The 54,378-nt window shown below is 72.8% G+C and carries 55 protein-coding genes and 1 riboswitch (1 of these 56 only partly in view); of the genes, 29 read left to right on the top strand and 26 right to left on the bottom strand.

All coding sequences use genetic code 11. From position 1 onward, the window contains the following. Both ACIRVF_RS00275 and ACIRVF_RS00270 read right to left on the bottom strand, forming a co-directional pair. Nucleotides 1–2,309 carry the 5' portion of a sacsin N-terminal ATP-binding-like domain-containing protein gene (locus tag ACIRVF_RS00275; protein WP_402811564.1) on the bottom strand. It extends 988 nt beyond the left edge of the window, so 2,309 of the gene's 3,297 nt are visible here — the first part of the coding sequence; it begins with the start codon at nucleotides 2,307–2,309; the stop codon falls past the left edge of the window. A 330-nt stretch (nucleotides 2,310–2,639) separates the two neighbouring features. Further along, nucleotides 2,640–3,521 (bottom strand): DUF3027 domain-containing protein, encoded by an 882-nt coding sequence (locus ACIRVF_RS00270; RefSeq protein ID WP_402812905.1) that lies wholly within the window; start codon nucleotides 3,519–3,521, stop codon nucleotides 2,640–2,642. 578 nt (nucleotides 3,522–4,099) lie between these two features. On the opposite strand from ACIRVF_RS00270, the gene ACIRVF_RS00265 reads away from it, so the two are divergent. From ACIRVF_RS00265 to ACIRVF_RS00250, 4 genes are all read left to right on the top strand, one after another. Next, the gene (locus tag ACIRVF_RS00265; protein WP_402812903.1) at nucleotides 4,100–5,458 is read left to right on the top strand and encodes an MFS transporter; all 1,359 of its coding nucleotides are present in this window, start codon (nucleotides 4,100–4,102) and stop codon (nucleotides 5,456–5,458) included. A 103-nt stretch (nucleotides 5,459–5,561) separates the two neighbouring features. Continuing rightward, a complete protein-coding gene (locus ACIRVF_RS00260) occupies nucleotides 5,562–6,110 on the top strand; it encodes a hypothetical protein (protein WP_402811562.1) in 549 nt (182 codons plus the stop codon). Nucleotides 6,111–6,120: 10 nt separating this feature from the next. Continuing rightward, nucleotides 6,121–6,882 (top strand): futalosine hydrolase, encoded by a 762-nt coding sequence (locus ACIRVF_RS00255; RefSeq protein ID WP_402811560.1) that lies wholly within the window; start codon nucleotides 6,121–6,123, stop codon nucleotides 6,880–6,882. Next, the gene (locus tag ACIRVF_RS00250; RefSeq protein WP_402811558.1) at nucleotides 6,875–7,732 is read left to right on the top strand and encodes a 1,4-dihydroxy-6-naphthoate synthase; all 858 of its coding nucleotides are present in this window, start codon (nucleotides 6,875–6,877) and stop codon (nucleotides 7,730–7,732) included. The genes ACIRVF_RS00255 and ACIRVF_RS00250 overlap by 8 nt, the downstream gene beginning before the upstream one ends. Before the next feature lie 30 nt (nucleotides 7,733–7,762). On the opposite strand, the gene ACIRVF_RS00245 is transcribed toward ACIRVF_RS00250, so the two are convergent. Further along, complete coding sequence (locus ACIRVF_RS00245) at nucleotides 7,763–8,146, bottom strand: cold-shock protein (protein WP_402811555.1); 384 nt, start codon at nucleotides 8,144–8,146, stop codon at nucleotides 7,763–7,765. A 500-nt stretch (nucleotides 8,147–8,646) separates the two neighbouring features. Between ACIRVF_RS00245 and ACIRVF_RS00240 the strand changes: the two genes are divergently transcribed. Further along, nucleotides 8,647–8,886, top strand: a complete 240-nt coding sequence (locus ACIRVF_RS00240) for a hypothetical protein (protein ID WP_402811552.1) — start codon at nucleotides 8,647–8,649, stop codon at nucleotides 8,884–8,886. Here ACIRVF_RS00240 and ACIRVF_RS00235 read toward each other — a convergent pair. Continuing rightward, the gene (locus tag ACIRVF_RS00235; RefSeq protein WP_402811549.1) at nucleotides 8,883–9,515 is read right to left on the bottom strand and encodes an HAD family hydrolase; all 633 of its coding nucleotides are present in this window, start codon (nucleotides 9,513–9,515) and stop codon (nucleotides 8,883–8,885) included. The two genes, ACIRVF_RS00240 and ACIRVF_RS00235, sit on opposite strands and share 4 nt — an antisense overlap. A gap of 90 nt (nucleotides 9,516–9,605) precedes the next feature. On the opposite strand from ACIRVF_RS00235, the gene ACIRVF_RS00230 reads away from it, so the two are divergent. From ACIRVF_RS00230 to ACIRVF_RS00210, 5 genes are all read left to right on the top strand, one after another. After that, complete coding sequence (locus ACIRVF_RS00230; protein WP_402811547.1) at nucleotides 9,606–10,637, top strand: FecCD family ABC transporter permease; 1,032 nt, start codon at nucleotides 9,606–9,608, stop codon at nucleotides 10,635–10,637. Then, nucleotides 10,634–11,680: a FecCD family ABC transporter permease gene (locus ACIRVF_RS00225; RefSeq protein WP_402811545.1), complete on the top strand. Its 1,047-nt coding sequence runs from the start codon at nucleotides 10,634–10,636 to the stop codon at nucleotides 11,678–11,680. Before ACIRVF_RS00230 ends, ACIRVF_RS00225 begins: the two co-directional genes overlap by 4 nt. Beyond that, entirely contained in the window at nucleotides 11,680–12,531 is an 852-nt protein-coding gene (locus ACIRVF_RS00220; protein WP_402811543.1) for an ABC transporter ATP-binding protein, read from the top strand. The genes ACIRVF_RS00225 and ACIRVF_RS00220 overlap by 1 nt, the downstream gene beginning before the upstream one ends. Nucleotides 12,532–12,599: 68 nt before the next feature. Beyond that, complete coding sequence (locus tag ACIRVF_RS00215) at nucleotides 12,600–13,583, top strand: ABC transporter substrate-binding protein (RefSeq protein ID WP_402811540.1); 984 nt, start codon at nucleotides 12,600–12,602, stop codon at nucleotides 13,581–13,583. Between the two features lie 108 nt (nucleotides 13,584–13,691). Continuing rightward, nucleotides 13,692–14,384 carry a VC0807 family protein gene (locus ACIRVF_RS00210; protein ID WP_402811537.1) on the top strand — a complete coding sequence of 231 codons (693 nt, stop codon included), beginning with the start codon at nucleotides 13,692–13,694 and terminating at the stop codon, nucleotides 14,382–14,384. 1 nt (nucleotide 14,385) lies between these two features. On the opposite strand, the gene ACIRVF_RS00205 is transcribed toward ACIRVF_RS00210, so the two are convergent. Continuing rightward, nucleotides 14,386–15,246 carry a DUF6597 domain-containing transcriptional factor gene (locus ACIRVF_RS00205; protein ID WP_402811533.1) on the bottom strand — a complete coding sequence of 287 codons (861 nt, stop codon included), beginning with the start codon at nucleotides 15,244–15,246 and terminating at the stop codon, nucleotides 14,386–14,388. Between the two features lie 137 nt (nucleotides 15,247–15,383). Here ACIRVF_RS00205 and ACIRVF_RS00200 point away from each other — a divergent pair, with 137 nt between their 5' ends. Together ACIRVF_RS00200 and ACIRVF_RS00195 are read left to right on the top strand one after the other, a co-directional pair. Next, complete coding sequence (locus tag ACIRVF_RS00200) at nucleotides 15,384–15,971, top strand: TIGR03086 family metal-binding protein (RefSeq protein ID WP_402811530.1); 588 nt, start codon at nucleotides 15,384–15,386, stop codon at nucleotides 15,969–15,971. A gap of 83 nt (nucleotides 15,972–16,054) precedes the next feature. After that, nucleotides 16,055–17,065: an aldo/keto reductase gene (locus ACIRVF_RS00195; protein ID WP_402811528.1), complete on the top strand. Its 1,011-nt coding sequence runs from the start codon at nucleotides 16,055–16,057 to the stop codon at nucleotides 17,063–17,065. Between the two features lie 74 nt (nucleotides 17,066–17,139). On the opposite strand, the gene ACIRVF_RS00190 is transcribed toward ACIRVF_RS00195, so the two are convergent. Both ACIRVF_RS00190 and ACIRVF_RS00185 read right to left on the bottom strand, forming a co-directional pair. Beyond that, nucleotides 17,140–18,021 (bottom strand): LysR family transcriptional regulator, encoded by an 882-nt coding sequence (locus tag ACIRVF_RS00190; RefSeq protein ID WP_402811525.1) that lies wholly within the window; start codon nucleotides 18,019–18,021, stop codon nucleotides 17,140–17,142. Between the two features lie 125 nt (nucleotides 18,022–18,146). Continuing rightward, a complete protein-coding gene (locus ACIRVF_RS00185) occupies nucleotides 18,147–19,019 on the bottom strand; it encodes a PRC and DUF2382 domain-containing protein (RefSeq protein WP_402811522.1) in 873 nt (290 codons plus the stop codon). 231 nt (nucleotides 19,020–19,250) lie between these two features. On the opposite strand from ACIRVF_RS00185, the gene ACIRVF_RS00180 reads away from it, so the two are divergent. Further along, complete coding sequence (locus tag ACIRVF_RS00180) at nucleotides 19,251–19,619, top strand: nuclear transport factor 2 family protein (RefSeq protein ID WP_402811519.1); 369 nt, start codon at nucleotides 19,251–19,253, stop codon at nucleotides 19,617–19,619. A gap of 179 nt (nucleotides 19,620–19,798) precedes the next feature. Here the strand turns inward: ACIRVF_RS00180 and ACIRVF_RS00175 are convergent, their stop codons facing one another. Beyond that, nucleotides 19,799–20,056, bottom strand: coding sequence for a hypothetical protein (locus ACIRVF_RS00175; protein WP_402811516.1), 258 nt, complete (start codon nucleotides 20,054–20,056; stop codon nucleotides 19,799–19,801). 41 nt (nucleotides 20,057–20,097) lie between these two features. Further along, nucleotides 20,098–20,418 (bottom strand): ATP-binding protein, encoded by a 321-nt coding sequence (locus ACIRVF_RS00170; RefSeq protein ID WP_402811513.1) that lies wholly within the window; start codon nucleotides 20,416–20,418, stop codon nucleotides 20,098–20,100. A gap of 234 nt (nucleotides 20,419–20,652) precedes the next feature. On the opposite strand from ACIRVF_RS00170, the gene ACIRVF_RS00165 reads away from it, so the two are divergent. The 3 genes from ACIRVF_RS00165 (at nucleotide 20,653) to ACIRVF_RS00155 (ending at nucleotide 22,474) form a co-directional block, all read left to right on the top strand. Further along, nucleotides 20,653–21,516, top strand: coding sequence for a helix-turn-helix domain-containing protein (locus ACIRVF_RS00165; protein WP_402811510.1), 864 nt, complete (start codon nucleotides 20,653–20,655; stop codon nucleotides 21,514–21,516). Next, entirely contained in the window at nucleotides 21,509–21,700 is a 192-nt protein-coding gene (locus tag ACIRVF_RS00160; protein ID WP_402811508.1) for a DUF397 domain-containing protein, read from the top strand. The genes ACIRVF_RS00165 and ACIRVF_RS00160 overlap by 8 nt, the downstream gene beginning before the upstream one ends. 66 nt (nucleotides 21,701–21,766) lie before the next feature. Further along, on the top strand, nucleotides 21,767–22,474 hold the full coding sequence (locus ACIRVF_RS00155) for a carbon-nitrogen hydrolase family protein (protein WP_402811505.1): 708 nt from the start codon (nucleotides 21,767–21,769) through the stop codon (nucleotides 22,472–22,474). A 38-nt stretch (nucleotides 22,475–22,512) separates the two neighbouring features. Here the strand turns inward: ACIRVF_RS00155 and ACIRVF_RS00150 are convergent, their stop codons facing one another. Then, nucleotides 22,513–23,046 (bottom strand): DUF6879 family protein, encoded by a 534-nt coding sequence (locus ACIRVF_RS00150; protein ID WP_402811502.1) that lies wholly within the window; start codon nucleotides 23,044–23,046, stop codon nucleotides 22,513–22,515. Between the two features lie 244 nt (nucleotides 23,047–23,290). On the opposite strand from ACIRVF_RS00150, the gene ACIRVF_RS00145 reads away from it, so the two are divergent. The 5 genes from ACIRVF_RS00145 (at nucleotide 23,291) to ACIRVF_RS00125 (ending at nucleotide 26,287) form a co-directional block, all read left to right on the top strand. Then, a complete protein-coding gene (locus ACIRVF_RS00145) occupies nucleotides 23,291–23,545 on the top strand; it encodes a hypothetical protein (protein ID WP_402811499.1) in 255 nt (84 codons plus the stop codon). Then, complete coding sequence (locus ACIRVF_RS00140) at nucleotides 23,472–23,972, top strand: DUF6879 family protein (RefSeq protein ID WP_402812900.1); 501 nt, start codon at nucleotides 23,472–23,474, stop codon at nucleotides 23,970–23,972. Before ACIRVF_RS00145 ends, ACIRVF_RS00140 begins: the two co-directional genes overlap by 74 nt. Beyond that, nucleotides 23,969–24,811: a helix-turn-helix domain-containing protein gene (locus ACIRVF_RS00135; RefSeq protein ID WP_402811496.1), complete on the top strand. Its 843-nt coding sequence runs from the start codon at nucleotides 23,969–23,971 to the stop codon at nucleotides 24,809–24,811. The genes ACIRVF_RS00140 and ACIRVF_RS00135 overlap by 4 nt, the downstream gene beginning before the upstream one ends. A 117-nt stretch (nucleotides 24,812–24,928) precedes the next feature. Continuing rightward, nucleotides 24,929–25,087 (top strand): hypothetical protein, encoded by a 159-nt coding sequence (locus tag ACIRVF_RS00130; RefSeq protein WP_167395769.1) that lies wholly within the window; start codon nucleotides 24,929–24,931, stop codon nucleotides 25,085–25,087. Nucleotides 25,088–25,090: 3 nt separating this feature from the next. Beyond that, on the top strand, nucleotides 25,091–26,287 hold the full coding sequence (locus ACIRVF_RS00125) for a methyltransferase domain-containing protein (protein ID WP_402811493.1): 1,197 nt from the start codon (nucleotides 25,091–25,093) through the stop codon (nucleotides 26,285–26,287). A 195-nt stretch (nucleotides 26,288–26,482) separates the two neighbouring features. Here ACIRVF_RS00125 and ACIRVF_RS00120 read toward each other — a convergent pair whose 3' ends face one another. Together ACIRVF_RS00120 and ACIRVF_RS00115 are read right to left on the bottom strand one after the other, a co-directional pair. Further along, nucleotides 26,483–27,532 (bottom strand): fatty acid desaturase family protein, encoded by a 1,050-nt coding sequence (locus ACIRVF_RS00120; RefSeq protein WP_402811490.1) that lies wholly within the window; start codon nucleotides 27,530–27,532, stop codon nucleotides 26,483–26,485. 287 nt (nucleotides 27,533–27,819) lie between these two features. After that, entirely contained in the window at nucleotides 27,820–28,413 is a 594-nt protein-coding gene (locus ACIRVF_RS00115; RefSeq protein WP_402811488.1) for a TetR/AcrR family transcriptional regulator, read from the bottom strand. A gap of 66 nt (nucleotides 28,414–28,479) precedes the next feature. Between ACIRVF_RS00115 and ACIRVF_RS00110 the strand changes: the two genes are divergently transcribed. Next, nucleotides 28,480–29,352 (top strand): alpha/beta fold hydrolase, encoded by an 873-nt coding sequence (locus ACIRVF_RS00110; RefSeq protein ID WP_402811486.1) that lies wholly within the window; start codon nucleotides 28,480–28,482, stop codon nucleotides 29,350–29,352. Between the two features lie 145 nt (nucleotides 29,353–29,497). Here ACIRVF_RS00110 and ACIRVF_RS00105 read toward each other — a convergent pair whose 3' ends face one another. Further along, nucleotides 29,498–30,028: a hypothetical protein gene (locus ACIRVF_RS00105; protein ID WP_402811483.1), complete on the bottom strand. Its 531-nt coding sequence runs from the start codon at nucleotides 30,026–30,028 to the stop codon at nucleotides 29,498–29,500. A 210-nt stretch (nucleotides 30,029–30,238) separates the two neighbouring features. Between ACIRVF_RS00105 and ACIRVF_RS00100 the strand changes: the two genes are divergently transcribed. Continuing rightward, nucleotides 30,239–32,674, top strand: coding sequence for an LPXTG cell wall anchor domain-containing protein (locus tag ACIRVF_RS00100; protein WP_402811481.1), 2,436 nt, complete (start codon nucleotides 30,239–30,241; stop codon nucleotides 32,672–32,674). A gap of 88 nt (nucleotides 32,675–32,762) precedes the next feature. Here ACIRVF_RS00100 and ACIRVF_RS00095 read toward each other — a convergent pair whose 3' ends face one another. After that, a complete protein-coding gene (locus ACIRVF_RS00095; RefSeq protein WP_402811479.1) occupies nucleotides 32,763–33,620 on the bottom strand; it encodes a hypothetical protein in 858 nt (285 codons plus the stop codon). Nucleotides 33,621–33,804: 184 nt separating this feature from the next. Here ACIRVF_RS00095 and ACIRVF_RS00090 point away from each other — a divergent pair, with 184 nt between their 5' ends. Beyond that, the gene (locus tag ACIRVF_RS00090; protein ID WP_402811477.1) at nucleotides 33,805–36,315 is read left to right on the top strand and encodes a helicase-associated domain-containing protein; all 2,511 of its coding nucleotides are present in this window, start codon (nucleotides 33,805–33,807) and stop codon (nucleotides 36,313–36,315) included. Between the two features lie 17 nt (nucleotides 36,316–36,332). Here ACIRVF_RS00090 and ACIRVF_RS00085 read toward each other — a convergent pair whose 3' ends face one another. After that, entirely contained in the window at nucleotides 36,333–36,584 is a 252-nt protein-coding gene (locus ACIRVF_RS00085) for a hypothetical protein (RefSeq protein ID WP_402811474.1), read from the bottom strand. 293 nt (nucleotides 36,585–36,877) lie between these two features. Continuing rightward, a complete protein-coding gene (locus tag ACIRVF_RS00080) occupies nucleotides 36,878–38,452 on the bottom strand; it encodes a recombinase family protein (protein ID WP_402812897.1) in 1,575 nt (524 codons plus the stop codon). A gap of 108 nt (nucleotides 38,453–38,560) precedes the next feature. Between ACIRVF_RS00080 and ACIRVF_RS00075 the strand changes: the two genes are divergently transcribed. Next, a complete protein-coding gene (locus ACIRVF_RS00075) occupies nucleotides 38,561–40,192 on the top strand; it encodes a DNA repair helicase XPB (protein WP_402811471.1) in 1,632 nt (543 codons plus the stop codon). Nucleotides 40,193–40,198: 6 nt separating this feature from the next. Here the strand turns inward: ACIRVF_RS00075 and ACIRVF_RS00070 are convergent, their stop codons facing one another. After that, nucleotides 40,199–40,357 (bottom strand): hypothetical protein, encoded by a 159-nt coding sequence (locus tag ACIRVF_RS00070; protein WP_402811469.1) that lies wholly within the window; start codon nucleotides 40,355–40,357, stop codon nucleotides 40,199–40,201. Between the two features lie 291 nt (nucleotides 40,358–40,648). On the opposite strand from ACIRVF_RS00070, the gene ACIRVF_RS00065 reads away from it, so the two are divergent. Further along, a complete protein-coding gene (locus ACIRVF_RS00065) occupies nucleotides 40,649–42,694 on the top strand; it encodes a HelD family protein (protein ID WP_402811467.1) in 2,046 nt (681 codons plus the stop codon). 77 nt (nucleotides 42,695–42,771) lie between these two features. On the opposite strand, the gene ACIRVF_RS00060 is transcribed toward ACIRVF_RS00065, so the two are convergent. From ACIRVF_RS00060 to ACIRVF_RS00050, 3 genes are read right to left on the bottom strand one after another with little or no spacing between them, the layout of a single operon-like run. After that, complete coding sequence (locus ACIRVF_RS00060) at nucleotides 42,772–43,458, bottom strand: copper homeostasis protein CutC (RefSeq protein WP_402811465.1); 687 nt, start codon at nucleotides 43,456–43,458, stop codon at nucleotides 42,772–42,774. Nucleotides 43,459–43,515: 57 nt separating this feature from the next. Next, on the bottom strand, nucleotides 43,516–44,445 hold the full coding sequence (locus ACIRVF_RS00055; protein ID WP_402811463.1) for a hypothetical protein: 930 nt from the start codon (nucleotides 44,443–44,445) through the stop codon (nucleotides 43,516–43,518). Then, entirely contained in the window at nucleotides 44,442–44,795 is a 354-nt protein-coding gene (locus tag ACIRVF_RS00050; protein ID WP_402811460.1) for a PadR family transcriptional regulator, read from the bottom strand. The genes ACIRVF_RS00055 and ACIRVF_RS00050 overlap by 4 nt, the downstream gene beginning before the upstream one ends. A 63-nt stretch (nucleotides 44,796–44,858) precedes the next feature. Between ACIRVF_RS00050 and ACIRVF_RS00045 the strand changes: the two genes are divergently transcribed. Beyond that, nucleotides 44,859–45,485, top strand: coding sequence for a hypothetical protein (locus ACIRVF_RS00045; RefSeq protein ID WP_402811457.1), 627 nt, complete (start codon nucleotides 44,859–44,861; stop codon nucleotides 45,483–45,485). Nucleotides 45,486–45,493: 8 nt separating this feature from the next. On the opposite strand, the gene ACIRVF_RS00040 is transcribed toward ACIRVF_RS00045, so the two are convergent. From ACIRVF_RS00040 to thrC, 5 genes are all read right to left on the bottom strand, one after another. Next, on the bottom strand, nucleotides 45,494–45,850 hold the full coding sequence (locus tag ACIRVF_RS00040; RefSeq protein WP_402811454.1) for a hypothetical protein: 357 nt from the start codon (nucleotides 45,848–45,850) through the stop codon (nucleotides 45,494–45,496). A 113-nt stretch (nucleotides 45,851–45,963) separates the two neighbouring features. Then, the gene (gene groL / locus ACIRVF_RS00035) at nucleotides 45,964–47,586 is read right to left on the bottom strand and encodes a chaperonin GroEL (protein ID WP_270144962.1); all 1,623 of its coding nucleotides are present in this window, start codon (nucleotides 47,584–47,586) and stop codon (nucleotides 45,964–45,966) included. A 345-nt stretch (nucleotides 47,587–47,931) separates the two neighbouring features. Then, nucleotides 47,932–48,135 (bottom strand): cold-shock protein, encoded by a 204-nt coding sequence (locus tag ACIRVF_RS00030; protein WP_030289665.1) that lies wholly within the window; start codon nucleotides 48,133–48,135, stop codon nucleotides 47,932–47,934. Nucleotides 48,136–48,687: 552 nt separating this feature from the next. Continuing rightward, nucleotides 48,688–48,966, bottom strand: coding sequence for a MoaD/ThiS family protein (locus tag ACIRVF_RS00025; RefSeq protein WP_402811452.1), 279 nt, complete (start codon nucleotides 48,964–48,966; stop codon nucleotides 48,688–48,690). A 26-nt stretch (nucleotides 48,967–48,992) separates the two neighbouring features. Beyond that, a complete protein-coding gene (thrC, locus tag ACIRVF_RS00020) occupies nucleotides 48,993–50,315 on the bottom strand; it encodes a threonine synthase (protein ID WP_402811449.1) in 1,323 nt (440 codons plus the stop codon). A 17-nt stretch (nucleotides 50,316–50,332) separates the two neighbouring features. Next, a riboswitch (SAM riboswitch) is annotated at nucleotides 50,333–50,468 on the bottom strand. Nucleotides 50,469–50,611: 143 nt separating this feature from the next. On the opposite strand from thrC, the gene ACIRVF_RS00015 reads away from it, so the two are divergent. Both ACIRVF_RS00015 and ACIRVF_RS00010 read left to right on the top strand, forming a co-directional pair. Further along, the gene (locus tag ACIRVF_RS00015; RefSeq protein WP_402811447.1) at nucleotides 50,612–51,616 is read left to right on the top strand and encodes a glucosyl-3-phosphoglycerate synthase; all 1,005 of its coding nucleotides are present in this window, start codon (nucleotides 50,612–50,614) and stop codon (nucleotides 51,614–51,616) included. 59 nt (nucleotides 51,617–51,675) lie between these two features. Continuing rightward, nucleotides 51,676–53,142, top strand: a complete 1,467-nt coding sequence (locus ACIRVF_RS00010) for a trehalose-6-phosphate synthase (RefSeq protein WP_402811444.1) — start codon at nucleotides 51,676–51,678, stop codon at nucleotides 53,140–53,142. On the opposite strand, the gene otsB is transcribed toward ACIRVF_RS00010, so the two are convergent. After that, nucleotides 53,129–53,953 carry a trehalose-phosphatase gene (gene otsB / locus ACIRVF_RS00005; RefSeq protein WP_402812893.1) on the bottom strand — a complete coding sequence of 275 codons (825 nt, stop codon included), beginning with the start codon at nucleotides 53,951–53,953 and terminating at the stop codon, nucleotides 53,129–53,131. The genes ACIRVF_RS00010 and otsB overlap by 14 nt on opposite strands. Nucleotides 53,954–54,378: the final 425 nt, after the last annotated feature.

The following is a 54,378-nucleotide window of genomic DNA, read 5'->3' as shown; positions in this document are numbered from 1 at the left end:
GCGGCGAGCGCCTCCGGCCAGGCGTCGTCGTCCACCAGGTCGAGGTCCCGGACGGCCAGCAGCTCGGCGGCCACCGGCGGCACTCCGACCGCCTCGTCGGCGTGCAGGGCCTCCAGGGCGTCCTCGGCCCACTCGGCGAGCCCGTCGGGCGCCTCGTCCAGCAGCCCGGTGGGGTGGCCGCCGGCCGCCCGGTCGGCGGGCACGGTGGGGTCGAGCCGCTCCAGGTCGTCCGGGTCGAGCACCACGTCCTCGGCGCGCACCAGCACGAAGTCGGCCAGCACGCCGACGGCGGTGAGCACCTCGGGGCCCCAGCGCTCCAGCAAATCGTCGTCCACCCAGCCGGCGTCCTCCTCCCGGGCAAGGGCCGCGAACGGGCTTCCGGGCAGCACGAGTTCGCCCGCCCGGGCCGGCTCGCCCTCGTCGTCCAGCAGCGCCAGCCGGGCCAGCCACGGGTGCTCGCCTGGCGCCGGGGCGGCGGCCTTCACCAGGGCCAGTACGGCGTCCGCCAGTTCGAGCGCGGCGTCCAGGTCGTCGTCGGCCAGCTCGTAGGAGCGGGCGACGGCGGCACGCACCTCGGGGGTGTCCAGCACCCCGGCCGGGGTGGCGGTGCCGGCGCCCAGCTTGGCCAGCAGCGGGTGGGCGGCCTCGGGGTGGGCCAGGCGCAGGTCGAGCGCGGCGAGCGCCGGGGCCAGCGACTCCGGGTAGCCGGGGAAGGCCGCCCAGTCGGCGTCCTCGGAGGGCAGCAGCACCCGCCGGGGCCCGGTGACGGTCCGACCGTCGGCGAGCGGTACGGGCAGCGCGCCGAGCGCCTCCGGGTCGGCCGCGCCGAGCGCCGCGTACAGGTTGCGCCACCAGGCGGGGTCGCGGTCCAGCCCGCCGAGCTGGTCCACCACCTCGGCCAGCGGCACCCGGCGCACGTTCAGCACCCGCAGCTCGGTGCGGCGCTCCAGACCGGCCGGCAGCAGCCCGGGGAAGATCGGCGCGAGCGCCTCCACCACCGAGCCGTCCGCGCCCTCCAGCAGCGTCGCGTCCCGGGGCCGCAGCGCGGGCGTGCCCTCCTCCACGCCGCCGGGGTGCGGCAGGAACGGCGTGCCGGGGAGCCGGGAGAGCACCGCCCCGCGCAGCGCGTTGTCCAGCGCGCCCTGCCCGAGCGGCCCGGGCACCAGCCCGAGCGAGCCGAGGTCGGCGCCGCGGGCGCGCAGCAGGTCGGCGTAGCTGTCGGCGGCGCGCTCGGTGAGGAAGTCCGCGAGCGGACCGGGGGCGATGTGCCGGCGCGTGGAGTCCAGCGGGTAGGAGGCGATCAGCAGCGCGGGCAGGCCGATCGGCTCGTCGCTGGGGGTGGGCGCGTGCAGCACCGGCGCGATCGCGGGCCGCTGCGGGCTGCCGTCCTCCTCCACCGGGACGGCCCAGGTCACCGTCCAGTACGGGCGGGCGCGCTCCTCGGTGGGCCGGTCGGCGAGCAGTCCGGCGTCCAGCCGGCCGGAGGCGCCGGCGGTCTGCCAGACCGTCCGACGCAGCCGGCCCTCCGCGTCGTCGGTCACGGTGACCTCGGTGACGCCGTCCGGGCGCGGCTCGGCGGCGCTGCGGGTGAGCGTCCGGGTGCCCTCCGGGGTCTCCACCACGACCTCGGCGAGGCCGGGCAGGGTGAGCAGCAGGGCGTCGTCGATCCCGGCCAGCAGACGGCGGGTCAGGTCCTCGGCGGCGGCGTCCCGCAGCGGCAGCACCACCACGGTGTCGTAGCCCTCGGGCGCCGGGCCCTCGGCCGCGAACGGCAGCCGCAGCAGCGGCACGTGGCCGTCCCGGGCCCGCAGTTCGTCGGCCAGCGCGGGCTGCGCCGCGGCGAGCGCCCGGGCCTCGCCCAGCGACCAGCGCACCCCGCCCGCGGCGCCGAGCACGGCCGGCTCGTCGGTGACGGCGAGGACGGCGGCGAAGCCGACGCCGAACCGGCCGACGGCGGGCTCCTCGCCGCGCTTGGAGGAGGCGCGCAGGGTGGACAGCGACTCGACGGCCGCCGCGTCCACCGGGGCGCCGGTGTTGGCGGCGGCCAGCACGCCGTCGGCGAGGGTCAGCCGCAGCCTCCCGGGGCCGTGCCCGGCCCGGACCGCCGCGTCGGCCGCGTTCTGCGCCAACTCCACCACCAGGCGGTCCCGGTAGCCGCCGAGCGCCAGCTCCTCCTCGGCGTTGGCGTCCTCCCGGAACCGGGCCGGCGAGGCGGCCCAGGCGTCCAGCACCCGCCGGCGCAGCACGGCGCTCCCGAACGCGTCCGCGAGGTGCTCGTCCGCGCCGCTGCCGATGATCCGAGGTTCCACTGGACCTGCCGCCTTCCGCCGCCCTGTACGTCGTAGGGCATTCTTCCCTGCCCCACTGACTGCTCCCGACCACGGCCCGCTCCGACGGGGGCCGGGGCGGGGATCCGGCGGGCGCGGTACGGCGAACGGGGAGGACGGCGGGGGCAGCGGCGGCGGCCGTCGGCCGGCACCCCACCGGCCGGTCCGACGGCCCGCCCGTGCCGCCGCCCGGGGCTGGGGGTCCCCACGGACGGCGGGAGGGCCGGGGGCCCCGCGGCGGGCGGGCGCCCCTACCCGGAGGAACGCCGCGGCCCGCCCCACCGGTTCAGTGGGACGGGCCGCGGGGAGCGATCAGGAGTGGCCGAGCTCCTCCGCCGGGGCGTCCGGCTCGACCGAGCCGGAGGCGCGGTCCGGGTGGAGCTGCAGCGGCTCGACCACCAGCTCGTCCAGGATCAGCTCGGACGGCGCCGGCGGGGCCGGGATGACGGCCGCCTCGGAGTGGCCGCCGCAGCCGTACGCGAAGGAGACGATCTGGCCGTCGGCCGGACCGAACTCGTTCCCGCACACGCCGAAGGCCTGCCCGAGCGAGCCGCCGATCGGGATCAGGAAGCCGCAGCTGCTGCACGCGGCCGGGGCGGCCTGCGCCATCGGGGTCTGCGGGCCGTGCGCCTTCTCCCAGCGGTCGGCGGCCAGGTGCAGGCCGAGCCGGGAGAGCACCCGGCTGCGGCCCATGCCGAGCTCCTCGGCGACCGCGTTGATCTGGGCGCGGGCCGGGGCGGGCTGGACGTGCGGGTCGGTGACGACCACGTCCTCCTCGGCCGCCAGGGCGACGACGGAGTTCGGCGCGGGCTCGTCATCGCCGCTCCAGCCGGGCTCCAGCCGCAGGTCGTCGGCATCGGTCGGCAGCAGGTCGCCGGGGCCCATGTCGCCCGGGCGCAGCCGCTCGCTCCACGGCACCCACTGCGGCGCCAGCACGGCGTCCGGGCCGGGCAGCAGCACGACCTCGTCCAGCGTGACGTTCTTGGCACGCGGCGCACGGGCGACGGTGACCGCCCAGTGCCACCCGCGGTAGGCCGCGTCCAGGCACTCGAAGCTGTGGGTGACGACGCGGTCGGCGTCGGCCTGCACACCCAGGTGCGGCCCGACGGCCTCCGGTCCGACGGCCTCCTCGGCAGCCTGGCGGGCGAGTTCGACGGCCTCGGCACAGAGCCGGTCGGGGGTACGGCTTCGCATCGCAGCACTCACGGCGTCGATTCTCTCCCAGTTCTTCTGTCGCCCACGGCGTGTTGCCTTCTCCGTCGCGGCTCGGTAGTCCCTCGTCCATTCTGCGCGACCCGGGGCCGCCGCGGGTACCGGCCGCGCCGCTCGTCCGGCCTGCCGGCGCCCCTGCGCCCCGGCGGGCGGACCCTGGGGCAGGCTACCCGCCGGTCGGTGCCCCGGCACAGTCCGGGGCGGAGCCGACCGCTCCGGAGGCCGCGCCGAGCGGGTCCGAATCCCGCGTTACCCCGGCGAATCTGGGGCAGGATGGGCTTGTGGCGGACGACGACCCGTCGCAGCACGCAGTGCGCGCCTCGCAGGCCGGCGGCCACGACGAGGCGGACGCCGCGCCGCGACAGCAGCCTCACGTCCCCGCTGCGGGCGAACCGCAGTCGGCGGACGGTGACGGGGCGTCCACCGCCAGGGTCAGCCTGGAGAAGTCCGCCCGGCCGGAGACAACGGAGGTCCTGGAGACCCCGCCGACGGCCTCCGGTCCACCGGATCCGCCGGAGGAGGGCCTGCCCGAGGAGTCCCCCGAGCCGCGCCGGCACTTCCTGGTCCGCATCGCCTCCGCCGTCGGCCTGCGCACCGGCAAGCTGGTGCACGGCACCGGCCGCCGGATCCGCCGGGCCACCTCCGCCGAGGGCGCCGGCGAGTCGGGTCTGGCGAAGCTGATCGAGTTGCACGCGCTGAACTCCTTCGGCGACATGCTGATCACCATCGCGCTGGCCTCCACCATCTTCTTCTCCGTCCCGACCGGCGAGGCCCGCGGCCGGGTCGCCCTGTACCTGCTGATCACGATGGCCCCGTTCGCCCTGCTCGCCCCGGTCATCGGCCCGCTGCTGGACCGGCTGCCGCACGGCCGCCGGGCCGCCATGGCGACGTCGATGCTGGCCCGGGCCGTCCTCGCCTGGACGATGTCCGGGGTGATCTCCGGCGGGGGCATCGCGCTCTACCCGGAGGCGCTGGGCGTGCTGGTGGCGTCCAAGGCGTACGGGGTGGTGCGCAGCGTCGTGGTGCCGCGGCTGCTGCCGAGACGGCTGTCCCTGGTGAAGGCGAACTCCCGGGTCACCCTGGCCGGACTGCTGGCCACCGGCGTGGCGGCCGGGGTGGGCGGGGGGCTGCACCTTATCGGGCCGGGCTGGCCGCTGCGCGGCGCCTTCCTGGTGTTCGTGATCGGCACCCTGATGGCCTTCCACCTGCCGCACACCGTCGACTCGGCCAAGGGCGAGCAGCGGGCCGTGCTGCACGGCGACCTGCCCGGCGACGGTGAGGGCTCGCACCTGATCCACCACAAGCCCCCGAAGGTGAAGGCCTCGCTGCGAACCGTCGGCCCGTCGGTGGTGCTGGCGCTGCGGGCGATGTCGGGGATGCGCTGGCTGGTCGGCTTCCTGGTGTTCTTCCTGGCCTTCCTGCTGCGCACCGACCCGATCGGCGGCCTGCGGCCGACCCTGGCGCTGGGCCTGGTGGCGCTGTCGGCCGGGACGGGCAACGCGCTGGGTTCGGTGCTCGGCTCCTGGCTGCGCACCCGCGGCCCGGAGGCGACGGTCACCGCGATGCTGCTGCTGGCGACCTGCGCGACGGCGGCGGCCGCGCTCTGGTACGGCGTGGTGACGGTGGTCCTGGTCGCCGGGGTGGCCGGGATGGCAGCCTCGCTGGGCAAGCTGGCGCTGGACGCGCTGATCCAGCGGGACGTCCCGGAGGCGGTGCGGACCTCGGCGTTCGCCCGGTCGGAGACGCTGATGCAGCTGTCCTGGGTGGCGGGCGGCGGGGTCGGCATCGTGCTGCCGCTGAACGGCGTGCTGGGGCTGTCGATCGCCGCCGCGGTGGTCGGCCTGGTGCTGGTGTGGACGGGCCACTCGCTGCTGCGACTGGGCCTGCGGCGGCACCCGGCGGCGCCCCGGGTGGCCTGAATCCGCGTGAACCCGCGTGAACCCGCCGGAACGGGGTGACGGGCAACACGCGGTGGCCGACCCCCGCGTAGCGTGATCGGCCGGGCCCGGTAGATTCTGACGCATGAGCCTCAATACCCGTGTCATCGCCGCCCTCGGCGCCGTCGTCGTGGTCGGTGCCGCCACGGTGGGCACCTCCGTCGCGATCGCCGCCGGCCAGACCGAGCACAACAGCCACCGGGCCACCCTGACGGTCGGCACCACGTCGAAGGCCGCGGACCCGTTCTGCTGGAACGGCGGCAGCCCGCTGACCGACGACCAGCAGGACCAGTGCAAGGCCAACGCCACGAAGGCCCTGAAGGACGGCGCGCTGCCGTCCTCCGACGTGGTGCCGAGCGACCGGATCGGTGTCGGCGTCAGCCCGAACGTGGCGAAGACCGGCTGGTGGGCCTCCACCAACGGCGGCTCGTCCTCCCAGGGCGGGCAGACCAGCCTGTTCTCGTACGCCCAGGGCCCGACCTTCTCCGGTCTCCAGACGGCCGGCTCGGTGCTGAACGCCAGCGGCCACACCCTGGTCACGGTGGTCGAGATCGACAAGAAGGCCGAGGCCCCGATCGCGGTCTGGTACTTCCAGCTGAACGGCAAGAACGCCACGGACGCCGGCAACAGCTGACGCTCCCGCGATGACCGCGCACGTCGCCGACGCGCACCCCGGGCAGCCGGGCCCCGAACGGGCCCGGCTGCTCGTCGTCGTCGCGGTCCCGGCCGAGGCCGAGGCGGTGCTGCGCGGTCTGCCCGGCGGGGCCGAGGCCGTACCGCTGCCCGGCGGGCTGCTGCACCGCTCCACCGGCACGCCGGTGGACGTCCTGGCCGCCGGCGTCGGACCGGCCGCCGCCGCGGCCGCCGCCTCCGCCGCCCTGGCGGTCCGCCCGTACGGCCTGGTCGCCTCGGCCGGGATCGCCGGCGGCTTCGCCCCGCACGCGCCGGTCGGCGCCACCGTGCTGGCCGACGCGATCGTCGCCGCCGACCTCGGCGCCGAGACCCCGGAGGGCTTCGCCGACGTCACCGAGCTGGGCTTCGGCACCGTCCGGCACACCCCGCCCCCGGCCGCCGTCGCGCTGGCCGTGAAGGCACTCCTGACCCGGGACGTCGACGCCGTCACCGGACCGGTGCTGACCGTCTCCACCGTCACCGGCAGCGCCGAGCGGGCCGCCGCGCTGGCCGCCCGTCACCCGCGCGCCGCGGCCGAGGCGATGGAGGGCTTCGGCGTGGCCGAGGCCGCCGCCCGGTACGGCGTGCCGGTCATCGAGCTGCGCACCGTGTCCAACCCGGTGGGCCCGCGCGACCGGGCCGCCTGGCGGATCGGCGAGGCGCTGGCCGCCCTGGAGCGGGCCTTCGCGGCCCTGCCCGTCCGAGAACTGATCGAGGAGGCCGGCCGTGGCTGAACGGCTGAGCATCGCGTACTCGCCCTGCCCGAACGACACCTTCGTGTTCCACGCCTGGGCGCACGGCGAGGTCCCCGGGGCGGACGCCCCCGAGGTGACCTTCGCCGACATCGACGTCACCAACGGCCTGGCCGAGCGCGGCGAGCTGGACGTGCTGAAGATCAGCTACGGCGCGCTGCCCTGGGTCCTGGAGGAGTACGCCCTGCTGCCCTGCGGCGGCGCGCTCGGGCGCGGCTGCGGCCCGCTGGTGCTCACCCTGCCGGGCGTCGGCTCCCCCGCGGAGCTCGCCGGGAAGACGGTCGCGGTGCCGTCCGAGCGCTCCACCGCCTACCTGCTGTTCCGGCTCTGGGCGGCGCGGGCGGTGCCGGGCGGCTTCGGCGAGATCGTGGTCCTGCCGTTCCACGAGATCATGCCCGCCGTCCGGGACGGCCGGGTGGACGCCGGCCTGGTCATCCACGAGGCCCGCTTCACGTACCAGCAGTACGGGCTGCACAGCCTGGCCGACATGGGCGAGGCCTGGGAGGCGGAGACCGGCCTGCCGATCCCGCTCGGCGCGATCGTCGCCCGGCGCTCGCTGGGCGCCGAGCGGCTGCGCGAGCTGGCCGCGACGATCCGAGCCTCCGTCCGGCAGGCCTGGGCGGACCCCTCGGCCAGCCGGGAGTACGTGCTGGCGCACGCCCAGGAGATGGACCCGGCCGTGGCCGACCAGCACATCGGGCTGTACGTGAACGAGTTCACCGCCGACCTCGGCGAGGAGGGCTACGGAGCCGTCCGCGCGCTGCTCACCCGGGCCGCCGCCGAGGGGCTGGTCCCCCCGCTCGACCCGGGTGCGCTCGCGTTCCCGTCCTAGGACCCGTCGTACGGCCCGTCGCGGGGCCGGTCAGACGTCGAACTGGTCGGCCACCGCGCGCAGCAGGCCGGCCAGCTTCTGGCCGGCCGGCTTGGCCGGGTAGCGCCCGCGCTGGAGGCCGGGCAGCACCGCGTCCAGGGTGGTGATCAGGTCCTGGACGATCGGCGCCATGTCATCGGCGCTCCGGCGCTGGGCAGCGGCCACCGAGGGCAGTGCGTCCAGCAGCTGCACGGCCATCGCCTGGTCCCCGCGGTGCCCGGCGACCACGCCGAACTCGACCCGCTGGCCCGGCTTCAGCACGGTGACACCGGCGGGCAGCGCCTTGGTGTGGACGAAGACGTCGCCACCGTCGTCGCGCGACAGGAAGCCGAAGCCCTTCGTCTCGTTGAACCACTTGACCTGGCCGGTGGGCATCTCGAACAGTCCTCGAATGGGTGTGAGGGATCCCGGACCTGCCCGGAGATCACTGGGTGGGGTGGAAGAAAGACGGCCGGCCTCGACTCGGCGCCCGCGGGCGCTCACGGCCGGTGCGTTGTCGGGAGCAGACTAACGGCCCGTCACTGCCTCATCCGCGTTCCGCGACGGATCGGCGTTCCCGGGCCCGCCAGGGGCGACGGGAGCGCGGGGATCTCGCGGTCACGGGCGACCCGGTACTGGCACGGCCGGGGCGCGGTCCTGCGCTGTCCATCGGCTCACACCCCCGGGTCTGAGGACACGGGACGCACCTGTAGCGCCCCTCGGCACCCCGTGCATACCCCCGCCCAGCAGGGATCAAAACGCATCGCTGCCGGGAAACTGCGCAACGTGACCGAGCCGCTCCGGTGGGCCGCCGCGCCGGGCCTTCTGCCAGACTGGACGGCGCAGACTGGGGCCCGCACCGGGCGGCCCGGCGCAGCCCCGAGGAGTGAGCGGACGTGAGCAGCCAGAGCGCCGATCCCGGCGACGTGTACGTCAAGGCGGGGACGGTCGTCTTCGCCCTCGGCGCGCTCGCCACCCTGGTCACCTTCGTCCCCCTGTTCCTGCACCTCACGCCGCTGCCGACGGCCATGTACTGGCTGAGCATGCTGATGCCGGCCGGGTTCCTGGCCGCGCTGACCGGGCTGTTCCTGAACGCCCGGGCGCAGCGCCGCCGACTGGAGCCCCAGCAGCCCTAGACCTGACCGGCGAGGTGTCCGCCGAGCCACTCCGGGAAGCCGGTGAGGTCGGCCAGCACCACGTCCGCCCCGGCGGCGCGCAGCTCCTCCTCGCCGTACGGGCCGGTGGCCACGGCGACCGCGACCGCCTCGGCGTGCCGGGCGCCCACGATGTCGCCGAGGTGGTCGCCGACGTAGATGCCCGCGCCGTTCGCCCGCAACGCCTCGCCCTTGGTCTCCGCCCACAGGTCGCCGATCACGGTGTCGGCCTCCAGCCCGGCGTGCTCCAGGTGGAGGCGGGCGTTCGGCTCGTACTTGCCGGTGATCACCGCGACCCGGCCGCCGTGGGCGCGGACCGCCTCGACGGCGGCGTGGGCGCCGGGCAGCGGCACGGTCGGGGCGAAGGCGTGGTCGCGGTAGAGCTCGCGGTAGCGGCTCGCGGCCCGTTCCACCTCGGCCTCCGGGAACCAGTTGCGGATCTCCTCCAGCAGCGGCGGGCCGAGCCGGGTGACCACCAGGTCCGCGTCGATGTGGACGCCGGTCTCGGCGGACAGCGCCCGGTAGGTGGCGTGGATGCCCGGCCGGGTGTCCAGCAGCGTCATGTCGAGGTCGAAGCCGACGGTGAGCGGGGCGGAGGAGGTCTCAGGCATGCCGTCAGGCTACCGAAGGGGCGACGAGGCGATTTGCCCCACCTCCGAGAGGGAACTTAGGTTTACCTGAGTTGTCTGCGGAGAGGCCCCATGACCGACACCACCGCACCACCGGGCAAGCGGCGGACACCCCGTCACCGGATCCTGTGGCTCGCCGCCGCACTGGCCGTCCTGGCCGTCGCGGTGCTGCTGAGCCTGGCGGTGGGCAGCCGCGACGTGCCGCTCTCCGGGACGATCAGCGCGCTGCTGCACGGCGGTGACTCCGCCGACGCCGTGGTGGTCCGCGAGCTGCGGGTGCCGCGGACGGTCGTCGGGCTGGCCGTCGGCGCGGCGCTCGGCCTGGCCGGGGCCGTGATGCAGGGCCTGACCCGCAATCCGATCGCCGACCCGGGCATCCTCGGCGTCTCGCAGGGCGCGGCGGCGGGCGTGGTGGTCGCCATCTCCGGCTTCGGGGTCTCCACCCTGACCGGGTACGTCTGGTTCGGCTTCGCGGGCTCCGTGCTCGCCACCGTGCTGGTGTACGGCCTGGCCGGGCGCGGCCGGGGCGGGGCCACGCCGATCAAGCTGGCGCTGGCCGGCTCGGCGATGTCCGCCTTCATCGCCTCGCTCAACACCCTGGTGCTCACCACCGACGCGGCCACCATGGACCAGTTCCGGTTCTGGCACGTCGGCTCGCTCTCCGGCCGGACGGCGGACGTGGCCTGGCAGCTGCTGCCCTTCCTGGCCGTCGGCACCCTGCTGGTGGTGGCGGTGGCCCGCGGGCTGGACGCGCTGGCGCTCGGCGAGGACACCGCGAAGGGCCTGGGCGCGAGGACCGGCGTCGTCCGGGCGGTCGGCGCGCTCGGCGCCACCGTGCTGACCGGCTCGGCGGTCGCGGCGGCCGGCCCGATCGCCTTCATCGGCCTCGCCGTCCCGCACGCCGCCCGCGCCGTGGCCGGCGCCGACCACCGCTGGATCCTGGCCTTCTCCGCCGTCCTCGGCCCGGCCCTGCTGCTGCTCGCCGACACCCTCGGACGGGTGCTGTTCCCGCCCTCGGAGGTCCCGGCGGGCGTGATGACGGCCCTGGTCGGCGTGCCGGTGCTCGTCACGCTGGTCCGGCGCCGCAAGGTGGTGGCCGCATGACCACCGTCGCCCTGCGCGGGTACTCCGTCGTCCGGGCGGGGCGCGCCTCCTTCCTGCTGCACCGGCGCTCGGCGCTCGCCGCCGGAGGGCTGCTTTTCGCGCTCGCCGTGACCGTGGTCGCCTCGCTGTGCCTGGGCGAGTCGACCGTGTCGCCCGGTGAGGTGGTCAAGGTGGTGCTCGGGCAGCCGAGTCCGGACGAGCTGGTGGTCGGGGAGTTCCGGCTGCCGCGCGTGGTGGTCGGGCTGCTGGTCGGCGCGGCGCTGGGGCTGGCCGGGGCGCTGTTCCAGACCGTCGCCCGCAATCCGCTGGCCAGCCCCGACGTGGTGGGCGTGACCTGGGGCGCGACCGCGACCGTGGTCGGGCTGATGGCGTACGGGGTGGCCGGCTCCACCGGGCAGGCGCCGTACGCGGCGGTCGGCGGCGGGCTGGCGGCCGGACTGCTGGTGTACGCGCTGGCCTGGCGGCGGGGGCTGCACGCCCAGCGCTTCGTGCTGATCGGGATCGGGATCAGCGTGGCGCTGTCCTCGCTGACCTCGGTGTTCCTCACCAAGGGCGACGGCTTCCAGGCGCAGGCCGCGAAGGTCTGGATGACCGGCAGCCTGAACGGCGCCGGCTACGACCAGGCCGGCTGGCTGGCCTGGGTGCTGCTGGCGGCCCTGCCGGTGGCGCTGTGGGCGGCGCGCGCCCAGCGGTCGATCTCCTTCGACGACGCGACCGCCCTCGGCCTGGGCCTGCGGCTGGACCGGATCCGCCTGGGCATGGCGCTGCTGGGCATCGTGCTGGCCTCCTGCGCGGCGGGCGCTGCCGGGCCGGTGGACTTCGTGGCGCTGATGGCCCCGCAGATCGCTCTGCGGCTGGCCCGGTCGGCGCAGGTCCCGCTGCTCTGCTCGGCGCTGACCGGCGCCCTGGTCGTGGTGCTCGCCGACCTGATCGCCCGGCGCCTGCTCGCCCCGACCGAACTGCCGGTGGGCGTGGTGACCGGCATGGTCGGCGCGCCGTACCTGATGTGGCTGTTGATCCGATCCCGCCGTGGAGGCTCCTGATGACCGCACACCGCCTGGAGGCCCGGGGCCTCACCCTGGCCTACGAGGCGCGCACGGTCGTCGAGGGGCTGGACGTCAGCATCCCGGACGGCCGGGTGACGGTGATCGTCGGCCCGAACGCCTGCGGCAAGTCGACGCTGCTGCGGGCCCTCGGGCGGCTGCTGAAGCCCGTGCGCGGCGCGGTGCTGCTGGACGGCGAGGAGCTGGCGCGGATCCCGACCAAGCGGATCGCCCAGCGGCTGGGCCTGCTGCCGCAGTCGCCGACCGCACCGGAGGGCATCTCGGTGGCGGACCTGGTCTCGCGCGGCCGCCAGCCGCACCAGAGCTGGTGGCAGCAGTGGTCGCCGCAGGACGAGGCGGCCGTCGCCGAGGCGCTGGAGCGCACCTCCACGGCGGAGCTGGCCGAACGCAGCATGGACGAGCTGTCCGGCGGCCAGCGCCAGCGCGCCTGGATCGCGATGGCGCTCGCCCAGGGCACCGACATCCTGCTGCTGGACGAACCGACCACCTACCTGGACATCGCCCACCAGGTGGAGGTGCTGGACCTGGTGCGCCGGCTGAACGTGGAGCGCGGCCGGACGGTCGTCGCCGTGCTGCACGACCTCAACCAGGCGGCCCGGTACGCCGACCACCTGGTGGCGATGCGGGACGGCCGGGTGGTCGCCGAGGGCGCGCCCGGAGAGGTGGTCACGGCGGAGCTGGTGCGGGAGGTGTTCGGGCTGGACTCGGTGGTGGTGCCGGATCCGGTGACCGGCACCCCGCTGGTCGTCCCGGGCGCTCCGTGGACGGCGAAGCCGCGAGTCGCGGAAGCCGCGCAAACCGCCGACACCGCGGACGCGGCCGGGTCCTGACGGAACTTCACGTGCGATTTCGGACATAATCGACGCGCCCCCGCACCCTCACGCCAGAGGACCCGCCGATGCCCCGGATCGCCCGCCGTACGTTCCTCGCCGGCCTCGGCGGGGCCGCGCTCACGGCGTGCGCGTCCCCCTCGGGAGGGCCGCAGCCGCCCACCCCGGACGGCTTCGAAGGGAGCGGGACGCCCTCCCCCACCCCGCCTCCGCCGGTGACGGTGAACGCCGCGAACGGCCCGGTGCTGGTGCCCGGCGAGCCGCAGCGGGTGGTCGTCCTGGACACCGACGTGCTGGACTCCGCGCTGACGCTGGGCGTCACCCCGGTCGGCGCCGCGCTCCCGGCCGGCGACGCCCGCTTCCCCGACTACTGGCCGGCCTCCCGCACCGCGGGCATCTGGCGGGTCGGCCCGGCCGGCGCGCCCGACCTCGACGCCGTACGGTCGCTGCGGCCGGACCTCATCCTCTCCAACCAGGCCCGCGACGGGGACCGGTACGAGCAACTGCGCGGGATCGCCCCGACCGTGCTCACCCAGACCGCCGGGGCGCCCTGGAAGGCGAACTTCCAGCTGCACGCCCAGGCGTTGGGCCGGGTGGCGGCCGCGGCGGCCTTCGTCGCCGCCTACCAGAAGCACGCCGGTCAGGTGGTGCAGGCGCTGTCGGCGGCGAAGCTGTCGGGGCGCCGGGTGAGCCTGGTGCGGTTCGTCGAGGGCGGCGGGATCCGGCTGTTCGGGCGGCAGAGCTTCCCCGGGATCGTGCTCGCCGACGCCGAGGTGGGGCGGCCGGACGCGCAGAACGTCGACCAGTCGGACTTCGAGATCCCGCTCGACCAGCTCGCCAAGGCGGACGGTGACCTGCTGCTGTACGCGACGTACGGCGACCCGGCGAAGGCGGGCACCGACGCGGTGCTGGCGAGCCCTGGGTGGCAGGCGCTCGGGGCGGTCAAGGCGTTCCGGGCGTTCCCGGTGGACGACCAGCTGTGGTTCCAGGGGATCGGGTACACCGGCGCCAACTTCATCCTGGACGAGCTGCAGCGCTTCCTCGGGGCCTAGGTGTACTGACGACAAGTCGACACACCCGGGTTGTGCGGCTGACCGGCACTTCCGCCACAATGGCGCCGCACGTCACACATCTTTCACGTTCACCGGGGGACCAACACCATGTCAACTGCCGTAGCTCCGAACGCTCCGGACCGCAAGGGGAAGGCCGCCGCGCTCGGCTGGCTGATCAGCATCGCGTTCAACGTCGTCGCCCCGATCATGATCTACAACCAGCTGCGCGACCACGGCTACGGCGAGTCGACCGCCATCCTGCTCTCCGGCCTCGGCCCGGTGGTCGACACCGTCATCTACCTGGCCTGGCACCGCCGGATCGACGAGTTCGCCGTCGTCTCGCTGGCCTTCGTCGGCCTGACCCTGGTCGTCGCGCTGGTCGGCCCGACCGACCCGAAGATGCTGCTGGCCAAGGACTCCTTCGTCTCCGGCCTGCTCGGGGTGCTCTACCTGGTCTCGCTGGCCGGTCCGAAGCCGATCATGTTCTACTTCGGCCGCAAGTTCGCCACCGACGGCACCCCGGAGATGATCTCCTGGTGGAACTCGATGTGGCAGTACGAGGGCTTCCGCAAGGTCCAGCGCAACCTGACCCTCGTGTGGGGCGTCGCCTTCGTGCTGGAGGCAGTGCTGCGGATCGTGTTCGTCTACACGCTGTCGCACGGCACGGTGGTGACGATCAACAACATCCTTCCGTACGTGGTGATCGGCGGCCTGGTGTACTGGACGATGACCTACGCCAAGCGGGCCGGCGCCCGGGGCCGGGCCGCCGCCGAGGCGGCCGCGGCGGCTGCCGCCGCGTGATCTAGGCCGAACTCGCGTAGCGGGCCGGGGAGATGCCGACCGCTGCGGTGAAGTCCCGGGTGAGGTGGGCCTGGTCGGCGTAGCCGAGTTCCACGGCGAGCGCCGCCAGGTCCAACCCGCCTTCGGTGCGCGCCCTTTCGGCGGCCTCGTGCAGCCGGGCGCGGCGCAGCACCCACTTCGGGGAGGCGCCGACGTACTCGGCGAACAGCCTCTGGAGGCTGCGGACGGACAGGCCCAGCTCTCGGGCCAGGTCGTCCACCCGACGCAGGTCCGGGGAGCCGGTGATCCGCTCCACCACGGCGGCGACCTCCTCGGCGACCGGGTCCGGCGCGGGGAGGCGGGGGCGGAGGAAGTCGTCGGCCCGCTCGGCCGTCGGCTCGTCGAGGATCCGGGCGTTGATCCGGTCCGCCTCGGGGCCGAAGTACTCCGCGGCGGGCACGGACCGGTCGGCGAGGTCGCCCACCGGGTGTCCGGCGAAGGGGCGGAAGGCGCCGGGGCGGAACTTCACGCCCAGCGCGTGCCCGACGCCCTCCAGGCGGCGGACGAACAGCGAGCGGTCCACCCCGTAGACGAGGGCCCGCGGGGCCTCGAAGACGAGGTGGACGTTGGGGTGGGCGAGCACTTTCTGCTCGTACGGCGGGTGGCCGGTGAGGTCCCAGCGGACCAGCCAGTAGAACTCCACGAACCGCGCCACCTCGGCCGCCGGCGCGAACCGGTCCACACTGATCAGTTCCGCCGCCCGGGCCGGGTGCAGCACGCCGCGGCCGAGGTCGGGTCCGGGTCCGGGTTCGGGTCCGGGTCCGGGTTCGGGTTCGGGTCCGGGTTCGGGTTCGGGTCCGGGTTCGGATTCGGAGGAGTTCACGTTGTTCAGGCTAGTGGCGTGGGGCCCCGGTGACCTGCGCCGACTCCGGTCGGATGCCCGTGGTCGAATGCGGCCCGACGCGGCCGGTGTCGCGTTTCTTCAAGACCGGCCGACGCGGTCCACCGCAGGATCGGGGCATGAACGCTCACCCGATGCACCCCTTCCTGGCCCGCGCCGCCTCCGCCGCCGCCGAGGTGGCCGCCGCCGTCCCGGCCGGGCAGCCATTGGACGCGCCGACGCCCTGCGGGGAGTTCGACGTACGGGCGCTGATCAACCACTGGGTGCTCTACACCTCGCACGGCCTGGAGCACCGGGCCCGGCGCACCGAGCTGCCCGCGGAGCTGGCCTCCCGCGACTTCACGGCGGACGCCGGCTGGCGGGCGGCGTACGCGGCCCAGCTGGAGCGGGCCGTGGCGGCCTGGGGCGAGCCGGCCGCCTGGGAGGGGGACGTCGACCTCGGCGGGTCGCCCGTCCCGGCGGTGGGGATCGCCCGGATGCTGATCATCGAACTGGTGCTGCACGGCTGGGACGTGGCCCGGGCGGTCGGCGCGGAGATCGAGGTCGACGAGGAACTCGCCCTGCTGGTCGGGGAGATCGTCGAGGAGAACGCCGAACTGTACCGGCAGTACGCGGGCTTCGCCTCAGCCGTGGAGCTGCCGGAGGACGCCTCGGTGTGGGAGCGTGCGCTGGCGGCGTCCGGCCGCGACCCGCGGTGGAAGGCCTGAGAGGTGCCGCGGTCGGGGTGCCGTCGCGAGCCCCACGCCTCCGGGCTTGCGTTGGAGCGTACTCGAACTCCTAAGTTCGAAGCATGCGATACGTCAAACTCGGAACGACCGGACTGGAAGTCTCCGCCATCGCCCTCGGCTGCATGAGCTTCGGTGAGCCGGACCGGGGCGGCGAGCCCTGGTCCCTGGGCGCGGACGCCAGCCGGGACATCATCAGGCAGGCCTTCGAGGGCGGCGTCAACTTCCTCGACACGGCCAACGGGTACAGCGCCGGAAGCAGCGAGGAGATCGTCGGCCAGGCGGTCAAGGACTTCACCCGGCGCGAGGATGTCGTCCTCTCCACCAAGGTCTGGATGCGGATGCGCCCCGGCCCGAACGGCGCCGGGCTGTCCCGCAAGGCGATCTTCGCCGAGCTCGATGCCTCCCTGAAGCGACTGGGGACCGACTACATCGACCTCTACCAGATCCACCGCTGGGACTACGACACCCCGATCGAGGAAACCCTCGAAGCACTGCACGACGCGGTCAAGTCCGGCAAGGTCCGCTACATCGGGGCCTCTTCCATGTACGCCTGGCAGTTCACCAAGGCCCTGTACCTGGCCGACCTGCACGGCTGGACCCGGTTCGTGTCGATGCAGGACCACTACAACCTCATCCACCGAGAAGCGGAGCGGGAGATGCTCCCGCTCTGCGCCGACCAGGGCATCGGCGTGATCCCGTGGAGCCCGCTGGCGCGGGGCAGGCTGACGCGGGTCCGGGACACCCCCACGGCCCGTGCCGGGACCGACGAGGGCGGGAGGATCCTCTACCGCGACGAGGACCAGGCGGTGGCCGATCGCGTCCACGAGATCGCGGGCAGGCGGGGTCTGTCCCCGGCCCAGGTCGCCCTGGCCTGGGTCATGCGCAACCCGACGGTGACCTCGCCCATCGTCGGGGTCACCAAGCCGGCCCAGTTGGCCGACGCAATCGCCGCGGTGGACGTCGAACTCGACGACGACGAGGCCGCCTACCTGGAGGAGCCCTACCAGCCGCACACGGCCGCCTACCTGGAGGAGTCCTTCTACAAGTCCCGCCCTGGGGCGGGCTCCCGGTAGTCCGGGCCACGCGCAGCGGAACGTGTCCGCGGGTACCGAAGCAGCTCGCGTCCACCGGCCGCTCCTGAGTTCGGTCAATCGGTGGAACCACTCATCGCGGCAAGGAGCTTGGCACGCAGCAGCCGTACCGCCGGGGAGTGCTGGTCGCGCCGGGCGACCAGGCCGAGTTTCGCGTAGGTCGCCGCATCGGCGATCGGAACGGCTCGCAGCCCGTCGCCGTCCACGGAGGATGCGCTGAGCACGGCGACCCCGGCGCCGCGCTCGGCGAGGCGGAGCAGCGCGAGCGGGGAACTGGCGTCGATGTCCACGCGCGGTTCGAGGCCGAGCCGGCGGCAGGAGTCCTCGTAGGCGGCCCGGAGGCCGGTGCCCGGGGAGAGGCAGAGGACCTTCTCGGGCCCGAGGTCGGCGAGCTTCAGCTCCGTGCGGTCGAGCGGGTGTCCGACCGGGACGGCCGCGACGATCCGCTCGTCGACGACGACATCGACGTCCAGGCCCGGATCCGCCTCGCCCGCGAAGCCGATCAGGGCGAGGTCGAGGGAACCGGAGAGGACCTGGGACTGGAGGAGGTCGGAGTGTCCCTCGTGCAGGCTCAGGTCGATGCCCGGGTGGGTGCGGCCGAGGTCGGCGACGGCGTCCAGGAACGGCGGGATCGAGCAGCCCATGATCATGCCGAGCCGGACGCGCCCGCGCACGGCGTCGGCGAACTCGGCGGCGGTGTGCTGGATGGCGTCCAGGGTGGCCAGGGCGCTCTTCGCCAGCGGGAGGACGGCCTCACCGGCCGGGGTGAGCCGGACCCGCCGGCCGGACCGCTCCAGCAGCTGCTGGCCCAACTCGCGCTCCAGCTTGGCCACCTGGGTGCTGATCCCCGACTGGCTGACGTGCAGGCGGTTGGCGGCCGCCGTGAACGACCCCTCGTCGACCACGGCGGCGAAGTAGCGCAGCTGGTGCATCTCCATGACCCGTGACGATATGCGACGGCCGGTGGATCAACCCGGCGGATGCGGCGGACGGCGCGAACTGGTTGGGCCGTCGCCGCGCGGGGCGGCGACGGCCAGGGTGGCAACGGCCGAGCGGGGGGTGGTCACCGGCGACGGTCCTCGCCACGGATGCCCTTGCCCCGCATCTGCTGTTCGGTGTCGGCGGGCAGGTCGGCCTCGATGCGCTCCTTGCGGATCTGGCCCGAGACGGTCTGCTGCTCGACGTGTTCCTCGGTCACCAGCCGCACCCGTTCCACCGGCACGGCTTCGGTGTGCACGACCGGCCGCTCCGCGTGCAGCGTGACCTCGTGCTCGGCCTCCGAGATCGGCTCGCCGGACAGCGCGGCGCCCCGGTTGGCCTCGGTGATCGGCTCGCGTTCGATGCGGGCCTCCTCGTGCCGCACGGGCACGGTCTGCTGTTCCTCCTCGGTGACGACGTACTTGTGCAGCTTGGCGCGGCCCGTCTCGTAGCGCTCGACGCCTACGTGCATCCGCTCCTCGGAGCGGGTCATCGCGTCGTCGACATCCGGGCGGGTGCCCGTCCGGCCTGTGGCGGCCGAGGTGCGCGGGGTGGTCCGGGCCGTAGCGGCGGTTCTGGTGGTTTCGCTGTGCGCCCAGCCGCCCTTGCCCGGCTGGTTGGCGGCTCTCCAGGCCTCGTCCCAGGCGAGGCCGTAGTGCCGGCAGAGACGGCGTTCCTCGCGTTCGGGGAGGTGGCCGCCGTCCTCCACGGATACCAGCGGTGCCTCCTTGACCTTGTCCTTCAGGTACGGGACCTGGATGTGGTCGTCCACGACCCGGGCATCGCGGATCGGCACGAACGACTCGCTGGTCCCGAACCACCCGGTCTTGATGCTGACCCACTCCGGCTTGCCGGTGACATCGGAGAGGAACACGTGGTCCGCCTTGCCGATCTTGCTGTCCTCCGCGTCATGGACGGGGTGGTGCAGCATCGAGCGGGCCTGCTGTTCGGTGATCATCGATTTCACGCCTCCTTCACGGTTCGGCTGCCGAGCGCCTTACCGACCTGGCGTGACCGAAACGGCTTCACCTGACATTCACTCAGCGTGAAGGTGTTCGGCGGCGTTCCGGGGCATTCCGAGGGGTTCCGCCAGAGCCGCCACTCTGCGTCACTTCCATCAGCGATGGTGATATCAATCATCAGATCTATGTGTTGGACGGATGAGTTGGTCGAGGCGGAGGATGGAGGCATGACGACGACGAAGACTGCGCGTGAGCTTGCCGAGACCTACTTCTCCGCCTGGGAGGCGGGCGACTTCGACACTCTCCGGGGCCTGCTGGCCGAGGACGTCGACTTCGTCGGGGCCCTGGGCACGGCGTCCGGGATCGACGAGGCGCTCGGCGGACTGAAGGGGCTCGGCCAGGTGCTGGAGAAGATCGACGTGAAGGTGCGGGTCGCGGAGGGGGACGATGTGATCACCTGGTTCGAGCTGTGCACCACGATCGCGCCGCCGGCGCCGACGGCGAACTGGATGCACATGGAGAACGGGAAGATCGCCCGGATCCGGGTGACCTTCGACCCGCGCGGACTGCTGGCGGGCTTCGAGAAGAAGAGCTGAGCGGGGCGGGCAGAACATCCGCGGGGGCAGGGCCGTGATCGCCAGGGGGCGGTGACGGCCCTCTTCGGCTGTTCGCGCTCAGGCGTCCTCGTCGGGCGGGGTGGCCCTGAGGGCGGTGACGACGCCCAGGGCGACCGTGGCGAACGCGAGGGCGAGGAGGAAGGCGAAGGCCGCCCCGATCAGGAATCGCACGGGCGCTCGCGGTCGGCGTCGAGGAGGAGGACGAGGAGGTTGAGGAGGGTCGAGGCCGGGGCCGTGTTGAAGCGGACGAGGACCCGGCCGTCGAGGGTGTGGTCGAGGTCGGCGGAGGGGAAGAGGAGCCCGAACTTAGGGCCGCGCTCCTGGAGTTCGGCGAGGAGCGTCCGGATGTGGTCGTCGGTGTAGGCGCGGATGCGGGGGTCGGTCGGCTGCATCGGCCGGCGGCGGCGGGTGGTCATCAGGCGGCGTCCAGCTCGAACCAGATGGTCTTGCCGCGCTTCTAGGGGTCGACGCCCCAGCGGTGGGTGAGGGCGGCGACGAGCCGGAGGCCCCGGCCGGACTCGGCGAGGAGGTCGAGGGACTGGACCTCGGGCAGCATCGGGCTCTCGTCGGAGACACCGACCCGGAGGGTGCGGGAGGTGAGGGAGAGGATCTGGACGACCGGCGCGGGGGTGTCGGCGTGCCGCCAGGCGTTCACGATCAGCTCGCCGAGGGCGAGTTCGGCGTCGAAGGTGGAGGAGGGCGGCCAGCCGAGGCGGTTCATGGCGTCCTGGAGGGACTGGCGGGCGAGGGTGAGCGAGGGCGTGTTGAGGTGACGCATGGGAGTTCTCCCGGGCGTGATTGAGAAGGGGGATCCGGCGGACACACGTCGCCGTGAGCCAGGCCATGCAGATGGGCATGACTGCTCTGCGGTGCGGGCAGCGCGCATTACTGACGATCCGTCGGATCGCTGTAAGAGCGACCATAGCGCACCGCAACCTGAAATTTGAGACTCTCGCGAAGAGCTTCCCTCTAACGTGGGGCACACTGATCTCAGACCCGCAGAGAGGACGTCATGGCCCTTCGACCAAACCCCACCCTGCGCCAGCGACGACTGGGAGCCGAGTTGCGGAGGATGCGGGAACAAGCGGGCCTTGGCGGCAGCCAGCTGGCCCGCGAACTCGGCATCCAACCAGCTCAGATCACGCAGATGGAGAGCGGCAAGAGCGGGATCAGTGCCGAACGGCTGCGGACCATCGCTTCCGTGTGCATGTGCACCAATGAGCCACTGATCGAGGCGCTGGCGAACATGGCGTCAGAGCGAGGAAAGGGCTGGTGGGAGGAGTACCGCAGCACTCTGACCATCGACTTCCTTGAGGTGGCAGAGCTTGAGGGCCACGCCGAGAGGATCACCTTCTGCAACACCGTCTACATGCCCGGTCTACTCCAAACCAGGGCCTACGCATCAGCAGTTTTTGCCCGGCTCGTGCCTCCCCTGCCCGCGCAAGAGATCGAGACTCGGACAGCCTTCCGACTCAGGCGTCAGGAACTCGTCCGATCTGGCACAACTCCTCTCCGGGCCTTCATCCACGAGGCCGCACTGCGGATGCAGTTTGGAGGACCCGTAGTGCTCGTCGATCAGCTCGCTTCCCTGCTGGACGACTCCGAACGGCCCGGAATCTCCGTTCGAGTGGTGCCATTCGCCGTTGACACTTTCCCGGGCGCCGGCGAGAACCTGACATACATTGAGGGACCCGTTCCTGAGCTGGACACCGTCGAGATGGACGTCTCCCAAGGGGCCTTGTTCTTTGACTCACCAGCCAATCTGGCCAAACATCGCACCATCTTCTCCAGCTTGGATGCCACTGCACTCTCCGAAGATCGATCGCGGGAGTTCATCCGATCCGTCATGAAGGAAATGAAGTCCACCCATGCCTAACTCAGACTGGCAAAAGTCCAGCTACAGCGCCTCAAGCAATGAATGCGTTGAGCTTCGCAGCATCGGCAAGCTGGTCGAACTCCGCGAGTCCGACGAAGGCCACCTCATCATCCGCACCACCCCTACCGCCCTTGCCGCCCTCCTCCACGGCATCAAGGCCGGCGAATTCGACCACCACGCCTGACCGCACCCGGAGTAGGCAGTCGGCCCCGCCGACTTCCTACTCCCACCCCATGCCATCCTGGCCGCCATGAAGATCGCTGCCGCCCAGCTCTCCTGCGTCCCCGCCGACATCCCCTCCAACGTCCGGCAACTCGTGGCCCTCGCCGAACAGGCGCGCTCGCAGGGCGCCGAGCTGATCGTCTTCCCCGAACTCGCCCTCACCGGCTACGAACTCGACGCCCTGGCCACCGAACCCGCCCTCCGCACCACCCCGGACGACCCCCGCCTGGACGCCCTCCGCTCCAGCGGCATAGCCACCGTCGTCAACTGCGCCGTCCCCACCGACGGCCCCCTGCCCGCCATCGGGACGTACGTCTTCGACGCCAACGGCGACCTCCTCACCACCTACCTCAAGCAGCACCTCTACGAGAACGAGCAGGGCGTCTTCACCCCCGGCGACCAAGACGGCCGCTTCACCCTCAACGGCCTCCGCTTCGCCCTCGCCACCTGCTTCGACAACCACTTCCCGGACCTCACCGCCCGCGGCGCCGCCGACGGCTGCGACGTCCACCTCGCCAGCTCCCTCTACGGCACCGGCAACGGCGTCCACGAGCGCGCCACCCTCTACCCGGCCATCGCCAAGGGCAACGGCATGCACGTCGTCCTCGCCAACCACGTCGGCCCCTCCGGCCCCTGGACCGGCTGCGGCGGCGCCGCCCTCTGGGCCCCCGACGGCACCCTCCTCACCGAGGCCGACGACCGCTCCACCACCGTCGCCGTCGCCGACACCCCGTAGCGGTCCCCCCGGAGTAGGAAGTCGGTCCGGCCGACTTCCTACTCCGACACCTGAGCCCTGAACTCCGAGTAGCGAGCTGCGTAGTGCCACGCGGCATCGCGGGCCTGACAAGCACGGAGAACCTCCACCGGCTCGGTGATCAGCTCCATGCCGACCGTGCGCTCCCCGTCGAAATGGAACCGCGCAACCGTCAGGGAGTCGAAAAGCCAGAAGTCCGAAAACCCGCCGAGTCCGACTGCTTCGGCTTCCGAGCGCCACAGGTACCGGATGTCCTCGCCGGCCGCCACGTTGGTGCGGGCACACGCCAGCAGATACCGCTGGCCCTCGGTCGGCGGATCGTCGACCAGCCGCACCCGCTCGAACCTCTTGCCCTTGTCGACCATGCGGCGCACGGTCTTGAACCACGGGTGCCCGACCTCACCTGCTGTGTCCCCCGTCCGCAGGAACTCGGCGTAGGAGGGCATCTGCTTGTCGGAGAGGTAGCCGGTCCTGGTCTCCAGGCGCCAAGCGGTGTACTCGAAGCCATCGTTGACGAACTCGGTGATCTTCTGCTGCGGCACGAACTCCGACACTGACGTGACTCCTTCGGTGAGGACCGGCACGACCTCGGAACCCCATCCAAGTACGCCCGCGCCCACCAGGCCACACAACTACAGCCCCACGGGCGAATATTCGAGAATCACGGTCCGCTCCGAAGCGGTTCGAGGGCATCCTGACTCCGCCTGACCGACAGCGAAGGGAGCGGCCATGAGCCGATGACTGCGGTACATCGGAAGCAACTCGGACGACAACAACTGCCCGACGCTCTACGAGGACATGAAGACCGGGGACGTGGTGGTGCAGGGGGATGCCGTGACCGATCCCGACGAGATCGCCCAGCTCCGCAAGGTCGAGCCCGGCGAAGGATTCGTGACCGTACCGCGCGCACTCCTCGCCGATTTCGCGCCGCGCGATGCGGAGCGCGAACCCGTGCTGATCGGCCTCGACGAGTTCGAGGATCTCTTCGACCTTCCAGCACACGGCCTACCGGCTGGAGACCCGCCGCCGGTACCGCTCCGACGAGCAGAGTGATACCTACCGCCAGTTCACCGCCGGGCAAGCTCCGGAATGGGACCTGGAGACCCCCTGGTGCCGATCGCGTCGCGAACAGGCCGCCCTGGGCAAACGGTTCGAGCGCGTGCGGATCATGGACAACCCGCCCACGCCGGGGCAGCGCTACCTGCTCAACAACTCCGAGCGGAACGGCAGGGTCGGTGAGGACATCCGCTACCTCTGGCGCGCCGACGCCGAGCGGCTGGGTCTCCCGGAGGAGGACGCCTGGCTGTTCGACTCGCGCGTCATCGCCCTACTGCACTTCGACTCCGACGACGACCTGACCCATGTCGAGCTGATCACCGATCCGGTGCGGGTGGCCCGCGCCTGCCAGGAGCGGGACGCCGCCTGGCACTACGCCGTCCCGCACCGCGAGTTCGGGGCTCAGGTACCGTCCGACATGTGAGCACCGACTTCCAGCAGGCCAGAATCGCCCTCGGCCAGCGGCTCCGTGAGCTGCGCGCCGAGGGCGGTCTCACTGGTCGGCAACTGGCCGACCGGCTCGACTGGACGCAGTCCAAGGTCAGCAAACTGGAGACCGGCCGGCAGACTGCCACGCATGACGACCTCAGGGCCTGGGCCGATGGCGTCGGTCAATCCGATGCGGCGGCCGAGCTGTCTGCCAGGCTTCGATCGTTCGAATCGGGAACCCGTTCCTGGCGGCGACAGTTGGCCGCCGGGCACCGGCCCGTGCAGGACACGCTGACCGCCGAGCACGACCGTTCGACGATCATGCGCGCCTGGGAAAGCGCGATGGTCGTCGGCATACTTCAGACGGCTGACTACGCCCGGCATGTTTTCAATGCCTACGTCGATCTCCATCAGTCTCCTCGTGACGTCGAGGACGCCGTGCGAGCACGCATCCAGCGTCAGGAGAGCCTCTACCGCCCCGGCAGGAAGTACCACGTCATCATGGGGGAAGCCGCACTGCGCGCGCTGATCTGCCCGCCTGCCGTGATGGCCGCGCAGCTCGATCGGCTCAGTGGCGTGATCGGCTTGGACACCGTCTCCCTCGGTATCGTCCCGTTCGAGGCGCCCCTCAGGCTTCCGCCCGCCAACGGCTTCTGGATCCATGACGAGCGACTCGTCATCGTCGAGGACTGGCACGCCGAACTCTGGCTCGACCAACCCGAGAACGTCGCCCTGTACCTGCGCGTGTGGGAGACCCTCGCCGGCGCGGCCGTCTACGGTGCGGACGCCCACAGGGTCATCGCACGCTGCCGAAGAGCGCTCGGGACCGTCTGAAGAATCCCCGCGAACGGCGCCCGCCGCCTGCCGGAATATTCGAGAATCAGCCGCCCCTCCGCCCCTACCGTGCTGGTCGAGGGCGGCGGTAGGCGCCGCCTCCGAAAGGGGAAGCACATGCCCGCGTTCAGCGACGGCAAGCACGGTGGCGGGTCCGGCTCCGGCAGCGGTGGCGGCCAGCAGGACGACTCCAGCAGCGGCAACAAGCACGGTGGCGGCGGCAGTGACGAGGGCGGCAACACCTCGGACGGCAGCGGCCCGGCGTCGGGCCGCTGACCGGTGACCGAGCAGCACGAAGCGGAGGCCGGCCGGGCCCGGCTGGCCTCCGCGCTCCTCGCGAACGGGTCCCTCGGCGCCGACTGGCTGGCCACCTACCACGCCGTCCCGCGCCACTGGTTCGTCCCGGCCCTGGTCTGGCCCGGCCAGGCGGACGGCGTCCGTCAGGGCGAGGCCGTGAACCGGCACGCCGACCCGGCCGCCTGGTGGAAGGCGGTCTACTCCGACATCCCCCTCACCACCCAGTGGGACGACGGCGACCACGCCGGGTTCGGCCGGGGCACAACCCCCACGTCGTCCAACTCCATGCCCACCATGGTGTTCTCGATGCTCGCCGCCCTGGACGTCGACGACGGCCACCGAGTGCTGGAGATCGGCACCGGCACGGGTTGGAACGCCGCCCTGCTCTCCCACCGCCTCGGCTCCGAAAGGGTCTTCACCGTCGAGGTGGACGAGGACACCGCCGCCGAAGCCCAGCCCCGGCTCGCACGCGCCGGGTACTCGCCGACACTCCTGGTCGGCGAGGGCGCGGACGGCCACCCCGACGGCGCGCCGTTCGACCGGGTGATCGCGACCTGTTCGGTACGCCGGATCCCGTACGCCTGGGTGGCGCAGTCCCGGCCGGGCGCCGTGATCGTCGCGCCCTGGGGGCCCGAGTACGGCGGGGAGGCCGTGGCCCGTCTCGTCGTCGGCGAGGACGGCACGGCGAGCGGCCGCTTCGTCGGGTCCTCCGCCTTCATGCGGCTGCGGCGGCAGCGCACCGCCCGCCCCGGCGGCCTGGAGTACCTGTCCGGGCCCTGGCCGGCCGACGGGATGCGCTCGTCGACTCCCCTATCCCCCGAGGCCCTGGCCGACTGGTTGGCCATGTTCGCCATCGGGGTACAGGTGCCCGCGGCCTTCCCGCTGATCGAGCGCTACGCCGACGGCACGTACACCCTGTGGCTGCACGACACGGCCGTCACCTCTTGGGCCACTGTCGACCGGGAGCCCGGCCGCACCGCCTACGAGGTCGTCCGGTCCGGCCCCCGGCACCTCTGGAACGAGGTCGAGTCCGCCTGGCGGTGGTGGGACGCCCATGACCGCCCCGGCTTCGACCGCTTCGGCCTCACCGTCACGCCCGACGGCCACACCGTGTGGCTGGACAGCCCCGACAGTCCGGTGCCGGTCCGGACCGGCAGCGCCACCCGGAGCCGGAGCTAACCGACCGGAGCAGCCCCGGCCTCCCACGCGGCCGGGGCTGCTCGGGGTTCCCGGGAACCGTCGTGCGGGTCAGGCCCGGCGGCCGGCGGCCGCACGGCCCGGGCCTTCGGCCCCCCGGCGGCAGCCGCCGCCATCCGTCCCCGGCAGTGCTCCCGTGCCTACTCCCTCGGCACCCGGACGGCCGGAGAACGGTCCTCAGCTGCCGGAGCGGATCGGCTCGCCCGTCCGGTGCAGGTGGGTGAGGATCTCGCGGTACGAGCGGAGCAGGCCGGTCTCGTAGTACGGGATGTCCTTCTCCGCGCAGAACTCCCGGGTGATCCGGGCGGCGCGCCCGAGCGCCGGGGTCGGCATGCTGGGGAAGAGGTGGTGCTCCACCTGGTAGTTGAGGCCGCCCATCACCGAGTCCAGCACCGCGTTGCCGCGCACGTTGCGCGAGGTGAGCACCTGGCGGCGCAGGAAGTCCAGCCGCATCTCCGGCGTCACCATCAGCATGCCCTTGTGGTTCGGGGCGAAGACGCAGCCCAGGTAGACCCCGAGCAGCGCCTGGTGCACGGCGAGGAAGGCGACCGCCTTGCCCAGCGGCAGCGCGGCGAAGACCAGGCCGAAGTAGGCCGCGAAGTGGACCACCAGCAGGGCGCCCTCCAGCAGCGGGCGCTTCACCGCCGGGCCGCGCAGCGCGCGGAAGCTGTTGAAGCTGAGGTTGAGGCCCTCCAGCAGGAGCAGCGGGAAGAACAGGTACGCCTGGCGGCGGCCGATGAACCGGGCCAGGCCGCTCGCCTGCCGGGCCTGCCGCTGCGACCAGACGACGAGGTCGGGCGCGACGTCCGGGTCGCGCTCCTCGTGGTTGGGATTGGCGTGGTGGCGGGTGTGCTTGTTCATCCACCAGCCGTAGCTCATGCCCATCATCAGGTTGGCGGCGATCCGGCCGCCGATCTCGCTCGGCAGCCGTCTGCTGAACACCTGCCGGTGCGCCAGGTCGTGGGAGAGCAGCCCGACCTGGGCGAAGACCACGGACATCGCGGCCGCCAGGCCGAGCTGCCACCAGGTGTCGCCCAGCTCGAACAGGGCGTAGAAGCCGCCGAGGAACGTGGCGAGCACCAGGCCCGCGCGGACGGTGTAGTAGCCGGGGCGCCGGTCGAGCAGGCCCTCGGCGGCTATCCGGCGGCTCAACTGGGCGAAGTCGCTGCCGAGTTGCTGGGCGGTGGCCTCGGGAGCCTTGGTCATCGTCACGGTCTGTGTGGGCATGCTCCGAGTCTGGCCAGCCGGGCGCGCCCGAAGAACGGGGAAAGCACCCCTCCCGTACGGGTGTTAGCCCCCTGGTGCCGACGGGGGCCGCCCCTCCCCCGCCACCCTGCGGAGCGGGAGGTCGGCGGATCCGACTTCCTGCTCCCGGCCTGTGGTCCTGCGGCTCAGCCCTGCCGGGCGGCGCGCTGACGGAGGGAGATGCGGTTGCCGTCCGGGTCCACGGCCTCGATGCGGATGCCGAAGCCGCGGTCCTCCGGTTCGGGCTGCTCGAAGCCGTCGGGAGACCATCACGGCCGGAACAGCTCGTCCAGGTGGTGGTCGAGGATCGCCAGCGCCTGCTCGCCGTCCCGCTGGCCGCCGAGGACGCTGGAGCCGAGGCCGTTGACCATCGCCAGCAGTCCGGCGGCCGCCATCTCGACGTCCCGCTCCGGGGCGATGCCCCCGGCCTGCTGCGCCGCACGCAACTGCTTGGCCAGGAAGCCCTCCAGCACGACCGGCGGCTGCGCGGCCTGCCGCTCCAGCACCTCGGGGTCGCTGAGCACCAGCGCGTAGTACGCGGCGTACGTCCGGGTGATCCGGCGGCTCTCGGCATCGGTCGGCAGGATGCAGGACAGCACCGCCGTCACCACCTCCCGGGGGGCGCGGGCCTCGCCGATCCAGCGTTCCATCCGGGCCTGGAGCTGGGTGCCGAGCCGGGCGAGGGCGTCCAGCAACAGGCCCTGCTTGGTCGTGAAGTAGTACTGCACGAGGCGCAGCGAGACGCCCGCCTCGGTCGCGACCGCCCGCATGCTGGCCGACTGCAGGCCTTCGGTGTCGGCGATGCGCAGCAGGGCCTCGGCGATCTGCCGTCGACGCTCCTCGTGGTCGACCTTCTCGGCCACGGCCCGTCCCTCCTTCTTCCGAGATCTCTTGGTACACACGTATCATGCATGTGATACACCTGTACCATGCGAATCAGCGAGTTCAGGAACGGCAAGGCCGAAGCCCGCTTCCGCACCGCCTACGAGCGCGCCCTCACCGAGCTCTGGCCAGGGCCGCGCACCGCGCTCGACGTCCCCACCCGCTTCGGCACCACCCGCGTCCACCGGGCCGGCCCCGCCCACGGGCAGCCGATCGTGCTGCTCGCCGGCTCCGGCGGCAACGCCCTGATGTGGCACGCGTACGTCGAGCGCCTCGCCGAGCGCCATCCCGTGCTCGCCGTGGACACCGTCGGCGAACCCGGCGCCAGCGTGCAGACCGCCCCGATCCTGGACGGCCACGACGCCGCCGACTGGCTGGAGGACCTGCTCGCCGCCCTCGACGTCCCCGCCGCCCACCTGGTCGGCTGCTCCTACGGCGGCTGGATCGCCCTCCACCACCAGATCCGCCACCCCGGACGGACCGCCGCCCTCACCCTGGTCGACCCGGCCGGCCTCGCCGACGCCGGACGGCGCTTCTACACCTGGCTCGTCCTCGGCGGCCTCGCCGCCCTCGCCCCGCGGCCGCTCCGGCCCCGGCTGGCCAGGGCGGTCGGCAACAGCGCCGTCCTGGAGACCGAGCTGATGGCCCTGATGCGCGCCTCGACGGGCTTCCGCCGCCGCCTGCCCCTGGCCGACACCCTCGACGACGGACAACTGCGCCGCCTGAGCGCGCCCACGCTCTTCCTGCTCGGCGAGCGCAGCGCCCTGAACGACGCCCGGACCGTCCCCGAGCGGCTGCGCCGACTCGTCCCGGCCGCCCGGGTCGAGGTCGTCCCCGGCGCCGGACACGCCCTGCCCACCGACGACCCGGCCGCCGTCCTCGCCGGAATCCTCAGCGCGGCGTCCCCGCGGACGAGTTGAGCTCTCCGATGTCACAGTGGATCCGGCCCTGTCACCCGCCACGGAGGCGGCAGGCTCGGCGACGGGCCCCGGGGCAGCGCTACCCGGCGCCGCCCCTGCGGACCGGCTCCGCGGCGCCCTTGCCGGCCGACGAGGCCCGGGCGGGTCAGTAGATGTCGGTCGGCAGACTGCGGCGCCACTCCTGGAAGCGGTCGAACCAGCCGATCCAGTCCGCAAGCCGACCGCCCTCGGCCACGAACAGGGAGCCGATCGCGTCGGCCGGCTCGACGAGCGGGATGGAGAACTCCATTCGCTCCTCCAAGTCCTCCAGGCAGTCCCGCTCGTACTCGGTCAGACCGTTCCGGGCGTACGTCACCAGCGGGTAGCCGCCGGCCGGCGGGTGGGGGACCGGCAGCACCGGAATGCAGCGCCACACCACCCCGCAGCGGCGGATCAGCGTCTCGCCGAGATACCAGGCGGGGACCTCCAGCAGCGGGGTGTCCCGGGCCGCCCGGACCTCCTCCCAGGTGTCGAACCGGCTGAGGAGCAGTGCCTGGAGGCGGTCCAGCGAAGCAGGCTCGAAGTCCCAGCCGCCGCCGCTCTCTCGCGCCCACGCGGGGAACGCCGCGCGCTGCGCGGCGAGCCAACGCGCCAACCGGGGATTGTCGGCCCACTCCGGGGTGTCGATCGGATCCATGTCGGCAGCCTACGACCGAGCCAGCTACCGGAGCGTAACAATCCTGTGTGCAAGGTGAGTTGACGTTCAGCAGGACGTCAAAACAAGAGACGCGACCGCTGACCGCCGTCTACTGTTCGAACCCTGGCGGCGCACACGTCAATTGGGGGCCCGTCAGGGCGCCGCCCGGACAGCCGTCCTTTTCACCGGGCTCCTTGGGGGAGTAGCCACGTGCCAGACCTGATACCTCGCCGCGCGCGCATCTGGGTGCGCGGCGGCCTCGCACTCACCTGCACGGCCGTCCTGGCCGTCACCGGCCTGCCCGGCCTTCAGGGCACCGCTTACGCGGCGAAGGGCAAGCGCTGCGACGAGCTCTACCCGAACACGAAGGGCGGTGCCCCGGGGACCTCCTTCCCGTGGGACACCTCGCCCGACAGTGTCAGGGACGAGAACGCCTGGGACTCGTACACCTACGACGCTCCGCGCCAGGTCTTCGACGGGCTCACCCTCCCGTCCGACCCGGCCGAGCAGGAGGCGTTCCTCAAGAAGTTCGACAAGCCGCACGAGCAGTACCCCAAGGGCTCCGAGGGCCGCCTCTTCGCGACGTACAAGGAGTACCTGGCCCGCGACCCGCAGAACAAGAAGTACGGCACCTTCGAGAAGTGGCTGTCCGACGCCTACATCCTGCCGAACAACAACAACCGCCGCGGCGCCTTCTACGAGGAGAAGGTGATCAAGGACCTCGGACTGGTCGGCCCCGACTGGCTCTGCCAGGAGGAGATCCCGATCCTCGACAAGGACGGCAAGCCGGTCCTCGACCCGAAGACCAACAAGCCGATGGTCCGCAAGTGGGACGCGGTCAACTACAAGACCAACGACTTCCTGGAGTTCAAGGCCGGCGGCGGCCGTGACACCACCCAGGACCCGACGAACAAGGCCTTCCTGCAGGATCCCCAGCGCAAGGCCGCACGCGTCACCTACGTCTTCGGCGAGGAGAAGACCAGCGCGACCAAGAAGTACCTGAGCAAGGTCAACACCGACGTCGGCTCGGACCCGGCGAACCCCAGGGTGCGCAGCTACGAGCACCGCTCCACCAGCGTGCCCGTATCCAAGTTCGACCCGAACACCTCCAAGCCCGACCCGTACATGAACACCGGGGCCAAGCAGCCCTCCGGCGGCGCCGCCCGGAACATCGAGGGTTCCATGCCCACGCCGAAGGACATGGCCGAGCGGATGGCCCGGATCCGGGCCGACGACCCGGCCGGCCTGCGGGTGCGCGGCCCGGGCGGCGTGGACTTCTCCACCCTGCAACTCTCCTACGTCGGCAAGCCGGTCAAGGGCCAGGCGCTGAACTACGCGTTCGCCGCCAAGAAGGCTGACGAGGACGAGCAGAACCTCGGCTGGGGCGGTCAGGAGAAGGCACAGCTCATCTCCGACTCCTTCTTCACCTGGCTGGCGCTCAGCCCGAACACCTTCTGGGTCAACCTCAACCCCGACCAGCCCGACAAGATCATGGACCCCGCCTTCGGGAAGACCGACGCGGGGCGCGTACTGCTCCAGGCCGACCTGGAGATGAAGCACGACTTCGCCAAGGACCTGGACCCGCGACAGGCCATTGGCAAGAAGTTCGAGGACGCCATGATCGCCGCCGGTGTGTCCTGCCGGCCCGCCATCCGCAACTGGATCGTCCCCCAGCCGGCGAAGGTCCGCGCCGACGAGAACGGCGTCTACATCCTCGACGCGCCGCTGAAGGTCAACTCCGAGACCACGACCATCAGCACCCCCGGGCCGAACGGGGACTGCCAGGCCACCGACGCCCAGCGCAGGACCGTCGAGGGCCTGGTCCGTGAGATCGTCATCCCGGACGTCGAGCACAAGGTCAACACCGCCCCGCTCTACGCGGACCTGCGCCGTGTCTACAGCGCCCGGGTCGCCGCCGAGTACGTGCGGCAGCAGGACCAGCTGGAGCCCACCGACTACCGGGCGATCATCGACAGCGGCGACGTCGGCAAGTGGCCGGTCCGCGGGCAGAACGCGAACTGGACGCCGCGCCAGACCTGGGAGGACTACGTGAAGTCCTTCACCCAGGGCGACTACAGCTACCCCTGTGGCGACGGGCGGGTCTGCTTCGAGGGTGGCGTGGACTTCTCCCAGGCGCCCAGGCAGGACATCGGAGCGACCGAGTTCACGGCCAAGCACAAGGACCTGCCGCGCTCCACCCGGACCTCCGTGAAGGCCATGACCGACAAGGCGGACACCGAGGACCAGCTGCTCCTCGGTGGTGGTGGACCGGCCGACAACGGCCCGACGCCGACGCCCACTCCCACACCGACGGACACCGCGACGGCCACGCCGACCGGCACTCCCACCGGCACCCCGACCGGCGGCCCGACGGACACCCCGACCGCCACGCCCACGACCGCGACGCCCACCCCCGCGCCGAGCACTCCGGCGGGCGACGGCGGCACCAGCCCCAGCCCCTCCCCGGCCCCGGCCGGCAGGAGCGGCAGCGGCAGTGGCAGCGACAGCGACAGCGGCGGTAGCAGCACCGGTGGCGGCGGAAGCCTCGCCAGCACCGGCTCCAACGCCCTGGCCCTGGCGGGCACCGCCGCCGTGCTCCTCGCGAGCGGCGCGGCCCTGGTCCGGTGGCGCCGCCGCCGAGCCTGACCCGACCGACCGCACAACCGCACAACCGCACGACCGCACAACCGCACAACCGGCCCCGCACCCGCCCGGTGCGGGGCCGGTCCCGGTCTCAGCCCTGCTGCGGCGGGCGGCGGCGCAGGCCGAGCAGCAGCAGGACCACCGCCGTCGCCACGGCGGCCGTACGCAGCACACCCGGTGCCATCGACCAGCTGAACTGGCCCAGCGGGGAGCCGGGTTGGACGGCGCCCCCGGCGCCCCCGGCACCGCCCGCCTGCTTGGCGTGGTTCATCGCGAACAGGGTGGTCGCGCTCATCGTGATCAGCGGGATCCCCAGGATCACGAACTTGCGCATCAGATCGGAGAGTTGACGGGTCAGGTAACCGAGGCCCCAGCCCGCCAGCATGGCCGGGAAGAACCCGGACACCGCCCCGCCGACCAGCAGCCCGCAGGACAGCAGGATCAGCGGGGACGGCTTGCGGGCGCCCTTGCCCGCCCCCTTGCCCGCTGCCGCCGCCCCGGCGGGCGCGCCCTTGGCCCCGCCCCTCACCTTCGCCTTCCGCTGCCGCTTCGGGTTCGATGGCTTCGCCCCGGCCTGCTCGGCCGCCTGCTGCTGCGCCGCCTCCTCACCCGCGCGCTGCTCGGGGATCGGCTTGGGCGCGGGCTGCGGCGCGTCCGAGAAGTCGAGCATCGTCATCGTCCACGGGCTCGAACTCTGCACGACCGGCGCCGGGATCGCCTCCGAGCCGCCGTCGGGAGCGGCGACGCCCGGCAGGTCCAGCGACACGTTCGGGATGCCGCCCGTCGCACCGGAAGCGGCCGAGGAGCCGTACACGCTGTCCTCGGCCGGTCCGCCGCGCGCCGCACCCTCAGCCGACGAAGGCGCCGAAGGGGACGGGTCGGGCGCACCCGACGCCCCCGTCCGCTCGCTCCACGGCCCGCTCTTGCGCCACCACTCGCCGTCCGTCATCACCGACACCCCGCCTCGCCCGGCCCGCCCATGCAGAGCGCGGCCGCCCACCGAACCGCCCTCGGCCGTGACGGTACCCACCGTGCCCCGCCCGCGCGAGTCCATCGCGGCCGCCGCCGTCCGCCGGTGCCGCCCCGGGCACGAGCGCACCCCACCGTCCGCACTCCCGACTAACCTAGGTCGAATGACCACACAGCAGGGCCCTCAACGCCAAGGCAGGACGCCCGCCGGTCCGCGCACCCTCGCCGAGGAGCTGCGCGCCCGGCCCGACGACGCGATCGCCGCCCTGCTCCGGTCACGCCCCGACCTGCTGAACCCCGTCCCCGGCGACCTCACCCAGCTGTCCGCCCGGCTCTCCTCGCGCGCCTCCGCGCTGCGCGCCCTGGAACGGCTCGACCGCTTCACCCTCCAGGTCGCCGAGGCGCTGGCGACCTGCCCGGACGGCACCAACCTGGCCACCGTGCGGACACTGCTGACCGGACCGTCCAAGGTCAAGCCGCACCCCGGCGCCACCCCGCTCACCCCGGCCGACCGGTCCGCCGTCGCCGCCGCCCTCCCCCGCGCCGTCGCCACCCTGCGCGACCGGGCGCTGCTCTGGGGGCCGGACAACGGCCTGCGGCTGGTGCTCGCCGTCCGCGAGGCGCTCGCCCCGACCGCCGCCAACCCCGGCCGCACCGGCCTCGGCCCCACCCTCGCCGAGGCGACCACCGGCATGTCCCCGGCACGGCTGCAGCAGCTGCTCGCCTCCGCCGGACAGCCCGCCACCCCCGACCCGGTCACCGCCGTCGCCGCCCTGACCGCGCTGCTCACCGACCGCACCCGCTGCGCCGCGCTGCTCGACACCGCCCCCGAGCCCGCGCTGCGGCTGCTGGAGCGGCTGGTCTGGGGCCCGCCCACCGGCACCGTCCCGGACGCCACCCGACCGGTCACCGCCGAGGACGCCCAGAGCCCGGTCGAATGGCTGCTCGCCCGCGGCCTGCTGCTGCCGACCAGCCCGGGCAGCGTCGTGCTGCCACGTGAACTGGCCCTCCACCTGCGCGGCGGCCGCACCCACCGCACCGTCGAACCGCTCCAGCCCGAACCCTCCCCCGCCGCCGCCCCGCGCGATCCACAGGCTGTGGACAGCGCCGCGGCCGGGCAGGCGCACACCGCCGTCAGGACCGTCGAGGAACTACTGGAGGCCTGGGGCCTCAACCCCCCACCCACCCTGCGGGCCGGCGGCCTCGGCGTACGGGACCTCAAGCGCACCGCCCAGACCCTGGAGACCACCGAGCAGCAGACCGCCTTCTGGCTCGAACTCGCCTACACCGCGGGCCTGCTGGCCCCCGACGGCGAGGCCGACGAGTGCTGGGCACCCACCCCCGGCTACGACAGCTGGCTGCAACTGGACACCGCCGAGCGCTGGGCCGTCCTGGCCGGCGCCTGGCTTGCCGCCACCCGCGTGCCCGCCCTCACCGGCACCCCGGACGGCAAGGGCAAGCCGCGCGCCGCCCTCGGCCCCGAACTCGACCGCACCCTCGCCCCGTCCGTGCGCCGCGCCGCCCTCGCACTGCTCGCCGAACTGCCGCCCGGCACCCCGGCCACCGCCGAGGAACTGCTGCCCACCCTGCGCTGGCAGCGCCCGCTGCGCGGCGGCCCGACCAGCCCCGACGGCCGCGACGGCCGCGAACTGCGCGACGACCTCACCACCTGGACCCTCGCCGAGGCCGAACTCCTCGGCATCACCGGCCGCGGCGCCCTCGCCGCCCCCGCCCGTGCCCTGCTCACCGGCGAGTCCGACCCGGCCGAAGTGCTCGCCCCGCTGCTGCCGCAGCCGCTGGACCACGTGATCCTCCAGCCGGACCTCACCGCGATCGCCCCCGGCCCGCTGCTCACCCCGCTCGCCCAGGCGCTCGCCCTGTGCGCCGACATCGAGTCCAAGGGCGGCGCCACCGTCTACCGGTTCACCCCGGCGTCCGTCCGCCGCGCCCTGGACGCCGGACGCACCGCCGCCGACCTGCAGACCTTCCTGGGCCGGCACAGCCGCACGCCCGTCCCCCAGCCGCTCGCCTACCTGATCGACGACGTCGCCCGCCGACACGGCATCCTGCGGGTCGGCGCCGCCTCCTCCTACCTGCGCTGCGACGACCCCTCCCTGCTCAACGAGGTGCTCGCCGACCGCCGCGCCGCCGACCTGCGGCTGCGACTGCTCGCCCCGACCGTCCTCGCCTCCCAGGCCGCCCCGGACGTCCTGCTCGCCGCGCTGCGCACCATGGGCTACGCCCCGGCCGCCGAATCCGCCGAGGGCGACGTCCTGATCACCCGGCCGGACAGCCACCGCACCCCGCCGCGCGCCGCCCCCACGCCCGTCCCCGACGGGCCGCCCACCCCCGACGACACCCTCCTCGCCGCCGCCATCAAGGCCATCCGGGCCGGCGACCGCGCCGCCACCGCCGCCCGCCGCGAGCCCACCCCGGACCCGCGCCAACTCCCCCGCACCGCCGCCGCCGAGACCCTCGCCGCCCTCCAGACGGCCGTCCTGCTCGGCGAACGGATGTGGATCGGCTACCTCAACGCCGAGGGCATCGCCAGCCAGCGGATCATCGACCCGGTCAAGGTCGAAGGCGGCTTCGTCACCGCCTTCGACCACCACGCCGACGAACTCCGCACCTTCGCCCTCCACCGCATCACCGGCGTCGCGGAACTCGACGAATAGCGGCGGGTGACCGGTCGTCAGTGGCCTCTGGCCTCCTTCATCTTGTCCTTGACCGCCTGGTCCGCCAGGCTGCCGATCTGGCTCTGCCCGACCGGCATCGAACCGCCGGTGACGGTGTCCGCGAGCAGGAATCCGGGCGCCGCCAGCAGACCGCCCGGCCCCTCCCCGATGCCCGCGAGGGCATGGGCGGAACCGGCCGACGAGGCCGTGGCGGCGAAGGCCGTGCCCATCAGGGCGAGGGCGGTGAGAACACGCTTGGAGGTCTTCATGACCAGTTCAACGACCGAGTGCGTGCTGTGGTCACTTCGGGCGATCCCTCGTACGGCCCCTGCGGGGGCGCGCCGCACTGACGGACCGCCAATGACACGGCGCACCGGGGACGTTCCCGCAGCCGGCGTGGCGGCCGCGTCCGCCCGAGCGACGTCCAATAGGCAGCTACCGGCCCCGTGGTGAACATGCACATGCACTTCTCCAGTCAGATGGGTTGCCGGCCGATCAGCTCGCCTCGGAGCAAGGCCGAGGCGCAGCAGCTGCCCATAGCAGTGACTGAGCGGCGAAAACCTCAGTCGGCGGCCGGAGGCCCGGTCAGCGACCGGGCCCCATCGCCCTGGCCTACAGCTTTCTCGGCGGCCATGACCTCCCCGGCTACGGAGCGCCGCATCATCCCCTCCTCGCCGAAATGGAGGGCAAGACGCTTCAGGTCAAGGACCTTGCCGGCCTTCGCCGCAGGGGCCACCTCGACGTACGCGCCGGTGCTGAGCAACAGATCCCGCTTCCCGGCCACGTCGGCGTCCCGCCAGACCTCCTCGTGCGTCTTGCCGGTCGGGACCGTCTCCGTCCCCGCCGGCTTCGCGTTCCGCTGCCGCTCCTTGAGGTCGGCGATCCGCTCCTCCAGCCGGGCGTACTGCGCCGTATAGCGTGCCGCGCCGTCGTCGCCCTTGAAGAGACCGCGCTCGTACCGGTCCTTCTCCAGGTCGGTCAGTGCTTCCTCTGCCTGCCTGATCTGCGGGCGGAAGTTCTCCCCTGCACGCTCCACCACCCGCACGACGGGAAGACGGCCGAACTTCCGAAGGAACTCGGCCTCGACGTGGTCTTCCATCCCCTTGCCCGCGATGCTCACGCCGTAGCAGTCGACCGCGACGCCGCCTTGCCGCTTCTTGAGCCGACCGATGCAGCGGTACCGCGTCCGCCCGCTGGCCACGTAGGTGTACATCCGGAAGCCGCACAGCGCGCAGTGCGCCACTCCGCGCAGCAGCGACGTCGACTCCCGTCTCCGCTCGCCCGGGTTGTTCGAGCGGCGGCCCAGTTCGTCCTGGAGGGCCTGCCAGGTGTCCATGTCCAGGATCGGCGGCCGGTTGACCAACGGCAGTCCATCGGTCCGCAGGATCGGTTTGCCGTCCTCGATGACCTGCCCGAGCAACTGCGGGTTGCTCAGCAGGCTCCGGAGCGAAGTCGTGTACCACTTCTTGGAGTTGCTGCGCTTGCCGGTGGTCTGCCGCGACGTGTGCCCCGGCGAGGGGATGTCGGCCCTGGTGAGGTCGATGGCGATCTGGATCAACGAGTCCTTGGCCAGCACCCGCTTCACGATCGAGTGAACGGTCTTGGCCTCCTCCTGGTTGACGACCAGCACCTTGCCCGCGCCGTCCGGGTTCGGGGCCACCTCGTAGCCGTAGGGAACGCGCCCTCCGGTGTAGCGGCCTTCCCGCCGCAGGTGCTCATGGGCGCCGGCAACTCGCATGCCGATGGTGTCCGACTCCAGCTCTGCGAAGACGGCGATCACCTTCGCCATGGCGCGCCCCATGGACGAGGTGAGGTCGAGCGGTTCCGTCGCCGACGCGAGCGCGACGCTCTGCGCCTCGGTGATCTTCATGATCTCGGCGAAGTCGACCGTGGACCGGGCAAGCCGGTCGATCCTGAAGAACACGATCACGTCGAAGTCGTCGAGCCGCTCCAGGACCTTCTGGAGCCCCGGCCGTTCCAGGCTGCGTGAGAAGCCGGAGACGTCGATGTCCTCCTCGACCGCGACCACGGTCCAGCCGCGTGCCGCGCACAGCTGCTCGCAGGCCGCTCGCTGGCGGTCTGGCGAAGTAGTTTCCTCTGTCTCGCGCGATAGGCGAACATAGATAGCTGCGCGCATTCCAGGCGCGCTTGCCGGAACGCCCTTCCGGCGTCGGGCTCGGGGCATGGCCCGAACGGTGACAGTCGTGGTCTCTGTCACGTGGCGATCCTATCCACGGAGGTATGTGTGTCCTGCTTGATCGTCCAGAGCGACAAAACTCTTCTCCTGGAGATCGACCACCCCCAGGCCGCCGACTGCCGCCGCGCCATCGCGCCGTTCGCCGAGTTGGAGCGGGCCCCCGAGCACGTCCACACGTACCGGGTGACGCCACTCGGGCTGTGGAACGCCCGGGCCGCCGGGCACGACGCCGAGCAGGTGGTGGACGCCCTGGTGACGTACTCGCGCTACCCCGTGCCGCACGCGCTGCTGGTGGACGTGGCGGACACCATGGGCCGGTACGGGCGGCTCCAGCTGCTCAAGCACCCCACCCACGGTCTGGTGCTGACCACCACCGACCGCCCGGTGCTGGAGGAGGTGCTGCGCTCCAAGAAGATCGTCCCGCTGGTCGGCGCCCGGGTGGACCCGGACACCGTGGTGGTGCACCCCTCCGAGCGCGGGCAGATCAAGCAGGTGCTGCTGAAACTCGGCTGGCCCGCCGAGGACTTCGCCGGGTACGTGGACGGCGAGGCGCACCCGATCGACCTGGACGAGAACGGCTGGCAGCTGCGCCCGTACCAGGCCCAGGCGGTCGAGGGCTTCTGGCACGGCGGCTCCGGCGTGGTCGTGCTGCCCTGCGGCGCCGGCAAGACCCTGGTCGGCGCCGCCGCGATGGCGCACGCCAAGTCGACCACCCTGATCCTGGTCACCAACACCGTCTCGGCCCGCCAGTGGAAGCACGAGCTGGTCAAGCGCACCTCGCTCACCGAGGACGAGATCGGCGAGTACAGCGGGACGAAGAAGGAGATCCGCCCGGTCACCATCGCCACCTACCAGGTGATGACCACCAAGCGGAAGGGCGTGTACGCGCACCTGGAGCTGTTCGACGCCCGCAACTGGGGCCTGGTGGTCTACGACGAGGTGCACCTGCTGCCCGCGCCGGTGTTCAAGTTCACCGCCGACCTCCAGGCCCGCCGCCGGCTCGGCCTGACCGCCACGCTGGTGCGCGAGGACGGCCGCGAAGGCGACGTGTTCAGCCTGATCGGCCCCAAGCGCTTCGACGCCCCGTGGAAGGAGATCGAGGCGCAGGGCTACATCGCGCCCGCCGACTGCTGCGAGGTGCGGGTCACCCTGACCGACTCCGAGCGGCTCGCCTACGCCACCGCCGAGCCCGAGGAGCGCTACCGCTTCTGCGCCACCACGGCGACCAAGCGGCGGGTGGTGGAGGCGCTGGTCAGGAAGCACGAGAAGGACCAGACGCTGATCATCGGCCAGTACATCGACCAGCTGGACGAGCTCGGTGAGGTCCTGGACGCCCCGGTGATCAAGGGCGAGACCAGCAACGCCCAGCGCGAGAAGCTCTTCGACGCGTTCCGGAACAAGGAGATCAGCGTCCTGGTGGTCTCCAAGGTCGCGAACTTCTCCATCGACCTGCCCGAGGCGACGGTGGCCATCCAGGTCTCCGGGACCTTCGGCTCCCGCCAGGAGGAGGCCCAGCGCCTCGGCCGCGTCCTGCGCCCCAAGGCGGACGGGCACGCGGCGCACTTCTACTCGGTCGTCGCCCGGGACACCGTGGACCAGGACTTCGCCGCCCACCGGCAGCGCTTCCTGGCCGAACAGGGCTACGCGTACCGGATCATCGACGCGGACGACGTGCTGTAACGGGACTCAGAGCCAAACACCGTCGCGCCCGAGGAAGATCACGCGCGCGGCGGTGTCCAGGGCGATGCCGACGTTGCGGACGGCGCTCCTCAGCAGGTGGTGGTGGCGACCCTGGGCGGCGGTCGCGCCGGCCGGGGCGGTGCGGGATTCGTTTCGACTGCTCATGTCTTCAACGGTAGGCACCCGACCGGCCCACGGCATCACTCCAAAGGCCGCATCCGGCGAGCCGGCCGTCCTCCTCCCGGTGTACGGGAGCCCCGAGACCTGCAGGGCTGGAACCCTGAGACGGACGGGTCTAAGATCGTCCGCCTGCCCCCTCCCGAACCGTGGTACCTGGCGGTGTCCCGCAGGCAGCCGGGGGAGGCGCCGACCGCACGGCAACCGGTCGGCCCGTACACCACCGTGAGCTCCATCGATCCGCTGCGCCCGCGACCGGGGCAGCCGGGAAGGTTCGCTGTGCCCGCCACCCCCACCACCGACCCCCTCCAGCGCGAACGCGACCACCTGGCCGCGTCCCGGTCCGCGCTGCGAGCGATGCGCGAGGACGTCGAGTCGCTCGACCTGCGCGACGTGACCGGCACCTGGGTGTCCGCCGTCATCCTCCAGAACCAGATCGAGGCCAGGATCGCCGCCCTGGCCGACCTCTCCGACACCCCGCTGTTCTTCGGCCGCCTCGACTACCTCCACGCGGTCAGCGAGGAGCTGAGCGAGGGCGGCGGAGGGGAGAGCTTCTACATCGGCCGCCGCCACGTCCACGACGCCGACGGCGACCCGATGGTGATCGACTGGCGCGCGCCGGTCTCCCAGCCGTTCTACCGGGCCAGCCGCGCCGATCCGATGGACGTCGAACGCCGCCGCCGCTTCGGCTACACCGGCGGCGAGCTCACCGCCTACGAGGACGAGCACCTCACCGACCCGGCCGAGACCGATACCGCCTCCGCCCTGCTCGCCGCCGAGATCGAGAAGCCCCGCGTCGGCCCGATGCGCGACATCGTCGCCACCATCCAGCCCGAGCAGGACGAGATCGTCCGCTCCGACATCACGGGCACCATCTGCGTCCAGGGGGCGCCCGGCACCGGGAAGACCGCCGTCGGCCTGCACCGCGTCGCCTACCTGCTGTACGCGCACCGCGAGCGCCTGGCCCGGACCGGCACCCTGGTGATCGGCCCGAACAACGCCTTCCTCTCGTACATCGAGCAGGTGCTGCCCGCCCTCGGCGAGCTGGAGGTCGCCCAGGCCACCGTGCAGCAGCTGGTCGCCCACGTCGAGGTGAAGGGCGAGGACGACCCGGAGGCGGCCCGGCTGAAGGGCGACGCCCGGATGGCCGAGGTGCTGCGCCGCGCGGTACGGGCCGGCATCACGCTGCCCACCGAGCCCTGCGTGGTGGTCCGCGGCTCCCGCCGCTGGCGCGTGCCGGTGTACGAACTGGTAGAGATCATCGAGGAGTTGAAGGGCCGCGACATCCGCTACGGCGCGGCCCGGGACGCCCTGCCGCAGCGCATCGCGCACGCCGTGCTGCTGAAGATGGAGCAGGGCGGCGAGGCCCCGGACGACCGGGTGCAGGACGCGGTGGCCCGCAACAGCGCGGTCAAGGCCGTGGTCAAGGAGTGCTGGCCGGCCGTCGACCCGGCCAAGCTGGTCCTGCGGCTGCTCTCCGAGCCTGAGTTCCTGGCCGAGTGCGCCGAGGGCGTGCTGACCGCCGAGGAGCAGCGGGCGGTGCTGTGGCCCAAGCCCGGCCGCTCGGTGAAGACCGCCCGCTGGACGCCGGCCGACGCCGTCCTGGTGGACGAGGTCAAGGATTTGGTGCAGCGCACCCCCTCGCTCGGGCACGTGGTGCTGGACGAGGCCCAGGACCTCTCCCCGATGCAGTACCGCGCGGTCGGCCGCCGCTGCACCACCGGCTCGGCGACCGTCCTCGGCGACCTCGCCCAGGGCACCACCCCCTGGGCGACGGCGAGTTGGCCGGACGCCCTGCACCACCTGGGCAAGCCGGACGCCCACGTGGAGGAGCTGACCAAGGGCTTCCGGGTGCCCGAGGAGGTCATCGCCTACGCCTCCCGGCTGCTGCCCGCGATCGCCCCCGGCCTGGCCCCGGCGACCTCGGTCCGCGACGCCCCCGGCTCGCTGGTGATCCGCCCGGTCACGGCGTGGGAGGACGCCGTCGTGGACGCCTGCCGGGAGGCCCTGAAGAACGAGGGCTCGACCGGCCTGATCGCCGCCGACGCCCGGATCCCGCGGCTCGCCGAGCTGCTCACCGCGGCCGGGCTGCCGTTCCTCTCCCCCGGCACCGAGACCAGCGGCGAGGCCCGGCTGACCCTCGTCCCGGCCTCGCTGGCCAAGGGTCTGGAGTACGACTACGTGGTGCTGGACGAGCCGGCCGCGGTGATCGCCGGCGAGCCGGACGAGCGGACCGGCCTGCGCCGGCTGTACGTCGCGCTGACCCGCGCCGTCTCCGGCCTGACGGTGCTGCACGGCGAGCCGCTGCCCGAGCAGCTCCGGTAGTCCGGAGAGGCGGTGGGGCCGGTCCTCGTCGACCAGGACCGGCCCCGGTGCGGCTCCGGGCGTCGATGCCCACGGCCTCAGGCGTCGATCAGTGCCCGCCATTCGGCGACCTTGGCCGCGTCGACCGGCGTCCGCCAGCCGTCGGCCCGCACCGCGCCGCCGACGTGGAAGGCGTCGAAGCCCTCCGCCCGCAGCTCCTTGAGGTGCTCGGCCCGCAGGCCGCCGCCGATCAGGATCCGCTGGGTGTGGCCGGGCTCGCCCGTCCGGGCCAGTTCGGCGGCCAGCACCTCGCGCCCGGCGTCCACCCCGGCGGCCGAGCCGGAGGTGAGGAAGGTGTCCAGCCCGGGCAGCGCGCCGACCGCGGCGCGCAGGGCGGCCCGGTCGGCGCTGTGGTCGATCGCCCGGTGGAAGGTCCAGCGGCAGCCGGAGACCGCCTCGGCCACCACCGCGGTGGCGGCCAGGTCGACGGCGCCCGCGTCGTCGAGGAAGCCGAGGACGAACTCCTCGGCCCCCTCGGCCCGCAGCGCGGCGGCCCGGGCGCACAGCTCGTCCAGGTCGCCGGGGGCGAAGCCGTCCCGGATCCGGAGCATGACGCGCAGCGGGAGGCCGACGGCGGCCCGGATCCGGGCGAAGTCCTCGACGGACGGGGTGAGCCCGTCGGCGGCCATGTCGGTGACCAGTTCGAGCCGGTCGGCGCCGCCCGACTCGGCAGCCTGGGCGTCCTGGGGCGTCAGCGCGATGACTTCGAAAATTGGTCTAGACATATGAGACAGCCTGCCACATCCGACCGCCCCCGGGCGAGACCGCACCCCGCTCCGGCCTCAGGCAGGCTGCCGCCCCGCCGGGCCCCTCCGGCGGCCGACCAGGGCCAGCGCGACCGCCACGGCGACCGTCACCACGGCCATCGGCAGCAGCCTCCAGGCACCGCCCTCCTGCTGCCAGAGCCCGTGCAGGTTGACGCTGAACCCCCACGGCAACGCCGCGATCCCCGGAACGGCCACCAGGTCCCAGCCGCGCACCGCCGTCAGCGCCATCAGCAGCGGCACCACGATCATCAGCGCCCGCCACAGCGGGTCCAGGTGGTACCAGCTGGTGTAGACGTTGTCCGCGAACGCCGCGACCGGGGTCAGCACCGCGGCCCCCAGGATCAGGCCCCGCTCCCGCCAGGCCGGCACCGGCAGCGCGTCCGCCGGCGCGGCCAGCAGCACCAGGGCCCAGAGCACGAACGGCCCGTTCCACTGGAAGAGCTCCAGGAACAGCCACAACGGCTGAACCGGCTCCCGCCAGACGGTCTCCCCGGCGAGGTCCGCCACCGCCGCCAGCCCCGACACCGCGGCCAGCAGCTTCGCCACCGTCCACCGCCCGGACAGCGCCGCGACGGCGGAGAACACCGCCGAGGCCAGCAGCGCCCAGTAGGGCAGGAAGTGCAGGAGCCCCCAGCCGCCCTGCGGCAGACCGGACTCCAGGTAGTCCAACAGTGCCTGACCGGCCGCCAGGCCCCCGGCGGCCCCGACCACCAACGGTGCGGCCAGCGCCGCCAGCCGCCCGCCCCGGGAGGTCGAGGTCAGCCCGGTCCGCATCCGCAGCCCGTACGCGCCCAGGTCGAACAGCTCCCGGACCTTGGCCATCGGCCCGGCCTCGGCCGTCGTGTCGGCGAAGACCACGGCCAGTTCGTCGCCGCGCTCGCGGCGGTAGCGCCCCGGGTACAGCGCCAGCGCCGTCCGTACGGCGAAAACGGTGGCATCACTCATGCGAAGGCCCCCCTGACCCTCGGGCCGGCAACGGCGACGGACAGCCGCCGCTCGGCCTCGGCGGCCACGGCCCGCAGCCGCTCCGCCTCGGTGGCCAGGGCGCCCCGGCCGGCGTCGGTCAGCGCGTAGGTGCGCCGGGCGCGGCCGTCCACCACCTCCTCGGCGGCGACCTCGATCAGGCCCTGGCCCAGCAGCCGGTCGAGCGCCCCGTAGAGCGTGCCGGTGCGCATCTTGACCCGGCCGTCGGAGATCGCGGCGATCTCCTGGATGAGCGCGTAGCCGTGTCTCGGGGCATCGGCCAGCGCGGTGAGCAGAAGCAGCGTGGGCTCCTGCATGGAGCGTTCTGTCATGTGACTACATATATCGCCGACCGGCACATCCCGTCCACCGGAACGACCCGACAGAATGTGCTCATGCCGACCGAGGACCTGCTCACCGCCTGGACCGCCCTGCTCGAACGCTGCGACGCCGCCGACGACCCCGGACCCTACGGGCGCGAACTGCTGCGCCGCTGGTCCGAGCCCCAGCGGCGCTACCACACCGCCGAACACCTGCGAGCGGTACTCCGGCACATCGACGACCTCGCCGACCACGCCGCCGACCCGGACGCCGTCCGGCTCGCCGCCTGGTTCCACGACGCCGTCTACCGGCCCGACCGCACCGAGAACGAGGAGCGCAGCGCCGCCCTGGCCGTCCGCGCACTGACCGCCGCCGGGCTGCCCGCCGAACGCGTCGCCGAGGTCGAACGGCTCGTGCTGCTCACCGTCACCCACGACCCGGCCTCCGGCGACCGCGACGGCGAGGTGCTCTGCGACGCGGACCTCGCCGTCCTCGGCGGCACCCCCGAGGCGTACGCGGCCTACGCGGCCGCCGTCCGCGAGGAGTACGCCTTCGTCCCGGAGCCGGACTTCCGCGCGGGCCGGGCCGCCGTCCTGCGCCGGCTCCTGGCACTCCCGGCCCTCTACCGCACCGCCGCCGCCCGCGAGCGCTTCACGGCTGCCGCCCGCGCCAACCTGACCGCCGAACTCGGAACCCTCTAGCCGGCCGGCTAGCGAAGCTCCCCCACCGGCGCCACCACCACGCCCTGCTTGCCGCACACCCAGTGCGGCTCCGGCCCCAACTCGGGTTCCACGCCCAGCGCGTGCGGGTCCCCGTCGGCCGCGCAGGCGGTGCAGAGCGGCCAGCGGCCGTACGCCTCCAGCAGCGCGTCCTGGACGTCCTGGGCGACCAGCCCGAGCACGTACTCGGTGCCGTCCGGCCACTGCTCCAGCCACCAGCGGCGGTGGGTGACGGCCTGCTCGACCAGCGAGACGACGGCGGCGTCCGCCACGTCCCGCGCGGTGAGGTCGGCCAGGATCAGTGCCCGCGCGTTGTGCAGGGCGGTCTCGATGTCGTCGGAAGCCATCCGCCCATCCTCTCGTGAAACCCCCGCGGCCCGGAAACGCCGCGTGGGCGGCCCCCCGAAGGGAGCCGCCCACGCGGACGAGGAGTCAACCGACCCGATCGGAACGATCAGGATCAGAAGTCCATGTCACCGCCCGGCATGCCGCCGCCGGCGGCCGCGGCGGCCTTCTCCGGCTTGTCGGCGATGACGGCCTCGGTGGTGAGGAACAGCGCCGCGATGGAGGCGGCGTTCTGCAGCGCGGAGCGGGTGACCTTGGCCGGGTCGATGATGCCCTCGGCGACCAGGTCGACGTACTCGTTGGTGGCGGCGTTCAGGCCGTGACCGGCGGGGAGGTTGCGCACCTTCTCCACCACGACGCCACCCTCCAGGCCGGCGTTGGTCGCGATCTGCTTGATCGGGGCCTCCAGCGCGACCTTGACGATGTTGGCACCGGTGGCCTCGTCGCCGTCCAGCTCCAGCTTGTCGAAGGCGACACCGGCCTGCAGCAGGGCGACGCCACCACCGGCGACGATGCCCTCCTCGACGGCGGCCTTGGCGTTGCGGACGGCGTCCTCGATGCGGTGCTTGCGCTCCTTGAGCTCCACCTCGGTGGCCGCGCCGGCCTTGATGACGGCCACGCCGCCGGCCAGCTTGGCGAGGCGCTCCTGGAGCTTCTCGCGGTCGTAGTCCGAGTCGCTGTTCTCGATCTCGGCGCGGATCTGGTTCACGCGGCCCGCGACCTGCTCGCTGTCGCCGCCACCGTCGACGATGGTGGTCTCGTCCTTGGTGATGACCACCTTGCGGGCGGTGCCCAGCAGGTCGATGCCGGCGTTCTCCAGCTTGAGGCCGACCTCCTCGGAGATGACCGTGCCACCGGTGAGGATGGCGATGTCGCCGAGCATGGCCTTGCGGCGGTCGCCGAAGCCCGGGGCCTTGACGGCGACGGACTTGAAGGTGCCGCGGATCTTGTTCACGACCAGGGTCGACAGGGCCTCGCCCTCGACGTCCTCGGCGATGATGACGAGCGGCTTGCCGCTCTGCATGACCTTCTCCAGCAGCGGGAGCAGGTCCTTGACCGAGCCGATCTTGGAGTTGGCGATGAGGATGTACGGGTCCTCGAAGGTCGCCTCCATGCGCTCCAGGTCGGTGGCGAAGTAGGCGGAGATGTAGCCCTTGTCGAAGCGCATGCCCTCGGTGAGCTCAAGCTCCAGGCCGAAGGTGTTGCTCTCCTCGACGGTGATGACGCCTTCCTTGCCGACCTTGTCCATGGCCTCGGCGATCAGCTCGCCGATCTGGGTGTCGGCGGCGGAGATGGAGGCGGTGGAGGCGATCTGCTCCTTGGTCTCCACGTCCTTGGCCTGGGCCAGCAGCTGGTCCGAGACGGCGGCGACGGCCTTCTCGATGCCGCGCTTCAGGGCCATCGGGTTGGCGCCGGCGGCGACGTTGCGCAGACCCTCGCGAACCAGGGCCTGGGCGAGCACGGTGGCGGTGGTGGTGCCGTCACCCGCGACGTCGTCCGTCTTCTTGGCGACCTCCTTGACGAGCTCCGCGCCGATCTTCTCGTACGGGTCTTCGAGCTCGATCTCCTTGGCGATGGAGACACCGTCGTTGGTGATCGTGGGGGCGCCCCACTTCTTCTCCAGCACGACGTTGCGACCCTTGGGGCCGAGCGTGACCTTCACTGCGTCGGCGAGCTGGTTCATGCCACGCTCAAGGCCGCGGCGAGCTTCCTCATCAAAGGCGATGATCTTGGCCATCAGAAGTGGTCCTCCGGGACACGGTCGACTGCTCGGACCAAGGGGTGCCCGCGACGGACGGCCCTGGTGCGCGGAGGTCCATTCCCCTGCCGCTCCCGGGGGCCTCACCGACCCGGTCCGCTGTCACTCTCACACTGTGAGTGCTAACGCCAATGATTAGCACTCCGGGTGGTCGAGTGCAAGCCCAATCGGCAACCCGCGAGCCGTCGTCCGGGCCCGCACCGACTCCGGCGCGAACTCCCGCGGGAACGCGAACGGGCCCGTACGACGCGTGTCGTACGGGCCCGTCGAGAAGCGAGTGGTCACCAGCCGAGGGCCGCGCCGAGCTCCTAGATTCGGAAGGTGTCAGACCGCCGCGCGGACCATGTCCGCCTGCGGGCCCTTCTGTCCCTGGGAGATCTCGAACTCGACCCGCTGGCCCTCCTCGAGGGTGCGGTAGCCGTCCATCTGGATCGCGCTGTAGTGGACGAAGACGTCCGCACCACCGTCGACCGCGATGAAGCCGTAGCCCTTCTCCGCGTTGAACCACTTGACGGTGCCCTGAGCCATTCCGAACTCCCCTAGTGCTGTGCTGGCCCTTCACGGTCCCGCAGGTCGCGGTCCCGGGTCTGGTTTGGAGGCCGGCCCGGGGAACCCCCCCTGGGCGCAGCCGTGCGCGCCGCAATCCTCCGCACGGGAACACCGGACGGCTTCCGTGAGCGGGTGATTACGTCGACCGCCGCTGAATGTATCCGGATCGACGCCCTCTGCAACAGGGTCAACCGCCGGGAATTCCGCAGCCCCGTCAAGAGACAACACCGAACAAATCGGGAGGAACTCGGCATTCCGCGCCGGACATAGCGGACGAATTACCCAAATGCCCGCAGGAATTCTGACATCTGCCTGACATGTTTGACGGGCCGGTCCCAGCGTCCGGACGCCCTCGGGCGAAGTGCCCCGCGAACCGGGAGGGGACGCCCTGTTCCCAGTCGAGCCACACTCTACTCCGACTGGACCCGGAATATTCCCGCCGAAATGCAAGCGACCGCCCGCGCGTACGGAGAGTGGAATTCCGTACGCGCGGGCGGCCGCGGAGCGGGCCGGAAGGGGCCTTGGAACGGCTCAGCAGCCGCCGGCCACCGCCGGAATGATCGAGACGCTCGCGCCGTCCTTGATCTCGGTCGCCAGGCCCTCGGCGAACCGCACGTCGTCGTCGTTCACGTACACGTTCACGAAGCGGCGCAGCTTGCCGGTGTCGTCCAGGATGCGGGCGGAGATGCCCGCGTGGTTCCGCTCCAGGTCGGCGATGACCTCCGCCAGGGTGGCGCCCTCGGCGGTCACCTCGGCGGCGCCGCCGGTGTAGGTGCGCAGGATGGTGGGGATGCGGACGTTGGCGCTCATGGCTCTCCTAGCGGGGGTGGGGTGGTTCAGGCGGACGCGAGGCCGGCGGCGCGGAAGGAGTCCAGCGTCGGGCGGATGACGGTGGTCATCCCGGCCTCGGAGACGGCGTCCAGCGTCTTCAGGCCGTCGCCGGTGTTGATCGCGACGGTCTCCTTGGCCGGGTCCAGCCGACCGGTCTCGACCAGCTTCTTCAGCACGCCGACGGTCACCCCGCCCGCGGTCTCGGCGAAGATGCCCTCGGTCCGGGCCAGCAGCCGGATCGCCGCCACGACCTCCGCGTCCGTGACGTCCTCGACCGCCCCGCCGGTGCGGCGGGCGATGTCCAGCACGTACGGGCCGTCCGCCGGGTTGCCGATCGCCAGCGACTTGGCGATGGTGTCCGGCTTCACCGGCTTGATCACGTCCCGGCCGGCCTTGAACGCGGCCGACACCGGCGAGCAGCCCTCTGCCTGGGCGCCGAAGATCCGGTACGGCCGGTCCTCCACCAGGCCCAGTTTGATCAGTTCCTGCAGCCCCTTGTCGATCTTCGTCAGCTGCGAGCCCGAGGCGATCGGGATGACGATCTGCTCCGGCAGCCGCCAGCCCAGCTGCTCGCAGATCTCGTACGCCAGCGTCTTGGAGCCCTCGCCGTAGTACGGCCGCAGGTTGACGTTGACGAAGCCCCAGCCCTCGCCGGCCGGGTCCCCGATCAGCTCCGAGCAGAAGCGGTTCACGTCGTCGTAGTTGCCCTCGATGCCGACCAGCTCGCCGCCGTACACCCCGGCCATCACGACCTTGCCCTGCTCCAGGTCGTGCGGGATGAAGACGCACGAGCGGAACCCGGCCCGGGCCGCCGCCGCGCCCACCGCACCGGCCAGGTTGCCGGTCGAGGAGCAGGACAGCGTGGTGTACCCGAACGCCCGGGCCGCCTCGATCGCGCAGGCCACCACCCGGTCCTTGAACGAGTGGGTCGGGTTGCCGGAGTCGTCCTTCACGTGCAGCTGCGCGGTGAACCCGAGCTCCCGCCCCAGGTTGTCCGCCTTCACCAGCGGGGTCCAGCCGGGGTTCAGGTTGGGCTTCGAAGCCACGTCGGCCGGAACCGGCAGCAGCGGCGCGTAGCGCCAGATCGACGCGGGGCCGGACTCGATCCGCTTGCGCAGCTCCTCGGCGCCCTCGCTGCCGAACTCGTACGCGATCTCCAGCGGCCCGAAGCACTCCAGGCAGGCGAAGCTGGGGCCGAGCGGGAAGCGGGTGCCGCACTCCCGACAGGACAGCGCGGCGGCGGGGCCGAGGTCGACGGGTGAGGGTCCCCCCGGCCGAAGGCTGGGGGAGGGTGCGGCGCCAGAAGCAGTCGACACAGTGATAGCCATGATGGCGGAGGCCTCTCTCCTCATCTTCCCCGTGGCGCGGTCGCGCCACGGGCCGGAATTGGCACCTGTCCCGCCGGGGCCTGTCGACGACAGCCGAGCGAGAAGGTTGCCGGGACGTCAACGGGCCGTTCCCTCAGTCCCTCTGGATGAGCATGTGAAGTTATGGTTCAGCGGCGACCCCGGCGTGCAAAGGTCCGACCGCTGTACGAAGACTGTATCCGAAGGCGTCCGTCCCGAAAGGGTCCGTCCGCCAAGCGAGATGGCCCGTTCCACCCAGTCCGCCGAGGAGAGTCACCGTGCCCGCCGAACCGTCCCCCGCACTCCTCCCGCAGGCGGCGTCCTGGCTCCGCCGCCGCTCGTGGAGCGCGGCCGACCGGCCGGTGCACACCCTGCTGGAGGCCAAGCGGCGCACCGGCCGCACCGTCAGCGTCGTCCTCCCCGCGCTCGACGAGGAGGCCACCGTCGGCGACATCGTCCGCACCATCCGCCGCGAGCTGATCGAGCGGATCCCCCTCGTCGACGAACTCGTCGTGGTCGACTCCGGTTCCACCGACGACACCGCCGCCGTCGCCGCCGCGGCCGGCGCCCGGGTGGAGCACCGCGACGCGATACTCCCCCGGCTGCCCGCCGTCCCCGGCAAGGGCGAGGTGCTGTGGCGCTCCCTGCTGGTCACCCACGGCGACATCGTCTGCTTCGTCGACGCCGACCTGCGCGAGTTCGACCCGGGCTTCGTCTCCGGCATCATCGGCCCGCTGCTGACCGACGAGGGGCTCCAGCTGGTCAAGGCCATGTACGACCGCCCCCTGGAGACGGATTCGGGCGCGATCGTCCCGGCCGGCGGCGGCCGGGTCACCGAACTCGTCGCCCGCCCCCTGCTCAACCTCCACTGGCCGGAACTCGCCGGTTTCGTCCAGCCCCTCGGCGGCGAGTACGCCGCCCGCCGCTCACTGCTCGAACGCCTGCCCTTCCCCACCGGCTACGGCGTCGAACTCGGCCTGCTGGTCGACGCACTGGAACTGGCCGGACTGGACGCCCTGGCCCAGGTCGACGTCGGTGTCCGGCACCACCGCCACCAGGACGGCCAGGCCCTCGGCCGGATGGCCGCCACCATCTACCGCACCGCCCTGGAACGCCTCGACCGCACCCACCGCCTCAAGGCCTCCGCCGACCTCGTCCACCCTCACCTCACCCAGTTCACCCGCGACCCGGAAACCCGCTCCTTCACCGCCCACACCCACTCCGTGACGGCCCTGGAGCGCCCCCCGATGCACACCGTCCCCGAATACGCCACCCGCCATTGACGGGACCCGTCTTCGGGCCCCGGGGTTTGCCACCCCGGACCCCCGGCAACATCCCAACCATGGGCGATCTCACGACCGAACGTTCGACTGTGACCGGCACCGCCCCCGTCCTGGTGGCCTCCAACCGGGGACCGGTGTCCTTCAGCACCGCCGACGACGGCACGCTGACCCTGCGCAGAGGCGGTGGGGGGCTGGTCTCCGGCCTCTCCGCGATCGGCGACACCGACGCCGTCTGGGTCTGCGCGGCTCTCAGCGACGCCGACCGCCGAGCCGCGGGAGAAGCCCCCGAAGGCCGCCTCGACCGCGCCGGGCACGACGTCGGCGGCCAGGCCGTACGCATGCTGGACATTGACCCGCAGACCTTCGCCCACGCCTACAACGGCGTCGCCAACTCCACCCTGTGGTTCGTCCACCACCTGCTCTACGCGACCCCCACCGCGCCCTCCTTCGACGCCGACTTCCGCACCGAATGGGCCGCCTACGAGGCGTACAACACCGCCTTCGCGGACGCCCTGGCCGCCGAAGCCGCCCCGAACGCCGCGGTCCTGGTCCAGGACTACCACCTCTCCCTGGCCCCGTCCCTGCTCCGCGCGGCCCGCCCCGACCTGCGGATCGGCCACTTCTCCCACACCCCGTGGGCCCCGCCCGAGTACTACCGGCTGCTCCCCGACGACGTCGCCCGGGCCGTCCTCACCGGCATCCTCGGCGCCGACCGGGCCGGCTTCCTCACCGAACGCTGGGCCCGCTCCTTCGCCGCCTGCTGCGAGGACCTCCTCGGGGCGAGCGTCGACCACGAGCGGCTCACCGTCACCCACGAGGGCCGCACCACCCAGCTGGGCGTCCACGCCCTCGGCGCCGACGCCGACTTCCTCCGCGAACGCGCCCACCGCCCCGACGTCGACGAACGCCTCGCGGCCCTCCGCACCGCCGTCGGCGACCGCCGCACCATCGTCCGGGTCGACCGCACCGAGCTGAGCAAGAACATCGTCCGCGGCTTCCAGGCCTACCGGCACCTGCTCCGCACCCGCCCCGAATGGCGGGACCGGGTGGTGCACATCGCCTTCGCCTACCCCTCCCGCACCGACCTCGCCGAGTACCGCGACTACACCGCCGCGGTCCGGCGCCTCGCCGACGAGATCAACGCCGAGTTCGCCACTCCCACCTGGCAACCCCTGGTCCTGCACGTCAACGACGACTTCCCGCGCTCCCTGGCCGCCTACCGCCTCGCCGACGTGGCACTCGTCAACCCGATCCGGGACGGCATGAACCTGGTCGCCAAGGAGGTCCCCGTGGTCTCCGACCAGGGCTGCGCCCTGGTGCTCTCCCGCGAGGCCGGCGCCCACGCCGAACTGGGGGACGACGCCCTCAGCGTCAACCCCTACGACGTCATCGCCACCGCCGAGGCCCTGCACACCGGACTCGCCATGAGCCCGGAGGAACGCGCCGACCGCACCAAGCGCCTCGCCGCCGCGGCCACCGCGCTCCCCCCGCAGCAGTGGTTCCTCGACCAGCTCAACGCCCTCTGACCGCCTCCCCCAGGGCACCCAGCAGCTCCACCACACCCTCGGGCCCGTCGACCACCAGATCCGCCCGGTCGGCCAGCTCGCGCACCGGCGCGTCCCCCACCGCCCCGGCGCACACCAGCAACCCGGCCAGCCCCTGGCCGCGCAGCTTCTCCACCGCCGCGAAGGCCGCCACGTCCCCCAGGTCGTCCCCCGCGTACAGCACCGACCGCGCCCCGCGCTCCCGCAGGAACCCGGTCAGCGCCGCCCCCTTGTCCACCCCCGGCGGCCGCAGCTCCAGCACCAGCCGCCCGGGCTCCACCACCAACCCGTACTCGGCGGCCAGCTCCCCCACCGGAGCCCGCAACAGCTCCAACGCCTCCTCCGGCGCCCCCGTCCGCCGGGTGTGCACCGCCACCGAGCGGCCCTTGTCCTCCACCCACGTCCCCTCGGGCGCCCCCACCCGCTCCAACACCCCCGGCAACGCCACCCGCACCCCCGCCACCCCCGGATGCACCTCCGGCGCGGTCACCACGCCCCCCTCCCACCGCTCGGCCCCGTAGTGCCCCAACACCACCAGCCCCGGCACCCCCGCGAACCCCCCGAACTCCGCCGCCACCCCCGCCGGCCGCCCGGTCACCACCACGACGGCCCCCACCACCGCCGACAACCCCCGCAACACCCCCACCACCCCCGGATGCGCCCGCGCGGCCCCCGGATCCCCCACGATCGGCGCCAACGTCCCGTCGAAGTCCAGCGCGACCACCGCCTCCTCCGGCCCCGCCAGAATCGCCCTCAACCCATCCCGCCCGGCATCAGTGGCCGGCACGAACATCTCCTCAAAACCCATACCACCCCCCATACCCCCATCCCCCGCCCCTCCCACGCCCCCGACTCCCCGCACCTCCCCCTTCCACGGGCGCGCGGGCACCACCCCACACGCCAACACCCCTCCCCCCACCCCGTGGGCGCGCGGGCAACCCCCCGCGCGCCCCCCCCACCCCCACCCCCCCCCCCCCCCGCCCGCCCCCCCCCCCCCCCCCCCACCACACCCCCCTCCCCCTCCCACCCGATCAAGGCGAGAGGGACGCGCTGCGGGAGGGGGCGGTGGAGGGGGTGGGTGCGGAAGGGGGCGTAACGGGTGATTTTCAGACTGCCAACGGCGCCCAGCACCCCACGATGAGAGTCGGCAGTCCGAAAATCACCCAGCCCCCGGGGGGGGCCCCCCCGCCCCCCCCGCCCGGCGGGCGCGCGGGGCGC

Origin of the sequence: Kitasatospora sp. NPDC101157, from assembly GCF_044768255.1 — a bacterium.
Taxonomy (GTDB): Bacteria; Actinomycetota; Actinomycetes; order Streptomycetales; family Streptomycetaceae; genus Kitasatospora.
The sequence above is the reverse complement of the archived record's forward strand: the minus strand, read 5'-3'. Positions and strand labels throughout refer to the sequence as shown.

Bases quoted from the DNA above. Each gene is read 5' to 3' on its own strand.
- ACIRVF_RS00270 (WP_402812905.1), bottom strand. From the start codon at position 3,521: ATGCGAAGCCGTACCCCCGACCGGCTCTGTGCCGAGGCCGTCGAACTC.
- ACIRVF_RS00260 (WP_402811562.1), top strand. From the start codon at position 5,562: ATGAGCCTCAATACCCGTGTCATCGCCGCCCTCGGCGCCGTCGTCGTG.
- ACIRVF_RS00255 (WP_402811560.1), top strand. From the start codon at position 6,121: ATGACCGCGCACGTCGCCGACGCGCACCCCGGGCAGCCGGGCCCCGAA.
- ACIRVF_RS00245 (WP_402811555.1), bottom strand. From the start codon at position 8,146: ATGCCCACCGGCCAGGTCAAGTGGTTCAACGAGACGAAGGGCTTCGGC.
- ACIRVF_RS00235 (WP_402811549.1), bottom strand. From the start codon at position 9,515: ATGCCTGAGACCTCCTCCGCCCCGCTCACCGTCGGCTTCGACCTCGAC.
- ACIRVF_RS00230 (WP_402811547.1), top strand. From the start codon at position 9,606: ATGACCGACACCACCGCACCACCGGGCAAGCGGCGGACACCCCGTCAC.
- ACIRVF_RS00225 (WP_402811545.1), top strand. From the start codon at position 10,634: ATGACCACCGTCGCCCTGCGCGGGTACTCCGTCGTCCGGGCGGGGCGC.
- ACIRVF_RS00220 (WP_402811543.1), top strand. From the start codon at position 11,680: ATGACCGCACACCGCCTGGAGGCCCGGGGCCTCACCCTGGCCTACGAG.
- ACIRVF_RS00215 (WP_402811540.1), top strand. From the start codon at position 12,600: ATGCCCCGGATCGCCCGCCGTACGTTCCTCGCCGGCCTCGGCGGGGCC.
- ACIRVF_RS00210 (WP_402811537.1), top strand. From the start codon at position 13,692: ATGTCAACTGCCGTAGCTCCGAACGCTCCGGACCGCAAGGGGAAGGCC.
- ACIRVF_RS00200 (WP_402811530.1), top strand. From the start codon at position 15,384: ATGAACGCTCACCCGATGCACCCCTTCCTGGCCCGCGCCGCCTCCGCC.
- ACIRVF_RS00195 (WP_402811528.1), top strand. From the start codon at position 16,055: ATGCGATACGTCAAACTCGGAACGACCGGACTGGAAGTCTCCGCCATC.
- ACIRVF_RS00190 (WP_402811525.1), bottom strand. From the start codon at position 18,021: ATGGAGATGCACCAGCTGCGCTACTTCGCCGCCGTGGTCGACGAGGGG.
- ACIRVF_RS00185 (WP_402811522.1), bottom strand. From the start codon at position 19,019: ATGATCACCGAACAGCAGGCCCGCTCGATGCTGCACCACCCCGTCCAT.
- ACIRVF_RS00180 (WP_402811519.1), top strand. From the start codon at position 19,251: ATGACGACGACGAAGACTGCGCGTGAGCTTGCCGAGACCTACTTCTCC.
- ACIRVF_RS00175 (WP_402811516.1), bottom strand. From the start codon at position 20,056: ATGACCACCCGCCGCCGCCGGCCGATGCAGCCGACCGACCCCCGCATC.
- ACIRVF_RS00170 (WP_402811513.1), bottom strand. From the start codon at position 20,418: ATGCGTCACCTCAACACGCCCTCGCTCACCCTCGCCCGCCAGTCCCTC.
- ACIRVF_RS00165 (WP_402811510.1), top strand. From the start codon at position 20,653: ATGGCCCTTCGACCAAACCCCACCCTGCGCCAGCGACGACTGGGAGCC.
- ACIRVF_RS00160 (WP_402811508.1), top strand. From the start codon at position 21,509: ATGCCTAACTCAGACTGGCAAAAGTCCAGCTACAGCGCCTCAAGCAAT.
- ACIRVF_RS00155 (WP_402811505.1), top strand. From the start codon at position 21,767: ATGAAGATCGCTGCCGCCCAGCTCTCCTGCGTCCCCGCCGACATCCCC.
- ACIRVF_RS00145 (WP_402811499.1), top strand. From the start codon at position 23,291: ATGAAGACCGGGGACGTGGTGGTGCAGGGGGATGCCGTGACCGATCCC.
- ACIRVF_RS00130 (WP_167395769.1), top strand. From the start codon at position 24,929: ATGCCCGCGTTCAGCGACGGCAAGCACGGTGGCGGGTCCGGCTCCGGC.
- ACIRVF_RS00120 (WP_402811490.1), bottom strand. From the start codon at position 27,532: ATGCCCACACAGACCGTGACGATGACCAAGGCTCCCGAGGCCACCGCC.
- ACIRVF_RS00110 (WP_402811486.1), top strand. From the start codon at position 28,480: ATGCGAATCAGCGAGTTCAGGAACGGCAAGGCCGAAGCCCGCTTCCGC.
- ACIRVF_RS00105 (WP_402811483.1), bottom strand. From the start codon at position 30,028: ATGGATCCGATCGACACCCCGGAGTGGGCCGACAATCCCCGGTTGGCG.
- ACIRVF_RS00095 (WP_402811479.1), bottom strand. From the start codon at position 33,620: ATGACGGACGGCGAGTGGTGGCGCAAGAGCGGGCCGTGGAGCGAGCGG.
- ACIRVF_RS00090 (WP_402811477.1), top strand. From the start codon at position 33,805: ATGACCACACAGCAGGGCCCTCAACGCCAAGGCAGGACGCCCGCCGGT.
- ACIRVF_RS00085 (WP_402811474.1), bottom strand. From the start codon at position 36,584: ATGAAGACCTCCAAGCGTGTTCTCACCGCCCTCGCCCTGATGGGCACG.
- ACIRVF_RS00080 (WP_402812897.1), bottom strand. From the start codon at position 38,452: ATGCGCGCAGCTATCTATGTTCGCCTATCGCGCGAGACAGAGGAAACT.
- ACIRVF_RS00070 (WP_402811469.1), bottom strand. From the start codon at position 40,357: ATGAGCAGTCGAAACGAATCCCGCACCGCCCCGGCCGGCGCGACCGCC.
- ACIRVF_RS00060 (WP_402811465.1), bottom strand. From the start codon at position 43,458: ATGTCTAGACCAATTTTCGAAGTCATCGCGCTGACGCCCCAGGACGCC.
- ACIRVF_RS00055 (WP_402811463.1), bottom strand. From the start codon at position 44,445: ATGAGTGATGCCACCGTTTTCGCCGTACGGACGGCGCTGGCGCTGTAC.
- ACIRVF_RS00050 (WP_402811460.1), bottom strand. From the start codon at position 44,795: ATGACAGAACGCTCCATGCAGGAGCCCACGCTGCTTCTGCTCACCGCG.
- ACIRVF_RS00045 (WP_402811457.1), top strand. From the start codon at position 44,859: ATGCCGACCGAGGACCTGCTCACCGCCTGGACCGCCCTGCTCGAACGC.
- ACIRVF_RS00040 (WP_402811454.1), bottom strand. From the start codon at position 45,850: ATGGCTTCCGACGACATCGAGACCGCCCTGCACAACGCGCGGGCACTG.
- groL (WP_270144962.1), bottom strand. From the start codon at position 47,586: ATGGCCAAGATCATCGCCTTTGATGAGGAAGCTCGCCGCGGCCTTGAG.
- ACIRVF_RS00030 (WP_030289665.1), bottom strand. From the start codon at position 48,135: ATGGCTCAGGGCACCGTCAAGTGGTTCAACGCGGAGAAGGGCTACGGC.
- ACIRVF_RS00025 (WP_402811452.1), bottom strand. From the start codon at position 48,966: ATGAGCGCCAACGTCCGCATCCCCACCATCCTGCGCACCTACACCGGC.
- thrC (WP_402811449.1), bottom strand. From the start codon at position 50,315: ATGGCTATCACTGTGTCGACTGCTTCTGGCGCCGCACCCTCCCCCAGC.
- ACIRVF_RS00010 (WP_402811444.1), top strand. From the start codon at position 51,676: ATGGGCGATCTCACGACCGAACGTTCGACTGTGACCGGCACCGCCCCC.
- otsB (WP_402812893.1), bottom strand. From the start codon at position 53,953: ATGTTCGTGCCGGCCACTGATGCCGGGCGGGATGGGTTGAGGGCGATT.